The 44620-nt window shown below is 64.7% G+C and carries 37 protein-coding genes and 2 pseudogenes; 21 read left to right on the forward strand and 18 right to left on the reverse strand.

Annotated features, from left to right (window positions below):
* Positions 1-279: pseudogene (locus H7225_RS00385) on the reverse strand (hypothetical protein); the annotation flags it as partial.
* A gap of 170 nt (positions 280-449) precedes the next feature.
* Between H7225_RS00385 and H7225_RS00390 the strand changes: the two are divergent.
* The 10 genes from H7225_RS00390 (at position 450) to H7225_RS00435 (ending at position 7291) form a co-directional block, all read left to right on the forward strand.
* On the forward strand, positions 450-1232 hold the full coding sequence (locus tag H7225_RS00390) for an ABC transporter permease (RefSeq protein WP_290658488.1): 783 nt from the start codon (positions 450-452) through the stop codon (positions 1230-1232).
* Positions 1233-1234: 2 nt separating this feature from the next.
* Positions 1235-1978 (forward strand): ATP-binding cassette domain-containing protein, encoded by a 744-nt coding sequence (locus H7225_RS00395; protein WP_290658490.1) that lies wholly within the window; start codon positions 1235-1237, stop codon positions 1976-1978.
* Positions 1975-2946, forward strand: a complete 972-nt coding sequence (locus tag H7225_RS00400; RefSeq protein WP_290658492.1) for an MlaD family protein — start codon at positions 1975-1977, stop codon at positions 2944-2946. The genes H7225_RS00395 and H7225_RS00400 overlap by 4 nt, the downstream gene beginning before the upstream one ends.
* Entirely contained in the window at positions 2943-3566 is a 624-nt protein-coding gene (locus H7225_RS00405) for an ABC-type transport auxiliary lipoprotein family protein (protein ID WP_290658494.1), read from the forward strand. The genes H7225_RS00400 and H7225_RS00405 overlap by 4 nt, the downstream gene beginning before the upstream one ends.
* Before the next feature lie 78 nt (positions 3567-3644).
* The gene (locus tag H7225_RS00410) at positions 3645-3872 is read left to right on the forward strand and encodes a glycine zipper 2TM domain-containing protein (RefSeq protein ID WP_290658495.1); all 228 of its coding nucleotides are present in this window, start codon (positions 3645-3647) and stop codon (positions 3870-3872) included.
* A gap of 11 nt (positions 3873-3883) precedes the next feature.
* On the forward strand, positions 3884-4042 hold the full coding sequence (locus H7225_RS00415; RefSeq protein WP_290658497.1) for a DUF3309 domain-containing protein: 159 nt from the start codon (positions 3884-3886) through the stop codon (positions 4040-4042).
* Positions 4043-4085: 43 nt separating this feature from the next.
* The gene (locus H7225_RS00420) at positions 4086-4343 is read left to right on the forward strand and encodes a hypothetical protein (RefSeq protein ID WP_290658499.1); all 258 of its coding nucleotides are present in this window, start codon (positions 4086-4088) and stop codon (positions 4341-4343) included.
* A gap of 11 nt (positions 4344-4354) precedes the next feature.
* Positions 4355-5440, forward strand: coding sequence for a phospholipase A (locus tag H7225_RS00425; RefSeq protein WP_290658501.1), 1086 nt, complete (start codon positions 4355-4357; stop codon positions 5438-5440).
* Positions 5441-5487: 47 nt separating this feature from the next.
* Entirely contained in the window at positions 5488-5955 is a 468-nt protein-coding gene (locus tag H7225_RS00430) for a hypothetical protein (RefSeq protein WP_290658503.1), read from the forward strand.
* A gap of 187 nt (positions 5956-6142) precedes the next feature.
* Positions 6143-7291, forward strand: a complete 1149-nt coding sequence (locus H7225_RS00435; protein ID WP_290658505.1) for a Fic family protein — start codon at positions 6143-6145, stop codon at positions 7289-7291.
* Between the two features lie 9 nt (positions 7292-7300).
* Here the strand turns inward: H7225_RS00435 and H7225_RS00440 are convergent, their stop codons facing one another.
* The 7 genes from H7225_RS00440 to cphA (H7225_RS00470) form a co-directional block, all read right to left on the reverse strand.
* Positions 7301-10147, reverse strand: coding sequence for a peptidoglycan-binding protein (locus H7225_RS00440; protein WP_290658507.1), 2847 nt, complete (start codon positions 10145-10147; stop codon positions 7301-7303).
* 416 nt (positions 10148-10563) lie between these two features.
* Complete coding sequence (locus tag H7225_RS00445; protein WP_290658509.1) at positions 10564-10779, reverse strand: oxidoreductase-like domain-containing protein; 216 nt, start codon at positions 10777-10779, stop codon at positions 10564-10566.
* Between the two features lie 16 nt (positions 10780-10795).
* The gene (locus tag H7225_RS00450) at positions 10796-11956 is read right to left on the reverse strand and encodes a class I SAM-dependent methyltransferase (protein WP_290658511.1); all 1161 of its coding nucleotides are present in this window, start codon (positions 11954-11956) and stop codon (positions 10796-10798) included.
* Between the two features lie 43 nt (positions 11957-11999).
* On the reverse strand, positions 12000-12299 hold the full coding sequence (locus H7225_RS00455) for a flagellar basal body rod protein (RefSeq protein WP_290658513.1): 300 nt from the start codon (positions 12297-12299) through the stop codon (positions 12000-12002).
* 94 nt (positions 12300-12393) lie between these two features.
* Complete coding sequence (locus tag H7225_RS00460) at positions 12394-12723, reverse strand: hypothetical protein (RefSeq protein WP_290658514.1); 330 nt, start codon at positions 12721-12723, stop codon at positions 12394-12396.
* A gap of 1 nt (position 12724) precedes the next feature.
* Positions 12725-15313 (reverse strand): cyanophycin synthetase, encoded by a 2589-nt coding sequence (gene cphA / locus H7225_RS00465; protein WP_290658516.1) that lies wholly within the window; start codon positions 15311-15313, stop codon positions 12725-12727.
* Positions 15314-15344: 31 nt separating this feature from the next.
* Positions 15345-17552: a cyanophycin synthetase gene (gene cphA, locus H7225_RS00470; protein WP_290658518.1), complete on the reverse strand. Its 2208-nt coding sequence runs from the start codon at positions 17550-17552 to the stop codon at positions 15345-15347.
* Positions 17553-17690: 138 nt separating this feature from the next.
* Between cphA (H7225_RS00470) and H7225_RS00475 the strand changes: the two genes are divergently transcribed.
* The 3 genes from H7225_RS00475 (at position 17691) to H7225_RS00485 (ending at position 21723) form a co-directional block, all read left to right on the forward strand.
* Positions 17691-19967, forward strand: a complete 2277-nt coding sequence (locus H7225_RS00475; RefSeq protein ID WP_290658520.1) for an ABC transporter ATP-binding protein — start codon at positions 17691-17693, stop codon at positions 19965-19967.
* Positions 19964-20446, forward strand: a complete 483-nt coding sequence (locus H7225_RS00480) for a DUF1854 domain-containing protein (RefSeq protein WP_290658522.1) — start codon at positions 19964-19966, stop codon at positions 20444-20446. The genes H7225_RS00475 and H7225_RS00480 overlap by 4 nt, the downstream gene beginning before the upstream one ends.
* A gap of 95 nt (positions 20447-20541) precedes the next feature.
* Positions 20542-21723, forward strand: a complete 1182-nt coding sequence (locus tag H7225_RS00485; RefSeq protein WP_290658524.1) for a hypothetical protein — start codon at positions 20542-20544, stop codon at positions 21721-21723.
* Here H7225_RS00485 and H7225_RS00490 read toward each other — a convergent pair.
* The gene (locus H7225_RS00490; protein WP_290658527.1) at positions 21710-22789 is read right to left on the reverse strand and encodes a fatty acid desaturase; all 1080 of its coding nucleotides are present in this window, start codon (positions 22787-22789) and stop codon (positions 21710-21712) included. The genes H7225_RS00485 and H7225_RS00490 overlap by 14 nt on opposite strands.
* 158 nt (positions 22790-22947) lie before the next feature.
* Between H7225_RS00490 and H7225_RS00495 the strand changes: the two genes are divergently transcribed.
* Together H7225_RS00495 and H7225_RS00500 are read left to right on the forward strand one after the other, a co-directional pair.
* A complete protein-coding gene (locus H7225_RS00495) occupies positions 22948-23991 on the forward strand; it encodes an AraC family transcriptional regulator (RefSeq protein WP_290658529.1) in 1044 nt (347 codons plus the stop codon).
* A gap of 144 nt (positions 23992-24135) precedes the next feature.
* A pseudogene (locus tag H7225_RS00500) lies at positions 24136-24432 on the forward strand (hypothetical protein); the annotation flags it as partial.
* 118 nt (positions 24433-24550) lie between these two features.
* Here the strand turns inward: H7225_RS00500 and H7225_RS00505 are convergent.
* The 7 genes from H7225_RS00505 to H7225_RS00535 are packed head-to-tail and all read right to left on the reverse strand — an operon-like array spanning position 24551 to position 33079.
* A complete protein-coding gene (locus H7225_RS00505) occupies positions 24551-25765 on the reverse strand; it encodes a thiolase family protein (protein WP_290658530.1) in 1215 nt (404 codons plus the stop codon).
* Positions 25766-25774: 9 nt separating this feature from the next.
* Positions 25775-26956: an isovaleryl-CoA dehydrogenase gene (locus H7225_RS00510; RefSeq protein WP_290658532.1), complete on the reverse strand. Its 1182-nt coding sequence runs from the start codon at positions 26954-26956 to the stop codon at positions 25775-25777.
* Between the two features lie 34 nt (positions 26957-26990).
* Positions 26991-27923, reverse strand: coding sequence for a hydroxymethylglutaryl-CoA lyase (locus H7225_RS00515; RefSeq protein WP_290658534.1), 933 nt, complete (start codon positions 27921-27923; stop codon positions 26991-26993).
* A gap of 14 nt (positions 27924-27937) precedes the next feature.
* Positions 27938-29944, reverse strand: a complete 2007-nt coding sequence (locus H7225_RS00520; RefSeq protein ID WP_290658536.1) for an acetyl/propionyl/methylcrotonyl-CoA carboxylase subunit alpha — start codon at positions 29942-29944, stop codon at positions 27938-27940.
* On the reverse strand, positions 29944-30738 hold the full coding sequence (locus tag H7225_RS00525; RefSeq protein WP_290658537.1) for an enoyl-CoA hydratase/isomerase family protein: 795 nt from the start codon (positions 30736-30738) through the stop codon (positions 29944-29946). The genes H7225_RS00520 and H7225_RS00525 overlap by 1 nt, the downstream gene beginning before the upstream one ends.
* Positions 30739-30754: 16 nt before the next feature.
* Positions 30755-32359 carry a carboxyl transferase domain-containing protein gene (locus tag H7225_RS00530; protein ID WP_290658539.1) on the reverse strand — a complete coding sequence of 535 codons (1605 nt, stop codon included), beginning with the start codon at positions 32357-32359 and terminating at the stop codon, positions 30755-30757.
* Positions 32360-32362: 3 nt separating this feature from the next.
* On the reverse strand, positions 32363-33079 hold the full coding sequence (locus H7225_RS00535; protein WP_290658541.1) for a TetR/AcrR family transcriptional regulator: 717 nt from the start codon (positions 33077-33079) through the stop codon (positions 32363-32365).
* 293 nt (positions 33080-33372) lie between these two features.
* Here H7225_RS00535 and H7225_RS00540 point away from each other — a divergent pair, with 293 nt between their 5' ends.
* The 5 genes from H7225_RS00540 to arfB are packed head-to-tail and all read left to right on the forward strand — an operon-like array spanning position 33373 to position 40899.
* Entirely contained in the window at positions 33373-36909 is a 3537-nt protein-coding gene (locus H7225_RS00540; protein WP_290658542.1) for an indolepyruvate ferredoxin oxidoreductase family protein, read from the forward strand.
* A complete protein-coding gene (locus tag H7225_RS00545) occupies positions 36906-38045 on the forward strand; it encodes a GGDEF domain-containing protein (protein WP_290658544.1) in 1140 nt (379 codons plus the stop codon). Before H7225_RS00540 ends, H7225_RS00545 begins: the two co-directional genes overlap by 4 nt.
* Before the next feature lie 29 nt (positions 38046-38074).
* Positions 38075-39550 (forward strand): hypothetical protein, encoded by a 1476-nt coding sequence (locus tag H7225_RS00550; protein WP_290658545.1) that lies wholly within the window; start codon positions 38075-38077, stop codon positions 39548-39550.
* Between the two features lie 17 nt (positions 39551-39567).
* Positions 39568-40494 carry a TIM44-like domain-containing protein gene (locus tag H7225_RS00555; RefSeq protein ID WP_290658547.1) on the forward strand — a complete coding sequence of 309 codons (927 nt, stop codon included), beginning with the start codon at positions 39568-39570 and terminating at the stop codon, positions 40492-40494.
* 3 nt (positions 40495-40497) lie between these two features.
* Positions 40498-40899 carry an alternative ribosome rescue aminoacyl-tRNA hydrolase ArfB gene (gene arfB, locus H7225_RS00560; protein ID WP_290658549.1) on the forward strand — a complete coding sequence of 134 codons (402 nt, stop codon included), beginning with the start codon at positions 40498-40500 and terminating at the stop codon, positions 40897-40899.
* On the opposite strand, the gene H7225_RS00565 is transcribed toward arfB, so the two are convergent.
* On the reverse strand, positions 40896-41441 hold the full coding sequence (locus tag H7225_RS00565) for a DUF1415 domain-containing protein (protein WP_290658551.1): 546 nt from the start codon (positions 41439-41441) through the stop codon (positions 40896-40898). The two genes, arfB and H7225_RS00565, sit on opposite strands and share 4 nt — an antisense overlap.
* Positions 41438-41650 carry a hypothetical protein gene (locus H7225_RS00570; protein ID WP_290658553.1) on the reverse strand — a complete coding sequence of 71 codons (213 nt, stop codon included), beginning with the start codon at positions 41648-41650 and terminating at the stop codon, positions 41438-41440. The genes H7225_RS00565 and H7225_RS00570 overlap by 4 nt, the downstream gene beginning before the upstream one ends.
* 211 nt (positions 41651-41861) lie before the next feature.
* On the opposite strand from H7225_RS00570, the gene H7225_RS00575 reads away from it, so the two are divergent.
* The coding region (locus H7225_RS00575) for an EAL domain-containing protein (protein ID WP_290658555.1) at positions 41862-44620 on the forward strand (2759 nt) is incomplete at its 3' end.

The raw sequence follows: 44620 nt of genomic DNA on the forward strand, positions 1-44620 counted from the left end.
CTGGCGGTCAAACAGCAGCCAGTCAATGCGGGCGCGCTTGACGACGTCGGAGCCATCAATCACGCGTTGCTTGCCGGTGCTCTGCGTGCCATCGGGGGTGGCCAAGGACAGGTCGCCTTGCGCGTCCACGTTGTAGCCGCCGACCCAGATTCCGACCCGGTCGATCACCGGCATGCTGTTCTCAACCGCCATCGCAGGTGCGGCGGCGGTGGCCAGTGTGAGCGCAGCCCACGATGAAGCGGTGCGCAGGTGGCGGGCGTTCAGCAAGCGGTGGGGCATGAAGAATCTCCTGAGGGTTGATCCTTCAAACTTTAGAAGCGGAGGTGTCGCCCAGCCGTAGGCACTGTCTCCTTGCCCTGTAGGACATCTGCGCGACATCACGTCGGCCAAAGCCGACAGGCACTGTTCTTGCCACCGCTGGGCCTCTGCCTCGTGTTAGAACGGCAAGCATGACGATTCGTTGGCCTCGGACCGCACCGCTGCAAGGCACTTTTCGCGGCATCACTTTTTTGGGATCGGTGATCCTGGCGATCTCTCGGGGGATGCCCAACCATTGGCGTTTCCGGTCGCAGGACATGGCCCGGGTGCTGGCCGATTGCAGTGCCCGTGCCTTGCTGATCGTGCTGGTGGTCAATGTGCTGGTGGGGGCCATCCTGGCCTTTGTGGGCGCCGTGCAGCTGGTCAAGTTTGGCGCAGGCATCTTCGTGGCCGATCTGGTGGCCATTGCCGTCTCGCGCGAGATGGCCGCCGTGATCACGGCCGTGGTGATGGCCGGGCGCACCGGGGCGGCCTTCGCAGCCGAGCTGGCCACCATGCAGGCCAATGAAGAGGTTGACGCCCTGGAGGTGTTGGGCCTGAACGCCATGGACCACCTGGTGGTGCCGCGTGTTTTGGCCTTGCTGCTCGTGATGCCCTTGCTGTATGTGTTTGGTTGCCTGGCCGGTTTGCTGGGGGGCTTCACGGTGGGGGCCAGCATGTTGAGCCTGGCGCCGGCCGCTTACTTTGACCGCAGCCTGGACGCCCTGAGCTTTCAGCACCTGGGGCTGGGCTTCGCCAAGGCCATCGCTTTTGGCATCCTGGTGGCGATCGCGGGCTGCTACCACGGCCTGCATGCCGATCGCAACGCGGCGGGCGTGGGCCAGGCCACCACGCGCGCCGTGGTCGCGGGCATCGTGGGCGTGATCGCGCTGGATGCCGTGTTCTCGGTCTGCGCCAACGCGCTGGGGATCTGACCATGGCCCTGCTCAGCGTTCAAGACCTGACCATGCGCTTTGGCGACAAACTGATTCAAGAGGACGTGTCTTTCGAGGTTGAGGCTGGCACCATCTTCGCCATCATGGGGGCCAGTGGTTGCGGCAAAAGCACCTTGCTCAAGCACCTGATCGGCCTGCTGGAGCCGGCCCACGGGCAGGTGCTGTACGACGGTGTGGACTACTGGAAAAGCAACGATGAAGAGCGCACCAAGCTGCGTTCTGGTTTTGGCGTGCTCTTTCAAAGTGCCGCCTTGTGGTCGTCCATGACGGTGCTGGAGAACGTGCTGATGCCCCTGGAGCAGCACACCGATCTGCCCGAAGCTGAACGCATCGAACGTGCCCGAGAAGCCCTGTCGTGGGTCGAGATGGCCGACTTCGCCGACTACAGCCCGGCCGACCTCAGTGGCGGCATGAAAAAACGCGCCGGCCTGGCCCGGGCCATTGCGGCGCAACCACGCTTGTTGTTCCTGGACGAGCCTTCCGCCGGCCTGGACCCGATCAGCTCCAAGCGCCTGGACGACCTCATCCTGGAGATCCGCGATCGAACCGGCGCGGCCGTGCTGATGGTCTCGCACGAGTTGCCCAGCCTGTTCGCCATCGCCGACGACAGCATCTTTCTGGACGCCGACAGCAAGAAGCCCATCGCCCATGGCAAGCCCAGCGAGCTGCTGAACACTGCCACCCACCCAACCGTGCACGCGTTCCTGCACCGGGAGAAGTTATGAAACGCAATGCCTTGCTCGTCGGCGGCTTCGTCGTCGCGGCCCTGATCCTGATCGTGGCGGGGCTTGTGACCCTGGGCGGTGCCGATCTGTTTGCCAAGCGGCAGAAGGCGATCGTTTATTTTCAAGGCAGTGTGCGGGGGCTGTACGTCGGGGCGCCGGTGAGCTTTCGGGGCGTGAAGATCGGCGAGGTGTTGAGCATCGGCATCGAGGTCGACCCCAAGTCCCTGGTCACGCGCATTCCCGTCGGGCTGACCCTGGGCAGCGACACCTTGAAAATGGGCGACGAAAAAAGTGGCAGCTTTCGCAACCTGCCTGAGCTGGTGCAGCGCGGCTTGCGCGCCAAGCTCATCATCCAGAGCGTGGTGACCGGCCAGACCAGCATCGACCTGGACTTCAAGCCCAACACCCCCTTGGTGTTGCTGGGCGGTGGCTCCAGCGCCCTGCCCGAGATCCCGGCCATGCGCGATAAGCTGGATGCGCTGCTGGACCAGGTGGCCGAGTTGCCCTTGGCCGACCTGGTCCAAGACGTGCGCAAGACCATCAACCAGCTGGACCAGACCTTGAAGGTCACCCAACAAGCGGTGGCCTTGTCGGGCAAGGAGATCGGTGCTGCGGCGGCGCAAGCCAAGCAGACCCTGGTGGTGGGGGCCAAGGCCTTGCAGGATGTGCAAGCCCAGGCGCAAGCCACATTGGCATCGGTGGCGCAGTTGTCGGAGTCCTCTCGCCAGGTGGTGCTGCAAACCCAGCCCGAGATTCAGCAAACTTTGCAGGCCGCCCGCGATGCGGCACAGGCTGCGCAGCAGGCCATGGGCAATTTTGCCGAACTCAGCGCCGTGGGATCGCCTTTACGGTCGGATGCCGAGCTGGCGGTGCGTGACTTGTCGCTGGCCGCGCGCAGCCTGCGCTCTTTTGCCGACCAGCTGGAGCGCCAGCCCAACACCATTTTGTTTGGGAAGAAAGCACCATGATCACTTTGCGCCGCCTTGTCGTCTCCCGCGGTGTGGCCCTGTTGGCGCTGGGCCTGCTGAGTGCTTGCAGCACGGCCCCCGTGCCGACCTTGTTGTCGCTGCCCTTGCCACCCCCGGCTCAGCCAGCCGTGCCCGCTGTGGCAGCACCGGCCGTTTTGGCGGCCTCCGCCCTCAGGTTCATCACCCTGCGCCGCGTCAACATCCCCGAATACCTGCTAACCAATGCCGTGCGCTACCGCAATGCCGACAGCACACTGGCCGAATGGCCGAACACCGCCTGGGCCGAGCGCCTGGAGGTGGGGCTGACCAACCAACTGGCCCTGCTTTTGCGGCAAGCTTTGCCGAGTTGGACCGTGTGTGACTCGCATTGCCCGTCCATGCCCACTGGGCAGGTGTTGATCGTCAACATGGCCCCGTTGGACTATGTGCGCAGCGCTGGGCAATTGCGCGCGGATGTGAGTTGGCGCATCACCGGCCCGGGCAGCACGCCTACCCCGGTTTTCTCTGGCAGCAGCGCCTCCAGCACGGGGGTCTCGCCAGACACCCCGGTGGGCCAAGCCGCGGCCATCAGTACCTTGTTGAACCAGGTGGCGCAAGACGTCGCCCGCGCGGTGCGCTGACATTTATTTCACGGCACGGCCCCGGCGGGCACCCTGTTTGCTAATAACACAACGTTACCCACTAAAAGGAGAAGTGCCATGAACCACATTCGACAGACATCCGTCCGCTTGGCGTTGACCGCTACCACCGCGTTGGCCTTGGCCGGTCTGGGCGCGTGCAGTGACATGTCCGCCCGTGACCGCAACACCGCCGTTGGCGCGGGTGTGGGCGCAGCCGCAGGTGCCGTGCTGACCGGCGGCAGCGCTGGTGGAACCATCGGTGGCGCAGCCGTCGGTGGCATCATCGGCAATCAAATCAAGAAATAAGGAGAGCCATCATGGGCTTGGGAACCATCCTTCTGATCGTTGTTGTGTTGATGCTCATTGGCGCTGTGCCCACCTGGGGTCACAGTCGAAGCTGGGGTTACGGCCCCAGTGGCGGCCTGGGTTTGATCCTGGTCGTGCTGATCGTGTTGATGTTGATGGGCCGACTTTGACCTTCGCTGCCTGACTTTTTTCCATCAACCCGAGGAAACAAACATGCCAACCACCGCCAAACAACCCGCTGTCAAAACCAAGGCCAAAACCACCCCCGATGCCGTGCAACTGCTCACTGCCGACCACAAGGAAGTCAGGAAGCTGTTCAAGGGCTACGAGAAGTTTGTCAAGGCTGAAGACGTGCTGAAAGAAGCGGTGGTGGAGCATGCCAGCGCCAAGGACCTGCACCAATTGGGCGATGTCACGGCCAGCCGCAAGGAAGAATTGATGTCGGAACTTGGTGCCGAAGCGGCCGCGTGATCCAATCGCGCATGCCTACCCCACACCGCCCCTTTCGTTCCACCCTGTTGGCCCTGGGCGTGGGGCTCGCTGCCCCCGCTTTCGCCCAGGCGCCCCTTGACCTGAAGGAGTGCCTGGGCTTGCCAGAAGCCAGTGCGCGCTTGGCCTGCTACGACAGGCTGGCCGGGCGCGAGGCCATGGTGACGCTGCCTGCCTCGCCCGTCGTGGTGCCGGGAACTGCAGCCGCTGTGCCTGTCAGCCAGGCGGCGACGCCGGCCACCCTACAACAGTCCGAGAGCAGCTTCATGTCTCGCTACTGGGAGTTGGACCAGGCCGACAAGCGCGGCACCTTCAACTACACCAGCTACCGCCCCAATTTTTTCATGCCTTTGCATGAGATGAAATCGGTTAACCGCCGACCCAGCACCCCGACCCGGGGCACCGCCAGCACCTTGCCCCGCTACCAGAATGGCGAGGCCAAGATCCAGGTGTCGATGCGCAGCAAGGTGTGGGAAAACGCCGTGTTGCCCGGCGCCGATCTGTGGGTGGCCTACACCCAGCAGTCGATGTGGCAACTGTGGAACCACGAGCAGTCTGCGCCGTTTCGCAGCACCGATTACCAGCCGGAGGTCATCTACGTGGTGCCCACTCCCGCGTCCTGGCAGAAGCTGCCGCTGGGCTGGTCCTGGCGCATGTCGCAGGCTGGCATCGTGCACCAGTCCAATGGCCAACCCGACCCCTTGTCGCGCAGCTGGAACCGCGTCTATGCACAGGTGGGCCTGGAGCGTCGTGACGTCATGTTCAACCTGCGGCTGGAGCAGCGCCTGAAGACCGACAGCGTCGTGGGCGACGACAACCCGGACGTCCAGGACTACCTGGGCCGAGCCGAGGCGCAGCTGATGTGGACTCCGGGGCGTTCGACCGCAGTGCTGGCCTGGCGGCCATCCTTGTCGGGCAAGGGTTCGGTGCAGCTGGACTGGTCCTATCCCGTGTTCAACGACCGGCCTGATGGCCTGCGTTGGTACGCGCAAGTTTTCCAGGGCTATGGCGAAACTTTGCTGGATTACAACTTCAAACAGACCAGCTTGAGTCTGGGGTTGACGATCTTCAAATTCTGAGCAGACGTGTTAGCGTTGGGCCTTAACCTCTTCAAGGGATCGATTGGATGAGCACTCCCCACAGCCTGAAGAAAAACTCCGGTCAAGGCGCGGCCCCCAAAACAGGGGATGCCGCCTCCTTGCACCTGGTGGCCCCCATCCACATGCGCACCTCCACAGCCAGTTGCTGGAAGTGCCATGCCCTGACCCAGGTGCACGCCGTGGTCGCGGCCGACGTGGTCGACCTGGGTGAATCAGGCGAGAGCCGCACTTATGTGTACGGCATCGCCAACCCACCCACCGAGCTGACCGATGCGCTCTTGCTGCTGGCGCCCAACCTGCGCGTGGATTTGCCCGGTGATGATGGGGTCAGCCGTTTGACCAACCATTGTCCGCATTGCGGCGCGCTGCAGTCGGATGTGTATTTGTTCTCCGAGCCGGGCGGGCCTTTCTTTGGCCGCCCGCCCGAGGGGCATCTGGGTGCGGTCATCCTGGAGCATGACGTTCAGGTCGATGACGCGTCTTATTCGACCTGATGCGGTAATCAGGCCGGAAAATTAACCGGCCAATGGTTTGGTTTCTGAGAGTCATTGAGGTGGTCTATGTCATTGTTTTTGTTGCATTTAAATGCAACAATGATCCGGAAAAATAACCGGCAAAACAATGTCAGCAGGATCCAGCATACTCACCGAGTACAGCCAACCCCACCAGTTTGAGCCGCTCATGCCTGGTCGGGGCCTGGATCGGCTCGCGGTTCTGGCGCGCCCGGTGATTGAGGCCGCGCACCGGCTTCAGGGTTCTGCCAACGAGTCCACGCGGCGCCAGTTGTGCGAGCTGGTGCGTACCATGAACTCGTACTACTCGAATCGCATCGAGGGGCAAAGCACCCACCCCATCCACATCGACAAGGCACTTCGCGCGAACTTCTCAGGCAACGCGGATGTGGCCAAGCGCCAGCGCATCGCGTTGGCGCACATTGAGGCCGAGCGCGCGATGGAGGGCGTGGGCGCCACCGAGGCCCAGCTGTTGGGCAGCCAGTACCTGGTGCTGGCCCACGCGAACCTGTACGGCCGACTCAGCGAAGACGACCGCCGCACCGACGAGGGCCGCTTGGTCGAGCCGGGCCGCTTGCGCACAGAAGATGTGGCTGTGGGCCGCCATCAGCCGCCAGCCTGGGTCTCGGTGCCGAGCTTTCTGGCGCGCGTCGACGAGGTTTATGCCACCCACTGGGGCTTGGACAAGCTGCTGGTGGCCATGGCTTGCCAGCACCACCGAATGGCTTGGGTGCACCCCTTTTTGGATGGCAATGGCCGCGCTGGGCGAGTGCAGTTGCATGCTGCAATGCGCAGCCTCACAGGCGGGCTGTGGTCCGTCAACCGGGGGCTCGCTCGGCGACGAGATGAATACTATTGGCGGCTTTCCGAGGCCGGTGCAGTCAGGCAAGGCGACCTGGATGGCCGGGGCAATCTCAGCGAAAGAACGCTGTTGAACTGGTGCGAGTTCTTCATCGACATCTGCAGCGATCAGGTTGCGTTCATGACCAGGATGTTGGACCTTGGGCGGCTGCAAGACAGGATCACGGCACTGATCACCATTCGAAGCCATGAAGGTGCTTCCGACTACAGGCCGCAGGCCATCCTTCCCCTGCTCCATGTTTTGGCGGCGGGGCCGGTGGCCCGAGGCGGGTTCATCCAGATGACCGGGCTGGCCGAGCGCACGGGGCGCAAAGTGCTTTCGCAATTGATTGCCGATGGCCTGTTGATCAGTGATGGACACCGGGCAGAAGTGCGGATCGGCTTTCCGCTGAATGCTTTGGATGTGCTGTTTCCCAACCTTTATCCCGAGGCGGCCACCGCGGTGACGGATGAGTGATGCGGCTGCCTAAAACCCCCTCAGGTCATCCACCGGCGTCTTCAGCGCACCACCGCTGATGCGCTGCACCGCCCGGCTGACCACGTCCACATCGTTGTCAAACGTGCCATGGGCCGCTTTGGCTTGGCGATCTGGCTTGGCCACGGTGATCTTGTCCTGCTCCACCACCACCAGGCGCTCGCCCGGCACCAGGCCCGCATTGGCCGCTGCCTGCCGCCAACTGCGCAAGGATTCGCCCGTGCTCGATGAGCCATCCCACCCCCGGTAGTCGGCGTTGAACACGTTGTCCATGCCAAGGATGGGTGTGCGCAGATCGGTTTCCAGCGCGCTGGAGACAAGGTACAGCAGCGACTTGCGGTAGATGGCCACCACGTTGTCATCACGCTCATTGCGGTCGGACAGCACCTGCAGGTGAAGCTTCTTCATCAGGTCCGCATGCGGTGCGTAGTGCTGGTTGGCGAACTGCACGCTGCAGGCCGGTGCCCACAGCTGGATCGACGAAATCTGATCGACCAGGCCGCGCTTGGCCACCAGGTCCAGCATGTGGCCCAGGATGATCGAGCCGGCCGAGTGGCCCACCAAGTGGATCTCCAGGTCGTCGCCCCAGGTGCTCACCAGCTTTTGCAAGGCGGTGATCAGCAGGTCGCCACCGCGCGTGGCGTTGAAAGCCAACTCGGCGTTCTCTTTCATCTCGCTCCACACCGGCTTGACCAGGGGGCGGCCGATGGATTTTTCGATCAACAGGTCGGTGCGGTCGGTGATCCACTCGCCCACACCAGCGGCCGCGGGCGGTTGCTTGCGCCAGGCCTCCTGGATGATGTTGCCGATGCTTTCCATCAGGCCGGTCTTCCAGGCCAGGAACAGCGGATAGCAGCCATTGCCGGTGAAGAAGCGGCCCATGGCGCGCGCGCGCTTGATGGCGTCGGCCTCGCTGTTGAGGCCGCCATGCGCGTAGATCACCAGGCGCTTGACCTTGCCGGGCTGGCTGCGGAACCATGTGTCGGGCAGCACCGAGGCCTGGTGCAGCAAGGTGCGACTGACTTCGTCTTCGGTCAGGTAGCGGCGCACGCGGCCATCGTTGCCCATCACGATGCTGTGCTGGTAGGCGCGGCGCTCGTCCCACCAGTTGGCGGGGTCGGCACCGGCGGTGCGGGTCTGGCTGGCGGCGGCCGTGGTCATGCCGCCCACCATCACGCCCGACACGCCCAAGGCCACCACCCAGGCGTCCATGCCGTTGGCCAACCAGTCGGCATACGTGAGCACGGCAAAGCCGCCGGCGCCCCAGCCAGGTCCCCAGGAGTTCTGCAGCACAAAGCCCTGCTCGTTGAAGCCGACCAGTGCATAGGCGTGGCCATCGACTTCAGACGGGTGGCCGTCATACGGGATCACGGGCAGGCCGACATGGCCGGTGGGGGCTTGCGCCTTGTTGGCGATCTGGTTCCAGCCCTCGTGCGTGGTGCTGGAGACGTAGATAGCGCCCACCTCGCGGATGGCGGCCTGCAGGTCGGTGATGGACTTGACCTCAATGCGGTAGTAAACACCCAGGGTGTTTTGCGCGGCGCGTTGGGCGTAGCCGTACTTGGGCTGGGCGGGATCGTGGTCGCGGTGGGGCCAGTCGGTGTCCAGGCAGACGCCGTTGTGGAACCAGCCTTTGATGGCGCCCCGGCAGCTGGAGCCTTCGTAGTTCTCGCCGTCGTACTCGTCGTAACGGCGCGCGAAGCTGTAGAGCATGGCGGCGCTGACGGACTCCAGCGCCTTGGGCATCTGCTGTTTGCGCCAGCGCAGGTAGTTGACCGTGCAGGCCAGGCCGAAGCCGGTGCAGGCGCCTTCCTGGCCTTGGTCGAGGATCAGGCCGGCCTTGGTGTAGGTGGACAGGAAGCGCTTGATGTCGGCGGAATCGGGGAACTCGCCGGGCAGGCTCACGGGGGGCGGCATGTAGAAGCGGTCGCGCAGGTCGGCCGGGTCTTTGGTGACGGTGAGTGGGCGCTTCTTGCTGACGTGGGGTGCGCTGCGCTTGCGGGCTGTGGCGCTGACGCCGACCTTGGGCTCAGGAATGGGCCACACCTGCTTGGTCAGGTCGAACACGTTCTTGAAGCGGTCCAGGCCGTGGGAGCCGCCGTTGACCATCTTGCGGGCAGCCAGGTATTGGCCTTCGGCCAGGGCGGCGCGCATGGGGTCGGCGCGGTGGGCCAGGAAGGTGGCCAGCAGCATGGCGGCCACTTCGGGGGCATTGGCCAGGTCGGCGTTGCTGGTCAGGTCAATGCCGAGCTCGGTGCCGTATTGGGTGTAGTTGGCGCGGCCGGTGAGCTGGATGAAGCCGCGTCCCTTGAACTTGGCGCCGTCGCCGGGCTGGGTGTTGCCCAGGGCCTTGCGCCCGTCGTAGGCGCTGAAGGGGGCCATGCCGGGCTTGGTGTTGAACTGCGAGGGGAACTCGGAGATGGGCAAGAAGCCTTCGCTTTCAGCGCGGATGGTGCCCAGGGCCGCGCAGATCATGCTGCGGTCGTTCAGGCCCATGGCCTGCAGGGCGGCGGCCACGTAGGGAAGGTAGCGCGCGATGTTGGAGGGCTTGGTGGCGGGGAACAGGCGCCGCACGGCCTCGTTGTCCAGGATGATGGCCAAGGGCGGCAGCGTGACCAGGCCCAGTATGGATTGGCAGCGCGGGCCGACCACGCCATCGGCAATCAGGCCAGTGCCGGATTGCCAGCGGCGCACGGCGGCTTCCAGGTCGGCGTCGAAGTCTTGGCCGGAGGCCAGCTTGCTGTAGTCGGCGCCGTCGGGGCCGAGCTCTTTGGCCAACTGTTGGCGCAGGCGCTTGACGTCTGCACCCTGGCTGCCCCTGATCAATAAACTGCCCATGATCCCGCCCTTGTGAAATGGAGTGCGCCATTTTTAGCAGGGAAGGTGTGGGTTGGCATCCCTAGGGCGGGGTTCAAACTAGGGGGGGCGTGGGTGCGCTTTGTTGGGTGCTTGTGGTAGGAGTGCGGGGCGAAAAAGGGCTGGGGCGGTCTCCGGCAGGGCGCCTGCTTGGTGCTGAGAAGCGCAGTGCCGAGGTGGGCACGCGCAGCGTGCTTCGTCATCTGACTGGCCGTGGTTGTTTGAACGAAGCGGATGAAATCCGCGCAGTGAGTTCCACGGCCCCACCTCGGCATGAGCATCGCAAGGCAGTCCCACTTGAAAAGTGGGACCACCAAGCTGAAGCCCTGCCGGAGACCGCCCCAGCCCGCGCCCCGCGCTGCCCGATAAAGCGTTCAACCCTCAGCGCACCAAGGCACTCAAAAGGAGTCGTCGAGGATGAGCATGGCCTCATCGCGCCAATAAGCGGCTGCAGCAAAGAAGCCCTCCCACACGCAGCCATTGCAGCCACGCCCACAGCAACTGGTGGGCTCAGGCGGAGGCTGCCGAAGCGCAACACCGCGCGCCTGCGCCTGCGCTTGCAGGGCCGCGAACATGCGCTGGGCCGAAGCCAGGTCGGTGAGCGGAAAGTCCATGAACGTCAACGTCAACTCAGGCGCGAACCCCAAGGCGCCACAGCGAAGTCAGCTCGGCCTGGCGGGCCACGTGCAAAGGGTCGTTGTCATCGGTGACCTTGGGGTGGCGGGGCTTCACATCCAGGCGGGCAATGACGGTCAGCCCAGCGCCATCAATGGCTGCCTGCAATTCGGCCCGCGAGCGCAGGCCCAGGTGCTCGGCCAAGTCCGACATGATCAGCCAACCTTCGCCGCCGGGTTCCAGGTGCTCGGCCAAGCCATTCAGGAAGCCCTTCAGCATGCGGCTGTCGGGGTCGTACACCGCGTGCTCAATGGGCGAGCTGGGGCGGGCTGGCACCCAGGGCGGGTTGCAGACGATCAAGGGCGCGCGGCCTTCGGGGAACAAATCGGCCTGCACGATGTCCACCTTGGCAGCCAAGCCCAGCTGGTCGATGTTTTCGCGTGCGCAGGCCAGGGCCCGTGGGTCTTGGTCGGTGCCGACCACGCGGCCCACGCCACGGCGGGCCAGCACGGCGGCGATCACGCCGGTGCCCGTGCCGATGTCGAAGGCCAGTGCTTTGCTGGCGGGCAGCGGGGCCTTGGCCAGCAGGTCGATGTACTCGCCCCGCACTGGCGAAAACACGCCGTAGTGCGGGTGGATGCGGGCCTTGAGGAAGGGGATCTCGACCCCCTTCTTGCGCCACTCGTGCGCACCGATCAGGCCCAGCAACTCGCGCAGAGAGACCACGCTGGCTTCGCTCCCAGGGCCATAGGCCTCCACGCAAGCTTGCTGTGCATCAGGCGCGCGCCGCAGCGGGATCGCGTGGTCGGCGTCCAGCGGGATCAGCACCATGCCCAGAACACGCGCACGCTGGGCCTGGGCTTGGCGGTGCAGGTTGAAGGCCTCGGCCGGTGTTGTTGAATTTTTGCGGGTTTTGCGATCGTTGCGCCGCACCAGGGCCTGCACCAGGTGCCGGGCGTTTTGGTAGTCGCCACGCCACAACAGGCCGGTGCCTTCGCAGGCCAGTCGGTAAGCGGTGTCGGCGCTCATGCGGTCATCGGCCAGCACCACGCGCTTGGGCGGGGGGGCGGCGCTTTCAGAGCGCCAGCGGGCGGATTGATCTTGTTCGGCCTCGGTCCAGTGGACCAAGGGGAAGGGCGCTTCAAGCGCTGATGGGGGAGGTGTGTTGGGGCTCATTGGGGCTTTCCCAATGAGTGTAAGCCAGCGGGCTAAGGTGCCGTCAGGCCTGCAGGTTGATCAGCGTGCCCATCATGTCCTGCTGGGTGCGCATGGTGTGCAGGTTGGCCTGAAAGGAGTAGGTGGACGAGATCTGCTTCACGATGTCGGCGGCCAGGTCGTGCCCGATGGTCTGGGTTTGCTCGATGGTGGTGGTCACGCCGCCGTTGGGCAACTCGCGTTGGTTGACGACCTCGCGTTTGAAATTCGACGTTTGCCCGTTGGCAATGTTGTGGGCCGAGCTCTCCAGTTGCTGGAGGGCTGCGGTCATGCCGGATCGGCCGATCGATGAGACTGCGTTCATGGAGAACCTCAAGATCAATGACACAAGCTGTCAATGAAATGTAGGTCTTATCCGCAGACCGCGCTGACCGATAAGTGGCCAGGGCGGGAATTGTTCATGGCGGGGGCGCTTTGCACACCACGGCCATCTGCGCCTTGCTGTTGGTGGGTGTGTTCAGGTTGCCGGTGATGCGGTCCCACAGGCGCACGGGGTAGAGCTGGTCGTTGGCCAAGCGCTGGTAGTTGTGCGATTGCCGCTTGATGTCATGGCCATGGGGGCACAGGCGCTGGGCCTCGGTTTCCAACTGCTCGATGCTGGTGCCTTCCAGCTCGTAGGCCGTCTCTGGTCCGCCCGTGGCCACGCGGGTCACCTGCACGGTGGCACAGCCCAGCAGGGCGGCCAGGGGCAGGGCGATGGTCAGGGCTTTCAGGCGCAGGTGGTTCATCTCAAGAGGGCGTAGATTCAGCGACGCGTTTGGCCAAGTGTGCCAGCGCGTCTTCCACTTGATCCACCAATATCAGGCACAGATCCCCCGGAGACAAACGGTGCAAAGCGGTGTCGATGGCCACGAATTCGCCGCGGATCTCGTCGATGTTGCGGGTGCGTTTGGCGTCTTTCAGGCCGTCGCGCAGCAGGGCCAGCACTTCGCCATCGACGCGGCCACGCTGGCAGGCGTCCTGGAACAGCAGCACGTCGTCAAAGGCGTCGCCCAGGATGGCGGTCTGTTCGCGGATGTCGTCGTCGCGGCGGTCGCCCGCACCACTGATGACCACCGAGCGGCGCTTGGCCGGGATGCCTTCCACGGCGGCCACCAGGGCGCGCATGGCGTCCGGGTTGTGGCCGTAGTCGGCGATCACGGTGGCGCCTTTGTAGTCCATCACGTTGAAGCGGCCGGGGGCGTTGTCGGCGTCGTTCACGAAGCTGGCCAGGCCGCTGCGCACAGCGTCCCAGTCCAGGCCCACGCCCCAGGCGGCGGCCACGGCGGCCAGCACGTTCTCAACTTGGAAGCCGATGGTGCCGTTGCGGGTGATGGGGATGTCGCGCAGCGGGATGCGCTCGCGCCAGGCACCTTGAGCAGCCACGACGGCTTTGTTGTCGCCTTCGCCATCTACGAACACGGTGCGCTTGTTCTGCGCGCGGTGCGTGGTCATCACAGGGTGGTGGTGGCTTTGCGCGAAAAAAATGATTTCGCCCAGGCACTTGCTGGCCATGGCCGACACATTGGGATCGACCGCGTTCAGCACGGCATAGCCTTTGGGCGACACGTTCTGCACGATCACACGCTTGAGCACGGCCAGGTCTTCCACCGTGGTGATGTAGTTCAAGCCCAGGTGGTCGCCCGAGCCGATGTTGGTGACCACGGCCACTTGGCAGCGGTCAAAGCCCAAGCCCTCGCGCAGCACGCCACCACGGGCGGTCTCGAACACAGCGGCATCCACATCCGGGTGCAGCAGCACGTTGCGGGCGCTCTTGGGGCCGCTGCAGTCGCCGCTGTCGATTTGGCGGCCTTCAACGTAGACGCCATCGGTGTTGGTCATGCCCACGCGCAGGCCGGTGGCGGCCAGCAGGTGCGCGATCAGGCGCGCAGTGGTGGTCTTGCCATTGGTGCCGGTGACGGCCACCACGGGGATGCGGCCATCGTCGCCGGGGCCGAAGATCTTGGCCACCATGGCCTCGCCCACTTGCCGGCCTTTGCCGAAGGAGGGCGTCAGGTGCATGCGCAGGCCGGGCGCGGCGTTGACCTCGACGATGCCGCCATGTTGCTCTTCCAGCGGCTTGAGCACGGTCTCGCAGACCACGTCAACACCGCAAATGTGCAGCCCTACCATTTGTGCGGCGGCCACGGCGCGCGCGGCCACTTCGGGGTGCACGTCATCGGTCACGTCGGTGGCGGTGCCGCCAGTGCTCAGGTTGGCGTTGTTGCGCAGGATGACGCGGCGGCCCTTGTCGGGCACCGAATCGGGTTTGAGGCCTTGCACATTCAGGCGCGCCACAGCGATGTCATCAAAACGGATCTTGGTGAGCGAGGTGGCGTGGCCTTCGCCGCGCTTGGGGTCCAGGTTGACGATGTCGACCAGTTGGCGCACGGTGTGCACGCCATCGCCAATCACTTGCGGCGGGTCGCGGCGGGCGGCGGCCACCAGGCGGTCACCCACGACCAGCAGGCGGAAATCGTCGCCAGGCAGGTATTTCTCGACCATGACCTCGCCGTACTCAAAGGCGGCCTTGTAGGCGATGTCCAGGTGCTCGCGGCTGACGAGGTTGACCGTCACGCCCTTACCCTGGTTGCCGTCTTGGGGCTTGACGACGACGGGCAGGCCGATCTCCAGCGCCACGGCCCAGGCTTCGTCCAACGATTGCACCGGGCGGCCCATGGGCACGGGCACGCCAGCGGCGTGCAGCAGTTTCTTGCTCAGGTCTTTGTCCTGCGCGATGGCCTCGGCCACGGCGCTGGTCGAGTCGACCTCGGCGGCCTGGATGCGGCGCTGGCGTGAGCCCCAGCCGAACTGCACCAGGCTGCCTTGTGTCAGGCGGCGCCAGGGGATGCCACGCGCGATGGCGGCGTCCACGATGGCGGCGGTGCTGGGGCCCATCCGCTCGCTCTCGTCCAACTCGCGCAGTTGCGTGATGGCGGCGTCCACGTCGAAATCGCTGCTGTTCAGGGCGGCGTTGACCAGGGCCTGCGCCAGCTCGAAGGCCAGTCGGCCCACGGCTTCTTCTGAATACTCGACCACGGCCTGGTACACGCCCGGCTCCACCGTCACGGCGGTGCAGCTGAAGGTGACCGGGCAGCCGGCCTGAGCCTGCAGCGCCAGCGCGGCGATCTCCAGCACATGCGCCAGTGAGACCTTGGTGTTGGCCCCCCGGTGCTGCAAAGCGCCAATCGTCGGGAACAGCGCACGCACGCGGGCCTCGAAGCCCGGCAGGTTGACGATCGAGCGTTCGGCCTCGGTGCAGGCCACGATGGCCTCCACGGCGGTGTGTCGGCTCCAGAGGTTGGGGCCCCTCAGTGCCCGGATGCGGGAAACGTCCATCAGCGTGTCTCTCTTCTTGTACTTTGCGTCTTCAGCGGGCGTAGGCAAAACCCAGCGTGGGCCGGGCCGGCGACAGGTCGGCGTCGAAGGTCTCGATGCCCGCGGTGATCAGATCAGGCTTGATGTCCAGCGCCCAGGCGGCGGCCACGGCGGCCAGCAAGGTGTCGGCCGACACTGGCGTGCCGCGACCTTGCCGCAAGGTCAGGCTGCTCAGTTCGCTCAGGGTGTTTTCAAAAGCGCCGTTGGCCAGCACGACGATGCCCTGGCGCATGAAAACGGCGCGGCCACCTTGGGCGCGGTGCGCCACGATGGTGGCCAGTTGCGGGTTCTCGGCATAGAGCAGGGCCTGGCCGTCGCACAGCGAGGCCATGGCCGCGATGCGCTCGTCGTTCGCGTTGAGCACGGCCGCGCCTTCGGGCAGGACCACGTCTACCTGCGTGCGCATCACCTTGACCAGTTGGTCAGACTCGCTGATGTCGAATTCGGCCAGATCGGCCGCGCCTTCCAGGTCGGTGACCACGCCCACCTGGCAGCGGTCGTAGGGCAGGCCGTCGCGCAGGATGGCGCGGGCGCCGGACTCGAACACGGCGGCTTCCACCGCGCGGTTCATCAGCAGGCGGTGGCCGGCTTCCCAGTGGGCGGCATCCTGGCGATCGACGAGGCGGCGGTCCAGGTACAGGCCGTCTCGGCAGGCCAGGCCCACGTATTTGCCGCTCAGGTGGATCAGCCAGGTGACCAGGCGCGCCAAGGTGCTGGTGCCCTGCGAGCCGGTGATCCCCACGATGGCGATGCGGCCGTCGTCGTCTTCCGGGAAGAGGTGATCGACGATGGCGCGGCCGACTGGGCGGGGCGAGCCTTCGGCCGGCTTCAGGTGCATCAGCAGGCCGGGGCCGGCGTTCACTTCAACGATGGCGCCGCCTTGCGCTTTCAAGGGGCGGGAAATGTCTTGTGCGACCACATCAACACCCGCAATGTCCAGGCCCACGACGCGCGCCGCCAGCGTGACCGCGTGCGCCACGTCGGGGTGCACTTCATCGGTGCAATCCAGGGCGACGTTGCCATTGCGCTGGATCAGCACCTGGCGGCCCGGATCGGGGATGGCGTCGATGCTCAGGCTTTGGCGCCGCAGGTCGAGCAGCACGGCCGCGTCTTCCAGAGGCTTGATGATGTTGAGCGGGAAATCCTCGTTCAGGCCCCGGCGCGGGTCGGTGTTCAACTGCGCATCGATCAACTGCATGATGGTGGAGCGGCCATCGCCGGTCACCCAGGCGGCTTCGCCCCGGGCGGCGGCGACCACTTTGCCGCCCACCACCAGCAGGCGGTGTTCGTGGCCACGGATGAATTTCTCGACCAGGACCTCGCTGCCGTGCCGGTCGGCCACCTTGAAGGCGGCTTCGACTTCGGCCTGGGTTCTCAGGTCCAGGGCCACGCCCCGGCCGTGGTTGCCGTCGCTGGGCTTGACCACCACGGGCAGGCCGATGTCTTGCGCGGCTTCCCAGGCGGCGGCGGGGCTGTCGACCACTTCGCCCTCGGGCACGGGCACGCCGCAGGCCTTGAGCAGGCCCTTGGTCAGGTCCTTGTCGCTGGCAATGCCTTCGGCGATGGCGCTGGTGAGGTCGGTCTCGGCCGTCCAGATGCGGCGCTGGCGGGCGCCATGGCCCAGCTGCACCAGGTTGCCGTCATTCAGGCGGATGTGCGGAATGCACCGGTCGGTGGCGGCGGACACGATGCAGGCCGTGCTCGGGCCGAGGTAGCGCTCGTCCACCTGGTCGCGCACCTTGGCCACGGCGGCAGGCACGTCAAAAGGCTGTTCATTGATGGCCGCCATCAGCAGGCGGGGGCCTTCGGCCAGGGCAGCTCTGGCCACGTGTTCGTCGCGGGCGCGGAACACCATGCGGTAGACGCCGGTGGTCGAGGTGCTGCGGGTTTGCCCAAAGCCGGTCGGCATGCCGGCCAGGTTGAGCAGCTCGATCACGACGTGTTCCAGCACGTGCCCGGCCCAGGTGCCTTCTTTCAGGCGCTCCAGGAAACCGCCGCGCTCGCCCACGCCGCAATGGTGTTCGATCAGGGCTGGCAACTGCGCCACCAGCCTGTCGTTGAACCCGGGCAGCAGGTTGGAGGGGTAATCTTCCAGCAGACCCAAATCCAGCCAGACCTCCAGCACGGGGCGGTAGGTCCAGACATTGGGGCCGCGCAAATAATTGATGCGCAGCAGTTTGATGTCGTCCATTCTTGTCATGTTCTTGTGCGTTCTGGCGACCGTTCAGGCGGTGCGCGACTCAGGATTGTGCTTGAGGACACAGGGGCTGCTCACAGTCACCCTTGCCGCAAGTGGTGCCGATTCGGCGAGAATCCGCGATTGCGCTACGAAATCAAAATGCAACATCATCATCCTGTTGACGCTCGCGGGGCCCTGACCGAACACGCTCAGGCAGGCCTGCAGGCCCAGCTCACAAAAGAAGAGAACGTTTTAGCCACGCTGATGGTTGACCTGGACCCGCGCTTGCGGTTTTCCCAGGGTGTTTTGGTGCTGACCGACCGCCGCTTGCTTTCCCGCGACGCCCCGGAGGGCGCCTGGCAGTCCTGGCCCCTGGCCGAGGGGCTGGCTTTGCGTCAAGTTGACCACGCCGGGGTGGGCACCCTCGAGTTGCACAATGTGCAAAAACGGCTGGCCCACTGGCACTTCACCATGGCCCTGGGGCCAGCCGCCCAAGGTTTTCAGAGATTTTTTGACCGCCAGCAGGCGCTGCTGAAAGCCGGGGCCCCGCCCGCCCAGGACGACGATGGCCTGCCGCTGTGCCCCAGTTGCCACGCCCCGCTGCCGCCCGACAGCGAGGATTGTCCTGCCTGCGCCCGCAGCCTGGATGAGCCGCCCTCGACCTGGGTGCTGCTGCGCCTGTGGCGCTTCGCCAAGCCTTATCAGGGCAAGCTGGCGCTCGGTTTCGGCCTGACCCTGGCCTCGACCGCCGCCACGCTGGTGCCGCCCTACCTCAGCATCCCGCTGATGGACAAGGTGCTGATCCCCTTCCAGAGCGGCCAGACCATCGACACCTGGTATGTGGCGGCCTTGCTGGGCGGTTTGCTGATTTCGGCCCTGCTGGCCTGGAGCCTGGGCTGGGCACGCACCTATGTGCTGGCGCTGGTGTCCGAGCGCATCAGCGCCGACCTGCGCACCAGCACCTTTGAGCACCTGCTGAACCTGTCGCTGGAGTACTTTGGCACCAAGCGCACCGGCGATCTGATGTCGCGCATTGGCAGTGAAACCGACCGCATCAGTGTCTTCCTGTCGCTGCACGCGCTCGATTTCGCCACCGATGTGCTGATGATCACCATGACGGCGATCATCCTGTTCTCGATCAACCCCTGGCTGGCCTTGGTCACCCTGCTGCCGCTGCCCTTCATCGCCTGGCTGATCCACCTGGTGCGCGACCGACTGCGCACCGGTTTCGAGAAGATCGACCGCGTCTGGGGCGAGGTCACCAATGTGCTGGCCGACACCATCCCCGGCATCCGCGTGGTCAAGGCCTTTGCGCAAGAGCAGCGCGAGGCCAAGCGCTTCAAGGACGCCAACTGGCACAACCTGGCCATCAACGACAAGCTCAACAAGACTTGGTCGCTGTTCTCGCCCACCGTCTCGCTGATGACCGAGATCGGGCTGCTGGTGGTGTGGGCGTTTGGCATCTGGCTGGTGGCGCACCAGCAAATCACGGTGGGCGTGCTCACCGCCTTCATCGCCTACATCGGGCGCTTTTATGGCCGGCTGGATTCAATGAGCCGCATCGTCTCGGTCACACAAAAGGCCGCGTCTGGCGCCAAGCGCATTTTTGACATCCTGGACCATGTGTCGAACGTGCCCGAGCCCACGCAACCGGTGGCCTTGCCCACCGTGAAGGGCCGCTTGCAGATGGAAGGCATTGGCTTTCGCTACGGCAGCCGCGCCGTGATCCGCGACCTGAGCCTGGACATCCAGCCGGGCGAGATGATCGGCCTGGTGGGCCACAGCGGCTCGGGCAAGAGCACCTTGGTCAACTTGATTTGCCGCTTCTACGACGTGAGCGAAGGCGCCATCCGCATCGATGGCATCGACATCCGCCGCGTGGGTGTGGCCGATTTCCGGCGCCACATCGGGCTGGTGCTGCAAGAGCCCTTTTTGTTCTTTGGCACCATCGCCGAGAACATCGCCTACGGCAAGCCCGAGGCCACGCGCGCCGAGATCGTGGCGGCTGCCCGCGCGGCGCATGCGCACGAATTCATCCTGCGCTTGCCGCAAGGCTATGACTCGCTGGTGGGCGAGCGCGGCCAGGGCCTGTCGGGCGGCGAGCGCCAGCGCATCTCGATCGCGCGGGCCTTGTTGATCGATCCGCGCATCCTGATCCTGGACGAGGCCACCTCGTCGGTGGACACCGAGACCGAGAAAGAGATCCAGAAAGCGCTGGACAACCTGGTGCAAGGCCGCACCACCATTGCCATTGCCCACCGCTTGTCCACGCTGCGCAAGGCCGACCGCCTGGTGGTGATGGACCGAGGCCGCGTGGTCGAGGTCGGCCCGCACGACGAGCTGATGGCCAAGCAGGGCGCCTACTGGCGTTTGTACGATGCCCAGGCGCGCAAGGAACAACAGGCCCAGGTTGGCAACACGGAGTTTCTGGCATGAGCAGCAGCGATGCAATGATGACGTTCACGCTGGCCCGCGATGCTTTCGGCCGGCTGGTCCTGACGGATGCGCAGGGCGTGCACCATGAGGGCGTGACGCCGGTGCGGGCCTTCCCGATTGCCGCGCCCGACGATGGCGTCTCGCTGGTCGACACGCACGGCCGTGAGCTGGCCTGGATCACGCGCTTGAGTGCGCTGCCCGAGGCGCCGCGCCAACTGCTGCAAGACGAGCTGGCCCTTCGCGAATTCACGCCGGTGATCGAGCGCCTGGAAGCCGTGTCCACCTTCGGCACGCCCAGCACCTGGGCGGTGTCCACCGACCGTGGCCCCGCCTTTTTTGTGCTCAAGACTGAGGACGACATCCGCCGACTGGCGGGCGGCGCCTTGTTGATCACCAGCAGCCACGGCGTGCAGTTCGCGGTGCGCGACCGGCTGGCGCTGGACGTGGCATCAAGGCGCCTGCTGGAGCGGTTTCTGTGAGCTGAACGGCTCTCTTTACATTCCAGGTCAGGGAGCGTTAAGCTGCGCGAAATGCTGCGCCGCAGCAATGTCGGTTCAAAACCAGGGAGCGTTCCATGACGGATCACCTTGCGCTATGGCGTCCATGGCGGGCCTTGCCCCGCTGGCTGGCCATCCTTCTCATCAGTCTGATGCTGCCTGCTGTTCAGGCCCAAGTCTTGTCCCGTCTGCCCGCCCTGGGTTTGCAGCCCGATGCCGTCACGGTATCGGGTCTGTCCTCGGGCGCCTACATGGCCGGGCAGTTCGAGGTCGCTTACTCGGCCTCTTTGAGTGGTGCGGCTGTGCTGGCCGGTGGCCCTTACGGGTGCTCGCGGGGCAGCGTGTCCACCGCCATGTTCAACTGTTCGTGCCCGGCCGACCAGAACTTCGCGCTGGACGTGGCGCACGCCTTCGGTGGCGGTTGCCAGGTCTTCAACCCCGACGTGTACCTGGTGTTCAGTCAGAACGCCGTGGCCGGCAATGCCAAGGCCCATGCCATCGATGACACCTTTCACCTGAAGAGCCACCGTGTCTGGTTGTTTTCAGGTGGCCAGGACCACGTCGTCGACCCCCAACTGGTCAGTGCCGTGCAGAAATTCTACGAACGCCTGGGCGTGCCCCTGGCGCAGATCCACCGCGAGGCAAACAGCCAGGCCGGGCATGGCTTTCCCAGCCCGCAGGCCAGCCAGGCGTGCAGCCTGACACACACCCCTTTCCTGACGCAGTGCAACCTGGACGCGGCCGGTGAGCTGTTGAAGTGGCTTTACCCAGGCACGCCGGATTGGCAGGCGGGCACGGCTGATGAGGGTTCCTTGAAGCAGTTCAAGCAGACCCCGTATGACGACAAGAAAGTGTTCAGCAGCCTGGACAGCACGGGCTGGGTCTATGTGCCCAAGGCCTGTGAACAGGCTGGTGCGAACTGTCGTTTGCACGTGGCCTTTCATGGGTGCGAGCAGGGGCAGAGCTTCAAGACCGGGCGCCAGAAGTTTGGTTTGCAGTTCGTGAAGGAGGCGGGCTACAACCGCTGGGCCGAGGCCGGGCGCATGGTGATTCTTTATCCGCAGGTCAAACCCAGTGATCCCAAGGGCCGTGCTTTGACCGACCCGTACCGCTTCAATCCCAAAGGGTGCTGGGACTTCTGGGGTTACACCGAGAAATTCGCGGCTTTGAACCCGGCGGCGCCGAACTTTGCCAAGCAGTCTGCGCCGCAGCTGAAGGCGGTGAAGGCGATGATTGATGATTTGCTCAAGGGGCCGTGACGGCTTTTTCGAAAGCCAATCGATTCGCACGCTGGAAGGTGCCCAGATCGTTGAAGCGCACGCCATGGCTGCGCAGGATCTCGTGCGCTTGCGAGGCAATCATCTGGCGCAGGTAGAAGGGCTGCCCGACCACAAAATGATGGATGGCATGGGTTGAGCCAAAGTTGAAGCAGAAAAGCTGCATGGGCCAGAACAGCGGGTGGTTCAGAACTTGTGTTTGCTGCATGACGTTGCCGACCTCGACATCGCCGTAGTAGTGCATGTTCGAGCTGATGAACTGCAGGCAGAAGTTGCGCAAGATGTTGGGTGCAATCAAACAGACCGTCACGGCGTCCAGCACCGACATCGCCCAGAGCATGCCTGCCGACCAGGCGATGGGTTGCCCCAGACCGGTGGCGATCAGGTCCGCCAGGTGAAAGACCACGAACGCATGCCAGCCTGCCCAGAAGGCATGGCCCAGTGGGAAGTAGGAAAGGGCCTTGCGGCCGAGGGCCGCCGTCCATTCGGCGCGGGTGCGGGGATTCTCCACATCCTTGATGTACTGGCGCAGGATGTGGTGCATCGTGACCGGTCGAAGCACGATGGCCAGCATGTTGTCCATGGTCATGAGCAAGCGCTTGAGCCCCCATCGCTCGCCGTTGGTGATGGCCCGCTCTTCAAAATCGGACGCGTCACCGGCCTTCTTGTGATGGTGAAAATGCATGTGCCGACGCATCCAAGGGTTGACCGTCGAGGGGCGTGACAACCAGCCCGCCAGCAACAGCGCATGCTGCACCCAGGGGTGTTGCTTGAAGTACAGCAGGTGGATCAGGTCATGCTCGATCTCGTGGGTCAAGGAAGCCAGCATGCCGATCAGGGGAATGGCGCCCCACCAGGGCAGCCAACCGGCCAGGTAGAGCGAGCTGCACAAGCCCATGCCGGCGATGGCGATCACCTGGATGGTCATTCCGATGGCGTTCTGGTGCGCCAGCCAAGGGTGGCGGGATCGTGCCGCATTGCCAAGCGCGGAGACCTGTTGGCGGATGAGCTGAGTGCGCTGCAGGTCGGTGGTCGGATGGGTTGTCATGGAGGGCAGGTCAATGGCTTGTGACGGATGGCGTCGATGCATAATCTTTTTCCCGCACGGCCCCTGGCGTCTTGCCTGTGCACGACACTGACTTGTTCGAACATGCCGCGCCCAGCACTTGCCTTGTCGTTTGAGGCCTACTTCAGTTCCGGCACACCTTGTCTAATTTTCCCGCCAGCCGCTTTACCTCTTTGTCGAGTTGGGTGTCCGCGCTCAAACGTGCGGTCGATGGGAAAGGTGTGGATGCGGAGGCCTTGATGGGCCAGGCTGGCCTGGATGTGACCTTGTTGGCCGACCCTCTGGCACGTTACCCGTCACGGCAGGTCATTGAATTCTGGAAGCTCGCGCTCCAGGCCACGGGTGATCCCTTGTTGGGGGTGTCGGTGGCGCGGCAGATCGCTGTGTCCACATTCCATGCACTGGGGTTCGCACTTTTGGCCTCCAGTGACCTGGCCAGCATGTTCGAGCGCATGACGCGCTACTTCCGACTGGTCACCAATGCAGGCGAAATCCAGTTCGTGCAAGAGGATGGGGTGGGCCGACTGACCATCAAGGTCGATGCGGATTTGCTGACCCCCGATGATGCCGAGGTGGTGTGGTGTGCGCTGGACGCTTTGGTGCTGGTCATCGTCCATGCCTGCTACATGCTTGACGGGCCCGACTTCAAGCCGCTGGAACTGCGCTTGCAACGACCCCGTCCCGCGCAGAACGAGGCCCTTGAAAAGGCTTTCCGGTTGGTGCCGATCTATGCCTGTGCGGACAATGCCTTGTTGATCGACGAGGCCACCCTGGGCCGGCGCCTGATGCATGCCAATGCCGAATTGGTCCGGGTGAACGAGGAGGCCGCCGGGCGCTACTTGTCGCACATGGGTGAGCAAGATGGCCCCTCCCAACTCTTGGTGCGGCTGAAGCGGTTGTTGCAGGAACGTTTGCCCGCTGGCGATCCGCCTCAAGCCGAGGTGGCCGAAGCGCTCGGCCTGAACCCTCGCACCTTGCAACGCAAACTGGCCGATGCAGGCACCACCTACCGCGACCTCATCAATGACACCCGGCACGCCCTGGCGCTGGAATACCTGGATCGCACGGCTTATTCGGTCAGCGAGATCGCTTATTTGCTCGGTTTTGCCGAGGTGAGCGGGTTCACGCGGGCGTTCCGCCGCTGGACGGGCACGTCGCCCTCAGCATGGCGTTTGGCCGGATAAAGCCCCACAACCTTTCAGATTGTTGCTGTACAGAACACTGCGTGAGACTGGTGACGTGGTTACCCCTTGTTGGTTGTCCTTGCCCTGCCATGAACCCTGTTTCCCACCGCGACCGATTTCCGTGATTCAGGCAGCACCAACGTGCTTGGCGTGGTCATCGGTGCTGTGGGCTTCTGCAGCATGCGCTCGGTGTTCAGTTACATCAAGCCCTTGCTGGCCGAGGTAACGGGCCTGTCGATCGACGCCGCGCCCCTGGTGTTGGGCCTGTTCTGCCCGGGCATGGTAGTGGGCACCATCGTGGCCATCGCGCTGAACCACTCGGCCTTCAACATGGCCAATGCGCTGGGCGCCTGGTTGGGAGGCATGGCCGTGTTTGGCCTCGCCTTCTGGCAGCGGCGCATCGCAGCCTATGCCTCCAAGATGACCTTGAACCTGCCGTAGATCATGCGCTTGCCGTCGAAGGGCATGGGCTCGCCGTGGTTGCTGATCCGTGGGTCTTCCATGGCTTTTTTTTCATGCGAACACCACGGTGTCGTCGTCCTGGCGCTTGACTGCCCTCCTAGCCTTGCCCTGCTGCCAACTCAAGCGCCACCGCCGTGGCCTCGCCACCGCCGATGCACAGGGCCGCCACCCCGCGCCGCCCGCCGCTTTGCCGCAGGGCGTGCAGCAGCGTGACGATGATGCGCGCGCCGGTGGCCCCGATGGGGTGCCCCATGGCGCAGGCACCGCCGCGTGTGTTCACCCGCGCGTCGTTCAAGCCCAGCTCGCGGATGGCGATCATGGGCACGAGCGCGAAGGCCTCGTTGATCTCGAACAGGTCCACCTGGTCCAGGGTCCAGTCGGCGCGCGACATCAGCTTGGTGATGGCACCCACCGGTGCGCTGGCGAAATCGCCGGGTTCGGCCGCGCGGGTGCTGTGGGCCACGAGCCGCGCCAGGGGCGTCCAACCGTGTGCGCGGGCGGTGCTTTCGCGGCACAGCACCAGCGCCGCCGCGCCGTCCGAGATCGACGCCGAGCTGGCTGGCGTCACCGTGCCGCCATCGTCCACGCTGCGGAAGGCGGGCTTGAGCCGCGCGATCTTGTCGGGCAGGCACTGGCCGGGCGTCTCGTCCGTGTCCACCGTGCGGTTGGGCGCGCCCTTGGCTCCGGGCACTTGAACGGCGATGATCTCGGCGGCAAACAGGCCGCTGGCCACGGCGGCCTGCGCGCGTTGCACTGATCTGAGCGCATAGGCATCCTGGCTGGCCCGGTCAAAGCCAAGTCGCTGCGCCATGCGGTCGGCGTGCAGGCCCATCAGTTGGCCATCGTAGGCATCTTGCAGGCCATCGAAGAACAGGTGGTCGATCATCTGACCATGGCCCAGGCGCTGGCCTGCGCGGGCCGAGGGCAGCAGGTAGGGCGCATTGCTCATCGATTCCATGCCGCCAGCGATGAGCACGTCGGCCATGCCGGCGCGCAACTGGTCGTGCGCCAGCATCACGGTTTTCATGCCCGAGCCGCACATCTTGCTCAGCGTGGTGGCTGGCACGCTGACGGGCAGGCCCGCCGCGAGCAAAGCCTGTCGTGCTGGCGCCTGGCCCACACCGGCCATCAGGCAGCAGCCCATCAATACCTCGTCGACCTGCTCGCCGGGTACCCCGGCTTCGGCCAGGGCACCCGCGATGGCCAAACCACCCAAGGCTGGGCTGCTCAATGATGACAAGGCACCTTGAAAACCGCCAATCGGCGTGCGCTGAGCGGCCAGGATCACAATGGGATCGAGCATGTCCGTCATCTCATCTCCTCAGGCGGTCTCGTTGAAGAGCTCGCGCCCGATCAGCATGCGCCGGATCTCAGACGTGCCCGCACCGATCTCGTACAGCTTGGCATCGCGCCACAGCCGCCCCAGCGGGTAGTCGTTGATGTAGCCATTGCCACCAAAAATCTGGATGCCTTCACCCGCCATCCAGGTGGCCTTCTCGGCACACCACAGGATCAGCGAGGCGCAGTCCTTGCGCACTTGGCGGGCATGGTCCGGGCCCAGGGCATCCAGATTCTTGGCCACGGTGTAGGCAAATGAGCGGCCCGCTTGCAAGGTGGTGTACAGGTCGGCCACCTTGCCCTGGATCAACTGGAACTCACCAATGGCCTGGCCGAACTGCTGGCGCTCGTGGATGTAGGGCACCACGTTGTCCATCACCGCCTGCATGATGCCCAAGGGGCCGCCCGACAGCACGGCGCGTTCGTAGTCCAGCCCGCTCATCAGCATCTTCACGCCGCCATTGACCTGGCCCAGCACGTTCTCGACGGGCACGCGCACGTTGTTGAAGACCAGCTCGCCCGTGCTCGAGCCGCGCATGCCCAGCTTGTCCAGCTTCTGCGCGATGCTGAAGCCAGTCATGCTCTTCTCGATGATGAAGGCGGTGATGCCTTGCGCCTTGCGCTCGGGCTCGGTCTTGGCATACACGACCAGGGTGTCGGCATCCGGCCCGTTGGTGGTCCACATCTTGGTGCCGTTGAGCACGTAGTGATCGCCTTTGAGTTCGGCGCGCAGTTTCATGCTGACCACGTCAGAGCCCGCGCCCGGTTCGCTCATGGCCAGTGCACCAATGTGCTCGCCCGTGATCAGCTTGGGCAGGTACTTGCGCTTTTGCAGATCGGTGCCGGTGCGGTGGATCTGGTTGACGCACAGGTTGGAGTGCGCGCCGTAGCTCAGGGCCACCGAGGCCGAGGCGCGGCTGATCTCTTCCATGGCCACCATGTGGGCCAGGTAGCTCATGTTGGCGCCGCCGTATTCTTCGGCCGCGGTGATGCCCAGCACGCCCAGATCGCCGAGCTTGCGCCACAGGTCCATGGGGAACTGGTCTTCGCGGTCGATGCTGGCGGCGCGGGGGGCGATCTCGGTTTGCGCGAAGTGGCGCACCGCATCGCGCAGCGCGTTGATGTCGTCGCCAAGCTGGTGATCAAGTCCGGGCAGGTCGTGCATGAGGTGTCTCCTCGGTGGGGATGGTGGTGCTTGCTCAGGCCGCGGTCTGTGCCGCTTGGGTTGGCGCTGATCTTTTGGCCAGCAAGGCGTTGCTCACGCGCGAAACCGGCTTGCGGCCCAGCACGTTGGAGATGAAGGCGCCAGCATCGACCAGCAAGTCAAGGTCCAGGCCGGTGTGGATGCCCAGGCCGTGCAGCAGGTAGACCACGTCCTCGGTGGCCACGTTGCCGGTGGCCCCCTTGGCATAAGGGCAGCCGCCCAGGCCGGCGATGCTGCTGTCAAAGGTGTGGATGCCCAACTGCAGGCAGGCGTGGATGTTGGTCAGGGCCTGGCCATAGGTGTCGTGAAAATGGCCGCTCAACGCGGCGATGGGCACGCGCTTGAGGGCCAACTCCATCACGGTCTGCACACGGCCCGCCGTGCCCACGCCGATGGTGTCGGCGATGCCGATGTGGTCGGCGCCAATGTCCAGCAAGCGTTGCACCACCTCATCAACCTGGTCGAGGCTGACCTCGCCCTGGTAGGGGCAGCCCAGTGCACAGGACACGGCCGAGCGCACCTTCAGTCCATGCGCGTGCGCGGCCTGGACCACGGGCCTGAAGCGCTCGATGGATTCCGCGATGGAGCAGTTGATGTTGCGCTGGCTGAAGGCCTCGCTGGCGGCCGCGAAGATCACGACCTCGTCCGCCTTGGCCGCCAACGCGCCTTCAAAGCCCTTCATGTTGGGCGTGAGTACCGAGTAGCGCACACTGGCCTGGCGCTGGATGCCGGCCATGACCTGGGCGTTGTCGCCCATCTGCGGCACCCACTTGGGGCTGACGAAGCTGGTGACTTCGATCTGTTGCAGGCCTGCTTGCTGCAGGCGGTGCACGAGCTCGACCTTGTCGGCAGTGCTGACGGTTTGTGCTTCGTTCTGCAGGCCATCGCGCGGGCCGACTTCAACGAGGGTGACGTGTTGAGGGAGCATGGCTTGGGGTCTTCTCAAGGTTCGTTGGTCAGGCGCAGCAGCTCAGCCCCTTCGGGCACCTGGTCGCCGGGCGCGCACAGCAGTTCAGCGACCACACCGTCGCGCGGCGCGGTCATGGTGTGTTCCATTTTCATGGCTTCGGTCACGGCCAGCGCATCGCCCAACTTGACGGTGTCGCCCACTTTCACCAACAAGGCCACGACACGGCCGGGCATCAGGGCCGTCAACCGTCCGCCCGCATGCGCGGTGCTGGCCTGAGCCAGTGGATCGATGAGGCTGAGCGTGGCGTGGCCAACCGGGGCGAAAACCTCGAAGTGGTCTCGGTGGCGGTAGACCGCCATGGTCAGGCGTTGTCCGGCCAGGGTGATGTCGAATCGGTCGGGGCCCAGCGCTTTGGCTTCAAACGCGGCGGTCTGCTCGCCGCATTGAAGCCGGTGCGGCCGGCCAGGCTGGCAGGTCAAGGAGGCGTTGATGACCGCGCCATCCAGCGTCAAGGCGAGTGGCCGGCGTGTGCCGCCATGCAATCGCCAGCCATCGCGTTGCGACCAGGGATCGGCGGTGACCGCCTTGCTCTCGTCGTGCAACAAGCGGGCCGCGACACCGGCCATGGCCAGCAGCGGGTCCAGCGGTGCGGGCGAGAACAGCGCATCGCTCTCCCGCTCGATCAGGGCGGTGTCCAGGTCGGCCTGCCGGAAGGAGGCCGTGCGGATGATGCGCCGCACGAAGGCCACGTTGGTGTGCAGGCCGGTGATGTGCAGATCGCCCAGTGCGGCATCCAGCCTGTCCAAGGCCTGCTCGCGCGTCGGGCCCCACACGATGAGCTTGGCGATCATCGAGTCGTAGTGCGGCGAGATCTCATCGCCTTCGCGCACGCCGCTGTCCACGCGCACCGGGCTGACGCTGAAGCTGGACGAGGCGGGCAGGCGGTAGGTCTTCAAGGTGCCGGTGGCAGGCAGGAACTGCTGCAAGGGGTTCTCGGCGCAGATGCGGGCTTCGATGGCGTGGCCCTGGATGGCCAACTGGTCTTGGGTGAGCGGCAGCGCTTCACCGCACGCCACGCGCAATTGCCATTCCACCAAATCCAGGCCGGTGATGGCCTCGGTCACCGGGTGTTCGACCTGCAGGCGCGTGTTCATTTCCATGAAATAGAAATGGCTGACCCCGGCGGGATCGGGCCCATCTTGCTCAACGATGAACTCCACCGTGCCGGCGCCCACATAGCCCACGCTGCGTGCCGCGGCGATGGCGGCCGCGCCCATCTCGGCGCGGCGCTCGGCGCTCATGCCGGGCGCGGGGGCTTCTTCCAGCACCTTCTGGTGGCGGCGTTGCACCGAGCAATCGCGCTCGAACAGGTGCACGTAGTGGCCTTGGCTGTCGCCAAACACTTGGATTTCGATGTGGCGGGGCCGCGTGACATAGCGCTCGACCAGCACGCGGTCGTCGCCAAAGCTGGCGGCAGCTTCGCGTTGGCAAGTGGCGAGGGCGGCCGCGAAATCTTCGCTGCGCTGCACGGCACGCATGCCTTTGCCGCCACCGCCCGCACTGGCCTTGATCAGCACTGGGTAGCCGATGCGGTCGGCCTCAAGCTGCAAGAAGGCGGGCTCTTGCCGATCGCCGTGGTAGCCGGGCACCAGCGGGACGCCGGCTTTTTCCATCAAAGCTTTGGCCGCCGACTTGCTGCCCATGGCGGCGATGCTGGACGCGGGTGGGCCGATGAACACCAGGCCGGCGTCAAAGCAGGCTTGCGCGAAGCCCGCGTTTTCACTCAGGAAACCATAGCCGGGGTGGATGGCCTGCGCGCCAGTGGCTTGGGCGGCAGCGAGGATGCGCTCTCCCAGCAGGTAGCTTTCTCGGGGCGCGGCCGGGCCGATGCGCACGGCCTCGTCGCAGGCGTGCACGTGTGCCGCGTCGGCATCCGCATCGGCGTAAACAGCCACGGTGCGCACGCCCAGGCGCCGCGCGGTGGCAGCGATGCGGCAGGCGATCTCGCCCCGGTTGGCGATGAGTATTTTCTGGAACATCAGTGGGCCTTGCCTTGCCAGGGTGGGGTAGTCTTGTGCAGGAAGGCGTTCACCCCGGCCTTGCCTTCGTCACTGGCCCGGATGTCCGCGATGGTGCGCGCAGTCTGGTCGCGCAAACCGGCCGTGAGCGCCACCCCGGCGGTGTCCCGGATCAGCCGCTTGCTGGCCCGCACCGCGTGCGGACCGTTGGCCACGATGGCGTGCAAAAGTTCATCAACCTTCGCGTCCAGCGCATCGACCGCGCAGACCTCCTGCACCAGGCCCAAGGCGAGGGCGCGTTGTGCGTTCATGCGCTCAGCGGTCACGAAGTAACGGCGTGCAGCGCGCTCACCAATGGATCGGATCACGTAGGGTGCGATGGTGGCCGGGATCAAACCCAGTTTGACCTCGGACAGGCAAAAGCCCGCGCTGTCGACCGCCACGGCCATGTCGCAGGCCGCCACCAGGCCCACGCCGCCGCCGTAGCAATCACCCTGCACGCGGGCGATCACCGGCACCGGGCAATTGGCGATGGCCCAGAGCATGCCAGCCAGGTGCGAGGCATCGGCGTGGTTCTCGGCCCAGGAATAATCGGCCATGGCGCGCATCCAGTTCAGGTCGCCACCGGCGCTGAAGGCCTTGCCGTGGGCCCCCAGGACGATGGCACGCACGTGCTGATCCTGGCCGATCGATTGAAAGGCGTGCGTCAACTCTTGAATGGTGGCGTCGTTGAAGGCGTTGCGGATGTCGGGCCGGTTCAGCCAGACCTGGGCCACGTGGCCGTGCTGTTGGATGTCAAGGGTGGGCAGGTTCATGGGGTGCTCCTTGGGCTCACATGCGGAACACGCCAAAGCGCGTTTCGCCAATCGGCGCGTTCAAGCTGGCACTCAGGCCCAGGGACAGCACGCGCCGTGTGTCCGCCGGGCGGATCACGCCATCGTCCCACAGGCGGGCCGAGGCGTAATAGGGATGACCTTGTTGCTCGTATTGCTCGCGGATGGGGGTTTTGAACGCGGCTTCTTCGTCGGCGCTCCACTGGCCGCCCTTGCCCTCGATGCCGTCGCGCTTGACCGTGGCCAGCACGCTGGCGGCCTGTTCGCCGCCCATCACGCTGATGCGCGCGTTGGGCCACATCCACAAGAAGCGTGGGTTGAAGGCGCGCCCGCACATGCCGTAGTTGCCGGCACCGAACGAGCCACCAATGATCACGGTGAACTTGGGCACGGCGGCGCAGGCCACGGCCGTCACCATCTTGGCGCCGGCGCGGGCAATGCCCTCGTTCTCGTACTTGCGCCCCACCATGAAGCCGGTGATGTTTTGCAGGAACACCAAGGGGATCTTGCGCTGGCAGCACAGCTCGATGAAGTGCGCCCCCTTGTTGGCGCTTTCGGAAAACAAGATGCCGTTGTTGGCCACGATGCCCACGGGCATGCCGTCGATGTGGGCAAAGCCGGTGACCAGGGTGCTGCCATAGCGCGGTTTGAATTCATCGAACTCGGAATCGTCCACGATGCGGGCGATGACTTCGCGCACATCGAAAGGCTTGCGGGTATCCCTGGGGATGATGCCGTTGAGTTCGTCTGGCGCGCAACGCGGCGGCCGCGATGTGGCGCAAGCCATCGCTGTTGGCTTGCGCCAGTTGATCTGTGCCACGCTGCGCCGTGCCAGGGCCAGCGCGTGGGCATCGTCATTGGCCAGTTGGTCGGCCACGCCCGACAGGCGCGTGTGGACATCGCCACCGCCCAGGTCTTCAACGCTCACCACCTCGCCGGTAGCGGCCTTCACCAAGGGCGGGCCGCCCAAGAAGATTGTGCCTTGGTTCTTGACGATGATGGCCTCGTCGCTCATGGCGGGCACGTAGGCGCCGCCTGCGGTGCACGAGCCCATCACCACGGCGATCTGCGGGATGCCTTGGGCGCTCATGTTCGCCTGGTTAAAGAAGATGCGGCCGAAGTGGTCTCGGTCGGGGAAGACTTCGTCCTGATTGGGCAAGTTGGCACCGCCGCTGTCGACCAGGTAGATGCAGGGCAGGCGGTTCTGCTGCGCGATCTCTTGCGCGCGCAGGTGCTTCTTGACCGAGATGGGGTAGTAGGTGCCGCCTTTCACGGTGGCGTCGTTGCACACGATCACGCACTCCACGCCTGAGACACGGCCAATGCCGGCGATCACGCCGGCGCAAGGCGCGTCGTTGTCGTGCATGTTCAGGCCGGCCAGTGGCGCGATCTCCAGGAAGGGCGTGCCCGGGTCCAGCAACAGATCAACGCGATCACGCGGCAGCAGTTTGCCGCGTGCCACGTGCTTGGCCCGGGGGCCTTCGCCGCCGCCCAGCGCGATGCGCGCCAGCTGTCCGTCCAGGTCGTCGATCAGGGCTTGCATGGCCTGCGCATTGGCCTTGAATTCGTCTGATCTGGGGCTGATGAGAGATTCAAAAGGCATGGTTCATTTCCTCGCGCGCTTCTTGGGGGCGCGTTGGCTGTCCAGTTGTTTCAAGGCCGCAACCACTTCATCGCGAAAGCGCGCCATGGCATCCAGCGAAGCATCGCGGGGCATCAGCGCACTCCAGATCAAACTCGTCAGTTGCTCGGCCGTGTCGTCAATCGGCGGGCGCTTGTGCGAGGTGATCGAATCCCACAGAACGTGCTCCATCGAACCGTAGACCAGGTCGCGCATCAGGCGCAAGGGCATGTCTTGCCGCACCTCGCCATCGGCCATGGCCTGGGCCAGGCAGTCCATCAGGGGCGCGGTGTAGCGGCGTTTGCAATCGGTGATCACCTCGGCCAGCTCGGGCGCGCTGGTGCGGCCTTCGCCCAGCACCAGGGCGCACATGCCCGAGCCATCGGCCAGCAGGGTGAGCAGGTGTTGCCTGACCACGTGGCTGAGCTTGGCGTGCACGCCTTGCAGGCGCGGCACCTCACGTTCCAATTTGAGGCTGATTTCGTCGTACCAATCTTTGATGACCTGGATGCACAGCTCGCGCTTGCCCGGAAAGTAGGTGAAGACGGTGGCCTCGGACACGCCTGCCGCCTCGGCGATCTGGGCCGTGGTGGCGCGGTGAAAACCTTGGTCAGAGAAAACTTGGCGCGCAGCCGCCAGCAACTCCGTCACCCGGAGCTGGGACTTCACACGACGGGGGGCCACGCGTTGCAATGCTGACATGGTTGAATGATTGAGTCAGACTCAATTATTGATCTATACGAAGTTGGTGTGGGCGGTATTTAAAGACAAAAAGTTCGTTCTGACCGTGAGTCAAAGCCAACTGTGGCGCAATGCGCCAAGCTGCGAAATGTTCCGGGTAATCCCGGGTGGTGAGCATGCAGTTGCATCCCCACATTGGTTTGAAGGCCAAAGATTGAGGCCTGCGTTGCGGACTATTCGGCACATCAAGAGATGACGGCCCGCGCCAAGATCCCTACACTGGTTCTGCAGCATGTGCCTGCTTGGAGTTCGTCATGAACGCTCCGCTACCCGATTCGGTCCTCAAGGCCCTGGCGTCTCTCACGCTGGACGACAAGTACGCCATCGAACACGGAACCGCCTTCATGAGCGGCGTGCAAGCCCTGGTGCGCTTGCCCATGCTGCAGCGCACCAGAGATGTGGCGGCAGGCCTCAACACAGCGGGCTTCATCAGCGGCTACCGTGGCTCGCCACTGGGCGGTTACGACCAGGCCTTGTGGAGCGCCAAAGAGCACCTCAAAGCTCACCACGTGGTTTTCCAGCCCGGTGTCAACGAAGAGCTCGGTGCCACCGCCGTCTGGGGCACGCAGCAGCTTGACCTGTACCCGGAACACCGAAAATTCGATGGCGTATTCGGCCTTTGGTATGGCAAGGGTCCGGGGGTGGACCGCTGCTCCGATGTGTTCAAGCACGCCAACATGGCAGGCACCGCCAAGCACGGTGGCGTCATTGCCGTGGCGGGTGATGACCACGTGGCCAAAAGCTCGTCGGTGGCCCATCAAAGCGACCACATCTTCAAGGCCTGCGGCCTGCCCGTGTTTTTTCCGAGCAGCGCTCAAGAAATTCTGGACCTCGGTCTGCATGCCTACGCGATGAGCCGATTTTCTGGCCTGTGGGCCGGCATGAAGGTCATCCAGGAAGTGGTCGAATCGTCCAGCAGCGTGTCGGTCGAACCCGACCGCGTGCAGATCATCCTGCCTGAAGATTTCACCATGCCGCCCGGCGGCCTGCACATCCGCTGGCCCGACTCGCCACTAGAGCAAGAGGCCCGGCTGATGGACTACAAGTGGTACGCCGCGCTGGCCTACGTGCGCGCCAACCGCTTGAACCGCACCGTGATCGACTCGAAGCACGCGCGCCTGGGTCTGATCGCCAGCGGCAAGGCCTACAACGACATGCGGCAGGCCCTGCATGACCTGGGCTTGGACGAGGTGACCTGCGCTCAGATCGGCATCCGCGTTCACAAGGTGGCCGTCGTCTGGCCACTGGAGGCCAGCGCCACGCGCGAATTCGCCACCGGCCTGCAAGAGATCCTGGTGATCGAAGAAAAGCGCCAGGTCATCGAGTACCAACTCAAGGAAGAGCTCTACAACTGGCGCGAAGATGTGCGCCCCCATGTGCTGGGCAAGTTCAACGAAACCCACGGCGACCACAGCGGTGGCGAGTGGTCCATGTCCAACCCGGCCTCCAACTGGCTGTTGCGCGCCAAGGCCGACCTGAACCCGTCGCTGATCGCCAAGGCCATTGCCCAACGCCTTGAGAAGCTTGGCATGTTGGATGCCATGGGCCGCGACCTGCGCCAGCGCATCACGCAAAGGCTGGCGCTGATCGAGGCCAAGGAGCAAGCCCCTGTCGTCGTGCCCCAGGCCAACGCCGAGCGCGCGCCCTGGTTCTGCAGCGGCTGCCCGCACAACACCTCCACCAAGGTGCCTGAAGGTTCACGCGCCATGGCCGGCATCGGTTGCCACTACATGGTGGTGTGGATGGACCGCAGCACCACCACCTTCACGCAGATGGGCGGCGAGGGCGTGACCTGGGTGGGCCAGGCACCCTTCACCGACGAGAAGCACGTGTTCGCCAACTTGGGCGATGGCACCTACTTTCACTCGGGCCTGTTGGCCGTGCGCCAGAGCATCGCCGCCAAGGTCAACATCACCTACAAGATTCTGTTCAACGATGCCGTGGCCATGACTGGCGGCCAGCCCGTGGACGGCACCCTGCGCGTGCCCGAGATGAGCCGCGAGCTGGAAGCCGAAGGCGTGTCGCGCATCGCCATCGTCACCGACGAGCCCGAGAAGTACATGGGCGTGTCCAACCTGGCCCCCGACACCACCGTGCACCACCGCGATGACCTGGACGCGGTGCAGCGCCAGATGCGCGAGGTGCCCGGCTGCAGCGTCATCATCTACGACCAGACCTGCGCCACCGAGAAACGCCGCCGCCGCAAGCGCGGCACCATGCCGGCGGTGACCGAGCGCGTCGTCATCAACGAACTGGTGTGCGAAGGCTGCGGTGATTGCTCCACCCAATCCAACTGCCTGAGCGTGGAGCCGGTGGACACCGAGTTCGGCCGCAAGCGCCACATCAACCAGAGCACCTGCAACCACGACATGTCCTGCGTCAAGGGCTTTTGCCCCAGCTTCGTGACGGTGAGCGGTGGCCAGCTCAAGTCACCTCGCAAAAGCACGCAACGCGTCGATCCTTTCACCTTGCCCGCTCTGCCTGAACCAGCGATCCCCTTGGCGCACGAGGCCTACGGCATCATCGTCGCGGGCATTGGTGGCACCGGCGTCATCACCATCGGCCAACTGTTGGGCATGGCCGCGCACCTCGAAGGCAAGGGCATCGTCACGCAGGATTCGGCGGGCCTGGCGCAAAAGGGCGGCGCCACCTGGAGCCACATCCAGATCGCCGGACGCATGGACGCCATCCACACCACGCGCGTGCCCACGGCGGCCGCCGACCTGGTGATTGGCTGCGACCCCCTCGTTACTGCCAACGCCAGCACGCTGTGCACCATGAGTGCCGATCGAACACACGTTGCACTCAACACCCATGGCACGCCCACGGCGGCCTTTGTGCGTGACACCAACTGGCAGTTCCCGGCCGGCCATTGCGACGAGGTCATTGACCGGGCCGCCTTGCCGGGCCAGGTGTCCAGGCTGGACGCCAACCAGTTGGCGACCCAACTCTTGGGCGACACCATCTACGCCAACCCCTTGATGCTGGGCTACGCCTGGCAAAAGGGTTGGGTGCCCTTGAGCCGTGCCGCGCTGCTGCGTGCCATCGAGCTGAACGCGGTGCAGGTGGACAACAATCAGGCTGCTTTTGAATGGGGTTGCCGTGCCGCGCACGACCTGGCCGCCGTGCAGTCGCTGGCCCAGCCAGCCCAGCCTGTCCGCATCATCCGCAAGACCGCCACCAACCTCGAGACGCTGATTCAGTCGCGCGTTGATTTCCTGACGGACTATCAGGACAAGGCCTACGCCGCCGACTACCTGGCCTTCGTCAACCAGGTGCGTGCCGCCGAGCAAAAGCTGGGCTCAACCACGCTGACCGATGTCGTGGCGCGGCAGTTGTTCAAGCTCATGGCCTACAAAGACGAGTACGAAGTCGCACGTTTGCTGATCGATCGTCGCTTTCACGACAAAGTGGCCCAGGAGTTCGAAGGAGACTACAAGCTCTCCTACCACCTGGCGCCGCCGTTCATGGGCAGAACAGATTCCCAGGGCCTGGCCACCAAGCAGCGCTTCGGCCCCTGGATGGGGCTGGCCTTCAAGGCTTTGGCGCCATTCAAGGTCTTGCGTGGCACGGTCTTCGATCCATTTGGCCGCACCCGCGAACGCCTGGAAGAACGCGGTTGGATTGCACGGTATCGCCAGGGCATCGGGGCCCTGCTGACTGACCTGAATGCCGACAATGTCGGGTCAGCGCTGGCCCTGGCCCGCGTTCCCGAAGACATCCGAGGCTACGGCCACATCAAGCAGGCCAGCATGGACAAGGCCCATGCCCGATGGAGAGACCTGATTTGATCCAACGACTCCTGGCGGTGCTGCTGAGCACCGATCCCAAACAACGCGTGCGCATCGCCCGTTCCCTGATGGCCGCCAATGTCTATGTGCTGTGCATGGGCATCATGGGCTTCGCCTCGCAGCAAGGCCTGATGCGCGCCAACGAGGCTGGTCTGCTGTCCGGCCTGATCATGTTGAACGTGGTGGTCTGGTACGGCCTCTTGCGCAGCGGATTGAACCAGCGCTTTCGCGAGCCCTCGTTGACGCTGCCGCAAATCCTGGCCGCCCTGACCTGGATCGTGGCCGCTTATGCCGTCACCGGGGTCTTCCACGGCGCCACGATGATGCTGCTCACGCTGGTGCTGGTCTTTGGCATCTTCAACCTCAACGCCCGCGATGCCAAGATCGCAGGTGCCTATGCCGTGGTCCTGACCGGCATCGTCATGGGCTACAAAACGATCACCGACGCGGTGGGTTACCCGGTGGCGCTGGAGTCGGTGCACTTTGCCCTGCTGGTGTCCTCCGTGCCCACCATCTCGGTGTTGACCGCGCAACTCAGCAACCTGCGCACCCGGCTGCGCACCAAGCAGGAGGAGTTGACGCTGGCCCTGGACCGCATCCAGGTGCTGGCCACCCGTGACGAGCTGACTGGCCTGTACAACCGCCGCCACATGATGTCGGTGCTGGACGAGCACCAGCGGCGTCTTTCGCGCTCGTCGGGCCACGACTTCTGCCTGGCGATCCTGGACCTCGATTTCTTCAAGCAAATCAACGACACGCATGGCCACAACGTGGGCGACGAGGTGCTGCGAAACTTCGCCAGCCACGCGGCTGGCATGACCCGCGAAACCGATGTGCTGGCCCGTTGGGGTGGTGAGGAGTTCATGTTGGTACTGGTGGGCACCACCGTCCTGGATGCAGAGCGTGGCATCCAGCGGCTGCGCGAATCCTTGAAGAACGCCACCATGGCCAAGGACCACCTGGCCCTGCATCCCTCCTTCTCTGCCGGCTTGAGCACCTACCAACCCGGCGAGAACCTCGCGGCCTGCATCGATCGTGCCGACAAAGCGCTCTACAGTGCCAAACAGGGCGGCCGCAACCGCACTGTGATCTGGCCGGATGTGGTGCCCGCCATGTCGTCCACAATGGATGGATGACTCAAAAAATTCTACTTTTGGGGCTTGGCGTGCTTTGCCTGTTGGGCATTGGGGAGGCCCAGGCTCAATCCAGGCCATCGGATGGCGCGCGTGCCTTGCCCGTGTCCACTCGCCTGGGTTTCGAGACCATCACTTTGCCGGGTGACGAGGCCATGGGCCTGCTGGGCGGCAGCTACCTGATGGCGTTCGCCCCCGGTTGGTTGGGCGGGCCGGCGGTGTACGGTGCGGTCACGGGGCACCGAGGCGGCTTCTTCGTCGGTGGCGCCGAGTTGGCCTACCGCCTGCCCTTGGCCAGTCGGGTGCGGCTTGAGCTGGGCCTGTTCGCCGGCGGCGGAGGTGGCGGTGGTGCGCCGGTTGGCGGTGGCTTGATGCTGCGCCCGCACCTCGACCTGTTGTGGCGCTTGAGCGGTGCCGCCAACGAGCCTGGGGTTTGGGCGGGCCTGTCGGCGTCCAGCGTGCGTTTTCCCAATGGCAACATCCGATCCAACCAGGCCGGCCTGGTTTTGGCGGTGGATGGCGACTTCGTTTACACCTTGCCCTCGGCCGTGGGCAAAAGCTCCTCGATCTGGGCCCGTGGGGGCATGGGGTTTGACCGCATCAGCATCGTGGGCGCGGTCGATGAGCCAAGTGGCCGTGGTCAACCGCAGCGCATTGGCCTGGCAGGCTTTCGGCTGGATCATTGGCTGCATCCCAATGTTTACTGGGGTTTGGAGGCGGCCGGGGCCGCCGGTGGGGGCGCAGGGGGCTATGCCGAGGTGTTGGCCAACCTGGGGTTTGAGCAGCCCATCAAAGGCACGCCCTTGGCCGTGGGGGCCCGGGCGGCGCTGGGCTTGGGCGGCGGTGGCGCTGTGCCCACCGATGGTGGCCTGCTGGCCAAGGCCGGCATTTCCGTCAGTTGGCACCTCAGCCGCGACTTTTTCGTGTCCCTGGAAGGCGGGGCGGTGACCGCGCCGCAGGGCCCGTTCCGCGCGCGCTATGCCCAGGCCTCGATCGGCTGGGACCTGGACCACCCTTCCAACGCGCCCGCCGCCCTGGGCCGCCTGTCGCCACGCTCCCTTATTGAGGGCATGGAATGGAATTTAGCCCTGGAACACGTGGATGGCGCGGCGCGCAAAAACGGCCCCGCCCAATCCATGCAGGCAGTGGGGTTGGTGTTGCGCCGCTCCCTGACCGAACTTCTTTACTTAACCGGGCAGGCCCACAGTGCTTTCAACGGCGACGCGGGCGCTTATTCTGTGGGCTTGGTGGGCGCGGGCGTGCAATCACCGGTTTTTGCCGACAAGTGGTCGGTGGGGGCTGAATTGCTCGTCGGCGCTGCGGGTGGCGGTGGCGTGGACACCGATGGCGGGGCCGTCGTGCAGCCCATGCTCCGCTTGAATTTGGATGTGGGCCCCCAAAGTAGGGCCCACTTGGGCGTCGGTCGCATTCGCGCTTTGAAAGGCGAACTCGACAGCCCTGTGGTTGAATTGGCATGGGGCCTCGCATTTGGTGTGCCGGCCCGTTGAATTTTTGGAGAGTTGAATTGAAAAAGATCCTGATGAGCGTGTTCATGGCTGTGCTCAGCCTGACTTTTGTGGCGCAGCACGTCGAGGCCAAGCGCCTGGGCGGTGGCAGTTCGTCTGGCATGAAACGCCAGATGCCCGCACAAAACTCACCTGCGCAGCAAGCTGCCAAGCCCACGGCGGCACCGGGCGCTCAAGGCGTGCCCCCCACCGTGGCGCCCAAGCGCAACTGGATGGGCCCGATCGCTGGCTTGGCCGCTGGTTTGGGCATCGCCGCCTTGATGGGCCACCTGGGCATGGGCGCCGCCTTCGGCAACATGATCATGATGGCGCTGCTTGCTGCGGTGGCCTTCTTCGGCATTCGCTGGGCCATGAAGCGTTTCTCCAACTCATCGCCCGTGCCCGCGACCAGTGGTGGTCCTCGCCTGTCGCCCAATGACTTTGCCCGCGCGCCCACACCACCCACGCAGCCCATGAGCCGCGACATGTCCGTGGCACCTCAAGGTGTGAGCAGCGATGGCATGCTCAGCGGCCCCAGCTTTGCCTCGGTGGCCGCAGGCTCGACCTCTAGCCTGCCCCCTGGCTTTGACGCCCCCGCGTTTGAACGCATCGCCAAGCTGATCTTCATCCGCATGCAGGCCGCCAATGACTCGTCCAACCTGGACGACTTGCGCCAGTTCTCCACGCCCGAGATGTTCGCCGTCTTCAAGCTGGAGCTGCAAGACCGTGGCAACGCGCCGCAGGTGACCGACGTGGTCCAGTTGAACGCCGAAGTCCTGGACTTCGTCGACGAGGCTGATCGCCAGATCGTCAGCGTGCGCTTCCATGGCCTGATCCGCGAAGAAAAAGACGCACCGACCACGACGTTTGATGAGATCTGGCACTTGGCCAAGCCCAAGGCTGGCAGTGGTGAGTGGGCCATCGCAGGGATCGCGCAAACCGCCTGATCCATGCACGTGACCATCCCGGACGAAGAGATCGAGCTTCGGGCCATCCGTGCGCAAGGCGCGGGTGGCCAAAACGTGAACAAGGTGTCCAGCGCGATCCATTTGCGCTTTGACATCCGGGCATCGTCAGCCCTGAACGACGAGCACAAAGAGCGCCTGCTGTCGCTGAGCGATCGCCGCATCAGCGCGGATGGCGTGCTGGTGATCAAGGCTCAGGAATACCGCAGCCAGGAGCAAAACCGCACCGAAGCCTTGCGGCGCCTGGCCGAGCTGGTGGACAGCACCGCCCGGCCACCTCGGTTTCGCAAAGCCACCAAGCCCACCTACGGCGCCAAGCAGCGCCGCCTGGAGGGCAAGAGCCAGCGCTCGCAGATCAAGTCATCCCGAGGCCGGGTGAGCGACTAAACCCAAAGCTTCTTCCAACCTTCGTGGCCCAGTGCGCGCAAAGTCTCGATGTTGTGCTCGTAGATGTTGGCCGCATCGGGAAACGCCTCCACCGCCTTCTCGATGCTGCTTTCGCGCAGCAAGTGCAAGGTGGGGTAGGGCGAGCGGTTGCTGAAGTTGTCGATGTCGTCCGCGTCGCTGTCCGCGAACTGGTAGTCCGGGTGAAAGCTCGCCACTTGCAATTCGCCCTCCAGGTCGAGCTCGCCCACGGCGGCGTCTGCCACTTCCAGAAAATCGTTGTAGTCCAGAAAATTCGTCAGCACGCCAGGGTGGATCAGCAAGGTGGTTTCCACCTCTTCGGCGTCGGCCTTCTGTAGAAACTGCAACTCGTGCAGCAGGTCGGCCAGCAGGGCTTCTTCGCTGGTGGCTTCACTCACCACGTAGCGGATCTGCTGCTTGATCTGCACAGCCTTCGCAAAAGGGCACAGGTTCAGGCCGATCACGGCCTTGTCCAGCCAAAGGCGCGTGGCGGCGATCACCTCATCAGGTGTGAATTTGTTCATGGTTGCTCGCTTGAAGTGGCCACATCAACGGTTTTCTCGATCACCTTGCCGGCCACCGACACGGTGGTGACCACCACGGTGCTGGCCACGGACACCGCCGCGCCAGCGACGGAGGCGGCTGCGCCCACCACGGCACAGCCCGGCAGGATGGCCAGGCCCAACAGGGGAAGAAGGGGGCGACACCAGGTGCGCGCAAGGGCTTGGTTCATGAGAATTCCGGGGTGAAGGCTGCGCATTTTCCCAGGTTTGGGGCGAGTGCATTCAAGTTTGATGACCACAGGCCGAAACCTCATCAACGCTGCCGAACTAACAAGCATCCGATCAGGATCTGCCCTCCATGAGCCTCATTCTCACCAGTCGCGATACCGCCGGGCAAGCCCCCGAGTTTTGGCGGCGGATGCCTTCTTGCGGGGTTTCGCGATGACCTTGGCGATCAGCCTGGAGCCCACGTTCTCGGACCATCAGGCGCTGTTCAAGCAATTGGTGGACAGCTCGCCGGACGCGATCATGCGCCACGACGCCACCCTGCGCTGCATCTACGCCAACGCCACGTTGGTCTTCGTGTCCGGGCAGCCCCTCGACACCATCGTGGGCGCCTTGCCCCAGGAGCTGCCCTTCGTGTTCGATGCCAAAGCCTACGCTGAGCGTTTGCACAAGGTGCTGCAGTTGGGCGCGGCGTCCGGTTTTGAGATGGAGTGGGGCCTGCCCGATGGCACCGTGCGCTGGTGCCAGGTCAGGCTGGTCCCCGAGCGCGATGCGGCGGGCCGTGTGGTCGGTGTGATGTCGGTGTGCCATGACATCACCGCGCACAAAGAACTGCAATCCAAGTTGGAGAAGGCCGAGGCGCTGGCCAAGATCGGTTTCTGGGAGTTGGACCTGGCCAGCAACAAGGCCCGCCTGTCCGACCATGCCTGCCGCCTGATGGGCCGCCTGCCAGGGTGGGCGCCTTCGAGCGAAGAGCTGCTGGCCATCCACTCCGTGGAGGAGGGCGGGCGCATCAAGCAGTTGTACGAGGCCGCCTTCCTCCAGCGAGACAACACGGTTCAGTACGACTACACCGTGGTGGCCGATGGCAAGGTGCGCCACCTGCACCTGCATGCCGAGATCGCCTACACCGCCAGGGGTAAACCGAAAACCGTCTTCGCGGTTTCGCAAGATTTTACCGAGCGGGCCTTGGCCGATGAAAGGCTGCGGGCCCGTGAACAGGAGTACCGCGTCCTCGTCGAGAACACCCCTGACAACATCGCGCGCTACGACCGCGACTGCCGCCTTGTGTACGTGAACGAGGCCTTGGTCAAGTGGTTGGGGCAGCCTCGGGAGGCCCTGATCGGGGGGCGTCCCAGCGACCGCATCGACGCGCCCCAGGAGCGTGAATACGAGCTGACCTTGGCCCTGGCCATCAGCACGGGCGAGCTGCAAGAATTCACCTACCGCCTGAAGGACCAGGACCAGCGCGACTGCACTGTTCACCTGCGCATCGTGCCCGAGCGCGACCACACCGGCCAAGTGGTCAGCGTGCTGTCGATTGGCCGCGACATCTCAGCCCTGGAGGCCACCGAACGCCGCCTTGAGGATGCCCAGCGCATTGCGCGCATCTGCCATTGGGAGTGGGATTACGTCACGCGGCGTTCGTCGATCAGCCGCGTGGGCCTGGACGTGCTGGGCTTGTCGAGCAACGGCGACCTGTCCATGGATGACTTCCAGGCCATCATGCTGCCGGACGAGCGCGCATCGACCTTCCAGCTGTACCAGGACGCGTTCGCCAAACGCCAGAGCGAGTTGAGCTACGAGCACAGCCTGATCTTGCCGGACGGCAGCCGCCGCGAGACCCACAGCTGGGTGCGCCTGGAGTACGGCCAGGATGGCCGGGCCGTGCGAGCCTTGGGCGTGACCCAGGATGTCACCGACCTGAAAGCCCTGCAGCGCCAGACCCATCAGCTGGAGTTCTACGACCCGCTGACCAGCCTGCCCAATCGCGCCCTGCTGCATGACCGCCTTAAGCTGGCCATGGCCGATGCCAGCCGGCAGGGCGGCAGCGTGGGCGTGGTACTGCTGGACATCGACCACTTCCAGAAGATCAACGATTCGTTGGGCGCCGGTGCTGGCGATGTGTTGCTCAAAACGGTGGCAGAGCGCCTGTCCCAGGCCCTGCGCGAGTACGACACCGTGGCGCGCCTGGGCGGCGATGAGTTCGCCATCATCGTGCCGCAGATTCGCCAGCCCTCCGACCTGGACGTGGTGGCCAGCCGCATCAAGCACGTCTTCGAGGCCTCGGTGGCCTTGAACGACACCGAGATCTTCGTGACCGCCAGCGCGGGCATTGCCCTGTTCCCTGCCGATGGCGCGGATGTGAATGAGCTGATGGCCCACGCCGACGCGGCCATGTACCACGCCAAGAACTGTGGTCGCGACAACTTCCAGTTCTATGCCCGCGAGTTGACGGCCACGGCGCTGGAGCGCCTGAAGATCGAAGGCGATCTGCGCAAAGCCATTGAACGCAATGAACTGGAGTTGTTCTACCAGCCCAAGGTGGAGCTGTCATCTGGCCGCGTGGTGGGTGCCGAAGCCCTGATGCGCTGGCGCCATCCCGAGCGCGGTTTGGTCCCGCCCGACCGCTTCATCGGCATCGCCGAAGACACTGGCCTGATCATCGACATGGGCGAATGGGCCTTGCGCACAGCCTGCACCGTGGCCCGCCAATGGCATGACCAGCATGGCGTGCCCTTGAAGATCGCGGTGAACCTGTCGCCACGCCAGTTCTATTCAGGCGACCTGCTGGCCACCGTGCGCAAGGCTTTGGAAGACACGGGTTGCCTGTCCGCTTGGATCGAGCTGGAGATCACCGAAAGCTTGTTGCTCAATGACCGGGTGGACATCCGCTCGATGCTGCAAACCTTGCACGACATGGGCTTCACCATCGCCATCGACGACTTTGGCACGGGCTACTCGGCCTTGTCCTACCTGACCCGCTTCCCGGTGGACACCTTGAAGATTGACCGCTCCTTCATCCGCGAGCTGACCACCGACCGTGACAGCGCTGTGCTGGCCAAGGCCATCGTGACCCTGGCCCGCAGCTTGCGCATGGAAGTGGTGGCCGAGGGAGTGGAAACCGCTTTGCAGCGCGACCACCTCGGTGCGTGGGGCTGTCACCTGGCGCAGGGTTTTCATTACAGCAAGCC

This window comes from Aquabacterium sp., assembly GCF_014378415.1.
Taxonomy (GTDB): Bacteria; Pseudomonadota; Gammaproteobacteria; order Burkholderiales; family Burkholderiaceae_C; genus Aquabacterium.

Excerpts from the sequence above, each read along its gene's own strand:
- H7225_RS00400 (WP_290658492.1), top strand. The coding sequence starts at position 1,975 with ATGAAACGCAATGCCTTGCTCGTCGGCGGCTTCGTCGTCGCGGCCCTG.
- H7225_RS00455 (WP_290658513.1), bottom strand. The coding sequence starts at position 12,299 with ATGAACGCAGTCTCATCGATCGGCCGATCCGGCATGACCGCAGCCCTC.
- H7225_RS00570 (WP_290658553.1), bottom strand. The coding sequence starts at position 41,650 with ATGAACCAAGCCCTTGCGCGCACCTGGTGTCGCCCCCTTCTTCCCCTG.
- H7225_RS00430 (WP_290658503.1), top strand. The coding sequence starts at position 5,488 with ATGAGCACTCCCCACAGCCTGAAGAAAAACTCCGGTCAAGGCGCGGCC.
- H7225_RS00480 (WP_290658522.1), top strand. The coding sequence starts at position 19,964 with ATGAGCAGCAGCGATGCAATGATGACGTTCACGCTGGCCCGCGATGCT.
- H7225_RS00415 (WP_290658497.1), top strand. The coding sequence starts at position 3,884 with ATGGGCTTGGGAACCATCCTTCTGATCGTTGTTGTGTTGATGCTCATT.
- H7225_RS00515 (WP_290658534.1), bottom strand. The coding sequence starts at position 27,923 with ATGCTCCCTCAACACGTCACCCTCGTTGAAGTCGGCCCGCGCGATGGC.
- H7225_RS00445 (WP_290658509.1), bottom strand. The coding sequence starts at position 10,779 with ATGGACTTTCCGCTCACCGACCTGGCTTCGGCCCAGCGCATGTTCGCG.
- H7225_RS00505 (WP_290658530.1), bottom strand. The coding sequence starts at position 25,765 with ATGACGGACATGCTCGATCCCATTGTGATCCTGGCCGCTCAGCGCACG.
- H7225_RS00425 (WP_290658501.1), top strand. The coding sequence starts at position 4,355 with ATGCCTACCCCACACCGCCCCTTTCGTTCCACCCTGTTGGCCCTGGGC.
- cphA (WP_290658516.1), bottom strand. The coding sequence starts at position 15,313 with ATGGACGTTTCCCGCATCCGGGCACTGAGGGGCCCCAACCTCTGGAGC.
- H7225_RS00450 (WP_290658511.1), bottom strand. The coding sequence starts at position 11,956 with ATGAGCCCCAACACACCTCCCCCATCAGCGCTTGAAGCGCCCTTCCCC.
- H7225_RS00435 (WP_290658505.1), top strand. The coding sequence starts at position 6,143 with ATGCCTGGTCGGGGCCTGGATCGGCTCGCGGTTCTGGCGCGCCCGGTG.
- H7225_RS00540 (WP_290658542.1), top strand. The coding sequence starts at position 33,373 with ATGAACGCTCCGCTACCCGATTCGGTCCTCAAGGCCCTGGCGTCTCTC.
- H7225_RS00520 (WP_290658536.1), bottom strand. The coding sequence starts at position 29,944 with ATGTTCCAGAAAATACTCATCGCCAACCGGGGCGAGATCGCCTGCCGC.
- H7225_RS00475 (WP_290658520.1), top strand. The coding sequence starts at position 17,691 with ATGCAACATCATCATCCTGTTGACGCTCGCGGGGCCCTGACCGAACAC.
- H7225_RS00490 (WP_290658527.1), bottom strand. The coding sequence starts at position 22,789 with ATGACAACCCATCCGACCACCGACCTGCAGCGCACTCAGCTCATCCGC.
- H7225_RS00395 (WP_290658490.1), top strand. The coding sequence starts at position 1,235 with ATGGCCCTGCTCAGCGTTCAAGACCTGACCATGCGCTTTGGCGACAAA.
- H7225_RS00460 (WP_290658514.1), bottom strand. The coding sequence starts at position 12,723 with ATGAACCACCTGCGCCTGAAAGCCCTGACCATCGCCCTGCCCCTGGCC.
- H7225_RS00565 (WP_290658551.1), bottom strand. The coding sequence starts at position 41,441 with ATGAACAAATTCACACCTGATGAGGTGATCGCCGCCACGCGCCTTTGG.
- H7225_RS00530 (WP_290658539.1), bottom strand. The coding sequence starts at position 32,359 with ATGCCTTTTGAATCTCTCATCAGCCCCAGATCAGACGAATTCAAGGCC.
- H7225_RS00390 (WP_290658488.1), top strand. The coding sequence starts at position 450 with ATGACGATTCGTTGGCCTCGGACCGCACCGCTGCAAGGCACTTTTCGC.
- H7225_RS00420 (WP_290658499.1), top strand. The coding sequence starts at position 4,086 with ATGCCAACCACCGCCAAACAACCCGCTGTCAAAACCAAGGCCAAAACC.
- H7225_RS00410 (WP_290658495.1), top strand. The coding sequence starts at position 3,645 with ATGAACCACATTCGACAGACATCCGTCCGCTTGGCGTTGACCGCTACC.
- H7225_RS00440 (WP_290658507.1), bottom strand. The coding sequence starts at position 10,147 with ATGGGCAGTTTATTGATCAGGGGCAGCCAGGGTGCAGACGTCAAGCGC.
- H7225_RS00510 (WP_290658532.1), bottom strand. The coding sequence starts at position 26,956 with ATGCACGACCTGCCCGGACTTGATCACCAGCTTGGCGACGACATCAAC.
- H7225_RS00485 (WP_290658524.1), top strand. The coding sequence starts at position 20,542 with ATGACGGATCACCTTGCGCTATGGCGTCCATGGCGGGCCTTGCCCCGC.
- arfB (WP_290658549.1), top strand. The coding sequence starts at position 40,498 with ATGCACGTGACCATCCCGGACGAAGAGATCGAGCTTCGGGCCATCCGT.
- H7225_RS00405 (WP_290658494.1), top strand. The coding sequence starts at position 2,943 with ATGATCACTTTGCGCCGCCTTGTCGTCTCCCGCGGTGTGGCCCTGTTG.
- cphA (WP_290658518.1), bottom strand. The coding sequence starts at position 17,552 with ATGACAAGAATGGACGACATCAAACTGCTGCGCATCAATTATTTGCGC.
- H7225_RS00525 (WP_290658537.1), bottom strand. The coding sequence starts at position 30,738 with ATGAACCTGCCCACCCTTGACATCCAACAGCACGGCCACGTGGCCCAG.
- H7225_RS00535 (WP_290658541.1), bottom strand. The coding sequence starts at position 33,079 with ATGTCAGCATTGCAACGCGTGGCCCCCCGTCGTGTGAAGTCCCAGCTC.